This window comes from Gordonia sp. SCSIO 19800 (assembly GCF_018132775.1).
Taxonomy (GTDB): domain Bacteria; phylum Actinomycetota; class Actinomycetes; order Mycobacteriales; family Mycobacteriaceae; genus Gordonia; species Gordonia hongkongensis.
In genome coordinates this window covers 54761-112431 of record NZ_JAGRQM010000011.1, presented here as the reverse complement: position 1 = coordinate 112431, position 57671 = coordinate 54761, and the positions used below count along the sequence as shown (strand labels likewise).

48 protein-coding genes and 1 riboswitch (2 of these 49 running past the window's edge) are annotated in these 57671 nt (G+C 69.3%); of the genes, 25 read left to right on the top strand and 23 right to left on the bottom strand.

Annotation, left to right across the window (positions count from 1 at the left end; all coding sequences use genetic code 11):
* The 4 genes from KB201_RS14465 to KB201_RS14450 all read right to left on the bottom strand — a co-directional run.
* Positions 1 to 1081, bottom strand: partial view of an FAD-dependent monooxygenase gene (locus KB201_RS14465; protein WP_078113814.1) — the 5' portion only. It extends 548 nt beyond the left edge of the window; 1081 of the gene's 1629 nt are visible here — the first part of the coding sequence; it begins with the start codon at positions 1079 to 1081; its stop codon lies off the left edge, out of view.
* A 116-nt stretch (positions 1082 to 1197) separates the two neighbouring features.
* Positions 1198 to 1611 carry a hypothetical protein gene (locus tag KB201_RS14460; protein ID WP_065629882.1) on the bottom strand — a complete coding sequence of 138 codons (414 nt, stop codon included), beginning with the start codon at positions 1609 to 1611 and terminating at the stop codon, positions 1198 to 1200.
* 57 nt (positions 1612 to 1668) lie between these two features.
* Positions 1669 to 3096 (bottom strand): FAD-binding oxidoreductase, encoded by a 1428-nt coding sequence (locus KB201_RS14455; protein WP_211539527.1) that lies wholly within the window; start codon positions 3094 to 3096, stop codon positions 1669 to 1671.
* Between the two features lie 121 nt (positions 3097 to 3217).
* Entirely contained in the window at positions 3218 to 6418 is a 3201-nt protein-coding gene (locus tag KB201_RS14450; RefSeq protein ID WP_205333685.1) for a BTAD domain-containing putative transcriptional regulator, read from the bottom strand.
* A gap of 112 nt (positions 6419 to 6530) precedes the next feature.
* On the opposite strand from KB201_RS14450, the gene KB201_RS14445 reads away from it, so the two are divergent.
* Both KB201_RS14445 and KB201_RS14440 read left to right on the top strand, forming a co-directional pair.
* Entirely contained in the window at positions 6531 to 6899 is a 369-nt protein-coding gene (locus KB201_RS14445; protein ID WP_205333684.1) for a VOC family protein, read from the top strand.
* A 40-nt stretch (positions 6900 to 6939) separates the two neighbouring features.
* Positions 6940 to 7527, top strand: a complete 588-nt coding sequence (locus KB201_RS14440) for a mismatch-specific DNA-glycosylase (RefSeq protein WP_205333683.1) — start codon at positions 6940 to 6942, stop codon at positions 7525 to 7527.
* Here the strand turns inward: KB201_RS14440 and KB201_RS14435 are convergent.
* Genes KB201_RS14435 through KB201_RS14420 form a run of 4 tightly spaced genes read right to left on the bottom strand, consistent with a single transcriptional unit; the run spans position 7508 to position 10042 of the window.
* Positions 7508 to 7804 (bottom strand): DUF503 domain-containing protein, encoded by a 297-nt coding sequence (locus tag KB201_RS14435; protein ID WP_205333682.1) that lies wholly within the window; start codon positions 7802 to 7804, stop codon positions 7508 to 7510. The two genes, KB201_RS14440 and KB201_RS14435, sit on opposite strands and share 20 nt — an antisense overlap.
* Positions 7804 to 8634: a polyphosphate kinase 2 gene (gene ppk2 / locus KB201_RS14430; protein ID WP_205333681.1), complete on the bottom strand. Its 831-nt coding sequence runs from the start codon at positions 8632 to 8634 to the stop codon at positions 7804 to 7806. Before ppk2 ends, KB201_RS14435 begins: the two co-directional genes overlap by 1 nt.
* Positions 8635 to 8645: 11 nt before the next feature.
* Positions 8646 to 9629 carry a malate dehydrogenase gene (locus KB201_RS14425; RefSeq protein WP_205333680.1) on the bottom strand — a complete coding sequence of 328 codons (984 nt, stop codon included), beginning with the start codon at positions 9627 to 9629 and terminating at the stop codon, positions 8646 to 8648.
* Positions 9626 to 10042 carry an META domain-containing protein gene (locus KB201_RS14420; RefSeq protein WP_211539552.1) on the bottom strand — a complete coding sequence of 139 codons (417 nt, stop codon included), beginning with the start codon at positions 10040 to 10042 and terminating at the stop codon, positions 9626 to 9628. Before KB201_RS14420 ends, KB201_RS14425 begins: the two co-directional genes overlap by 4 nt.
* An 88-nt stretch (positions 10043 to 10130) precedes the next feature.
* On the opposite strand from KB201_RS14420, the gene KB201_RS14415 reads away from it, so the two are divergent.
* Positions 10131 to 11345, top strand: a complete 1215-nt coding sequence (locus KB201_RS14415) for a hypothetical protein (protein ID WP_211539526.1) — start codon at positions 10131 to 10133, stop codon at positions 11343 to 11345.
* Between the two features lie 36 nt (positions 11346 to 11381).
* Here the strand turns inward: KB201_RS14415 and KB201_RS14410 are convergent, their stop codons facing one another.
* Positions 11382 to 12929, bottom strand: coding sequence for a hypothetical protein (locus KB201_RS14410; RefSeq protein ID WP_205333678.1), 1548 nt, complete (start codon positions 12927 to 12929; stop codon positions 11382 to 11384).
* 152 nt (positions 12930 to 13081) lie between these two features.
* On the opposite strand from KB201_RS14410, the gene secA2 reads away from it, so the two are divergent.
* The 8 genes from secA2 (at position 13082) to gcvP (ending at position 22910) form a co-directional block, all read left to right on the top strand.
* Positions 13082 to 15493, top strand: a complete 2412-nt coding sequence (gene secA2 / locus KB201_RS14405) for an accessory Sec system translocase SecA2 (protein ID WP_205333677.1) — start codon at positions 13082 to 13084, stop codon at positions 15491 to 15493.
* Entirely contained in the window at positions 15490 to 16119 is a 630-nt protein-coding gene (locus tag KB201_RS14400; RefSeq protein WP_055475391.1) for a CDP-alcohol phosphatidyltransferase family protein, read from the top strand. The genes secA2 and KB201_RS14400 overlap by 4 nt, the downstream gene beginning before the upstream one ends.
* Positions 16120 to 16139: 20 nt before the next feature.
* The gene (gcvH, locus tag KB201_RS14395) at positions 16140 to 16544 is read left to right on the top strand and encodes a glycine cleavage system protein GcvH (protein ID WP_055475392.1); all 405 of its coding nucleotides are present in this window, start codon (positions 16140 to 16142) and stop codon (positions 16542 to 16544) included.
* A 315-nt stretch (positions 16545 to 16859) separates the two neighbouring features.
* Positions 16860 to 17312, top strand: a complete 453-nt coding sequence (garA, locus tag KB201_RS14390; RefSeq protein ID WP_055475393.1) for a glycogen accumulation regulator GarA — start codon at positions 16860 to 16862, stop codon at positions 17310 to 17312.
* 41 nt (positions 17313 to 17353) lie between these two features.
* Positions 17354 to 18040: a MerR family transcriptional regulator gene (locus KB201_RS14385; protein WP_211539525.1), complete on the top strand. Its 687-nt coding sequence runs from the start codon at positions 17354 to 17356 to the stop codon at positions 18038 to 18040.
* 174 nt (positions 18041 to 18214) lie between these two features.
* Positions 18215 to 18727: a bifunctional nuclease family protein gene (locus KB201_RS14380; protein ID WP_055475394.1), complete on the top strand. Its 513-nt coding sequence runs from the start codon at positions 18215 to 18217 to the stop codon at positions 18725 to 18727.
* Between the two features lie 295 nt (positions 18728 to 19022).
* Positions 19023 to 19667, top strand: coding sequence for a MerR family transcriptional regulator (locus tag KB201_RS14375; protein ID WP_065629841.1), 645 nt, complete (start codon positions 19023 to 19025; stop codon positions 19665 to 19667).
* Positions 19668 to 19696: 29 nt separating this feature from the next.
* A riboswitch (glycine riboswitch) is annotated at positions 19697 to 19800 on the top strand.
* A gap of 173 nt (positions 19801 to 19973) precedes the next feature.
* Complete coding sequence (gene gcvP, locus KB201_RS14370; protein WP_374193927.1) at positions 19974 to 22910, top strand: aminomethyl-transferring glycine dehydrogenase; 2937 nt, start codon at positions 19974 to 19976, stop codon at positions 22908 to 22910.
* A 91-nt stretch (positions 22911 to 23001) separates the two neighbouring features.
* Here gcvP and KB201_RS14365 read toward each other — a convergent pair whose 3' ends face one another.
* From KB201_RS14365 to KB201_RS14325, 9 genes are all read right to left on the bottom strand, one after another.
* Positions 23002 to 24237 carry a substrate-binding domain-containing protein gene (locus KB201_RS14365; protein WP_211539524.1) on the bottom strand — a complete coding sequence of 412 codons (1236 nt, stop codon included), beginning with the start codon at positions 24235 to 24237 and terminating at the stop codon, positions 23002 to 23004.
* A 138-nt stretch (positions 24238 to 24375) separates the two neighbouring features.
* Positions 24376 to 26568 carry a malate synthase G gene (locus tag KB201_RS14360; protein WP_211539523.1) on the bottom strand — a complete coding sequence of 731 codons (2193 nt, stop codon included), beginning with the start codon at positions 26566 to 26568 and terminating at the stop codon, positions 24376 to 24378.
* 36 nt (positions 26569 to 26604) lie between these two features.
* Positions 26605 to 27549 carry a 3-methyladenine DNA glycosylase gene (locus KB201_RS14355; RefSeq protein ID WP_374193926.1) on the bottom strand — a complete coding sequence of 315 codons (945 nt, stop codon included), beginning with the start codon at positions 27547 to 27549 and terminating at the stop codon, positions 26605 to 26607.
* Complete coding sequence (locus tag KB201_RS14350) at positions 27546 to 28622, bottom strand: hemolysin family protein (protein ID WP_211539521.1); 1077 nt, start codon at positions 28620 to 28622, stop codon at positions 27546 to 27548. Before KB201_RS14350 ends, KB201_RS14355 begins: the two co-directional genes overlap by 4 nt.
* Positions 28612 to 30081 carry a hemolysin family protein gene (locus KB201_RS14345; RefSeq protein WP_065629845.1) on the bottom strand — a complete coding sequence of 490 codons (1470 nt, stop codon included), beginning with the start codon at positions 30079 to 30081 and terminating at the stop codon, positions 28612 to 28614. The genes KB201_RS14350 and KB201_RS14345 overlap by 11 nt, the downstream gene beginning before the upstream one ends.
* A gap of 1 nt (position 30082) precedes the next feature.
* Positions 30083 to 31516, bottom strand: a complete 1434-nt coding sequence (locus KB201_RS14340; protein WP_211539520.1) for a GuaB1 family IMP dehydrogenase-related protein — start codon at positions 31514 to 31516, stop codon at positions 30083 to 30085.
* A gap of 16 nt (positions 31517 to 31532) precedes the next feature.
* Positions 31533 to 32990 (bottom strand): NADP-dependent phosphogluconate dehydrogenase, encoded by a 1458-nt coding sequence (gene gndA, locus KB201_RS14335; RefSeq protein ID WP_058253193.1) that lies wholly within the window; start codon positions 32988 to 32990, stop codon positions 31533 to 31535.
* Positions 32991 to 33077: 87 nt separating this feature from the next.
* Entirely contained in the window at positions 33078 to 34031 is a 954-nt protein-coding gene (locus tag KB201_RS14330) for a M56 family metallopeptidase (RefSeq protein WP_058253194.1), read from the bottom strand.
* 44 nt (positions 34032 to 34075) lie between these two features.
* On the bottom strand, positions 34076 to 34474 hold the full coding sequence (locus tag KB201_RS14325) for a BlaI/MecI/CopY family transcriptional regulator (RefSeq protein WP_065629849.1): 399 nt from the start codon (positions 34472 to 34474) through the stop codon (positions 34076 to 34078).
* Between the two features lie 342 nt (positions 34475 to 34816).
* Here KB201_RS14325 and KB201_RS14320 point away from each other — a divergent pair, with 342 nt between their 5' ends.
* From KB201_RS14320 to KB201_RS14290, 7 genes are all read left to right on the top strand, one after another.
* Positions 34817 to 35239, top strand: coding sequence for a PaaI family thioesterase (locus KB201_RS14320; protein WP_058253196.1), 423 nt, complete (start codon positions 34817 to 34819; stop codon positions 35237 to 35239).
* Positions 35240 to 35372: 133 nt separating this feature from the next.
* Positions 35373 to 35675, top strand: coding sequence for an urease subunit gamma (locus KB201_RS14315; protein ID WP_058253197.1), 303 nt, complete (start codon positions 35373 to 35375; stop codon positions 35673 to 35675).
* 85 nt (positions 35676 to 35760) lie between these two features.
* Positions 35761 to 36135: an urease subunit beta gene (locus tag KB201_RS14310; RefSeq protein ID WP_211539519.1), complete on the top strand. Its 375-nt coding sequence runs from the start codon at positions 35761 to 35763 to the stop codon at positions 36133 to 36135.
* A gap of 3 nt (positions 36136 to 36138) precedes the next feature.
* On the top strand, positions 36139 to 37857 hold the full coding sequence (locus KB201_RS14305; protein WP_211539518.1) for an urease subunit alpha: 1719 nt from the start codon (positions 36139 to 36141) through the stop codon (positions 37855 to 37857).
* Positions 37857 to 38522, top strand: coding sequence for an urease accessory protein UreF (locus KB201_RS14300; protein WP_211539517.1), 666 nt, complete (start codon positions 37857 to 37859; stop codon positions 38520 to 38522). The genes KB201_RS14305 and KB201_RS14300 overlap by 1 nt, the downstream gene beginning before the upstream one ends.
* A gap of 60 nt (positions 38523 to 38582) precedes the next feature.
* Positions 38583 to 39269 (top strand): urease accessory protein UreG, encoded by a 687-nt coding sequence (ureG, locus tag KB201_RS14295; RefSeq protein WP_058253201.1) that lies wholly within the window; start codon positions 38583 to 38585, stop codon positions 39267 to 39269.
* A 2-nt stretch (positions 39270 to 39271) separates the two neighbouring features.
* Positions 39272 to 40000 (top strand): urease accessory protein UreD, encoded by a 729-nt coding sequence (locus KB201_RS14290; RefSeq protein ID WP_058253202.1) that lies wholly within the window; start codon positions 39272 to 39274, stop codon positions 39998 to 40000.
* A 33-nt stretch (positions 40001 to 40033) separates the two neighbouring features.
* Here KB201_RS14290 and KB201_RS14285 read toward each other — a convergent pair whose 3' ends face one another.
* Both KB201_RS14285 and KB201_RS14280 read right to left on the bottom strand, forming a co-directional pair.
* Positions 40034 to 41551 carry an NAD(P)/FAD-dependent oxidoreductase gene (locus KB201_RS14285; protein WP_058253203.1) on the bottom strand — a complete coding sequence of 506 codons (1518 nt, stop codon included), beginning with the start codon at positions 41549 to 41551 and terminating at the stop codon, positions 40034 to 40036.
* Positions 41552 to 41721: 170 nt separating this feature from the next.
* The gene (locus KB201_RS14280) at positions 41722 to 42327 is read right to left on the bottom strand and encodes a GNAT family N-acetyltransferase (RefSeq protein WP_058253204.1); all 606 of its coding nucleotides are present in this window, start codon (positions 42325 to 42327) and stop codon (positions 41722 to 41724) included.
* Positions 42328 to 42461: 134 nt separating this feature from the next.
* On the opposite strand from KB201_RS14280, the gene KB201_RS14275 reads away from it, so the two are divergent.
* Genes KB201_RS14275 through recD form a run of 4 tightly spaced genes read left to right on the top strand, consistent with a single transcriptional unit; the run spans position 42462 to position 51706 of the window.
* The gene (locus KB201_RS14275) at positions 42462 to 42977 is read left to right on the top strand and encodes a thioesterase family protein (RefSeq protein ID WP_065629855.1); all 516 of its coding nucleotides are present in this window, start codon (positions 42462 to 42464) and stop codon (positions 42975 to 42977) included.
* 31 nt (positions 42978 to 43008) lie between these two features.
* Positions 43009 to 46467: an exodeoxyribonuclease V subunit gamma gene (gene recC, locus KB201_RS14270; RefSeq protein ID WP_211539516.1), complete on the top strand. Its 3459-nt coding sequence runs from the start codon at positions 43009 to 43011 to the stop codon at positions 46465 to 46467.
* Positions 46464 to 49847 (top strand): UvrD-helicase domain-containing protein, encoded by a 3384-nt coding sequence (locus KB201_RS14265; RefSeq protein ID WP_211539515.1) that lies wholly within the window; start codon positions 46464 to 46466, stop codon positions 49845 to 49847. Before recC ends, KB201_RS14265 begins: the two co-directional genes overlap by 4 nt.
* On the top strand, positions 49844 to 51706 hold the full coding sequence (gene recD / locus KB201_RS14260; RefSeq protein ID WP_211539514.1) for an exodeoxyribonuclease V subunit alpha: 1863 nt from the start codon (positions 49844 to 49846) through the stop codon (positions 51704 to 51706). Before KB201_RS14265 ends, recD begins: the two co-directional genes overlap by 4 nt.
* Here recD and KB201_RS14255 read toward each other — a convergent pair.
* Positions 51703 to 52458 (bottom strand): PIG-L family deacetylase, encoded by a 756-nt coding sequence (locus tag KB201_RS14255; RefSeq protein ID WP_058253209.1) that lies wholly within the window; start codon positions 52456 to 52458, stop codon positions 51703 to 51705. The two genes, recD and KB201_RS14255, sit on opposite strands and share 4 nt — an antisense overlap.
* Before the next feature lie 173 nt (positions 52459 to 52631).
* On the opposite strand from KB201_RS14255, the gene htpG reads away from it, so the two are divergent.
* Positions 52632 to 54644, top strand: coding sequence for a molecular chaperone HtpG (htpG, locus tag KB201_RS14250; protein WP_159370920.1), 2013 nt, complete (start codon positions 52632 to 52634; stop codon positions 54642 to 54644).
* A gap of 31 nt (positions 54645 to 54675) precedes the next feature.
* Positions 54676 to 55668, top strand: a complete 993-nt coding sequence (locus KB201_RS14245) for a hypothetical protein (RefSeq protein ID WP_159370919.1) — start codon at positions 54676 to 54678, stop codon at positions 55666 to 55668.
* Between the two features lie 25 nt (positions 55669 to 55693).
* Here KB201_RS14245 and KB201_RS14240 read toward each other — a convergent pair whose 3' ends face one another.
* Complete coding sequence (locus tag KB201_RS14240; protein ID WP_159370918.1) at positions 55694 to 56161, bottom strand: nitroreductase family deazaflavin-dependent oxidoreductase; 468 nt, start codon at positions 56159 to 56161, stop codon at positions 55694 to 55696.
* A 100-nt stretch (positions 56162 to 56261) separates the two neighbouring features.
* Here KB201_RS14240 and KB201_RS14235 point away from each other — a divergent pair, with 100 nt between their 5' ends.
* The gene (locus tag KB201_RS14235) at positions 56262 to 57257 is read left to right on the top strand and encodes an N-acetylglucosamine kinase (RefSeq protein WP_159370917.1); all 996 of its coding nucleotides are present in this window, start codon (positions 56262 to 56264) and stop codon (positions 57255 to 57257) included.
* Between the two features lie 342 nt (positions 57258 to 57599).
* On the opposite strand, the gene KB201_RS14230 is transcribed toward KB201_RS14235, so the two are convergent.
* Positions 57600 to 57671: the 3' end of a crotonase/enoyl-CoA hydratase family protein gene (locus KB201_RS14230; RefSeq protein ID WP_058253511.1), read on the bottom strand. 771 nt of this gene lie beyond the right edge of the window; only the last 72 of its 843 coding nucleotides appear in the window; the start codon falls outside the window, past its right edge — the gene reads right to left on this strand; it ends in the stop codon at positions 57600 to 57602.

Below are 57671 nucleotides of genomic sequence, written 5' to 3'. Positions count from 1 at the left end.
GTCCCACGACCTCCTCGCCGACGGGCCGACGTTCGAGGTCGTAGCTGTCGAGCAGCCCGTCGGAGCCGACACCCGCGACGGCGAGGGCGAGCTTCCAGGCGAGGTTGTGTGCATCCTGCACGCCGGTGTTCATCCCCTGCGCACCCGTGGGCGGGTGGATGTGGGCGGCGTCGCCGGCGACGAACACGCGTCCACGACCGTAGGAATCGACGATGCGGTGACTGATCCGGAACACCGAGGACCAGCGCAGGTTCGACACCGTCGCGGGTTCCGGTGCGAGGCGGTCGACCACGGCCTGGATGTGGGACAGTTCCGGCGCCCGGGTTCCCTCGAAACCGTGCGCCACACCGTCTCCGCCGGTGGTCGGTGCGACCGCGAGTTCGTCGGGGACGAGCATCGACATCCGGTAGCGGCCGCGGCCGGGAAGGGGGATGCACACCAGTTGGTCGTCGGTCGTGCCGTCCGCGGTCTGGTGCATCGAGCGGATCGCGTACCCCTGGGGCATCGACCAGTCCGCCACGACGTCGCCGAGCATGTACTGCTCGGTGAAGGCGGCCCCTTCGAAGGACAGCTTGAGTCCCTTGCGCACCACGCTGTGGGCGCCGTCCGCGCCGAGCAGATAGCCCGCACGGACGGTGGTGTCCCCGTCCGGACCCGTGAGCGTCACGGTCACCCCGTCCGCGTCCTGGTCGAACGCGGACACGGCGGTGCCCCGGTCGACCTCGGTACCCAGATCGGTCAGGCGCTCACGCAGGATGCGCTCGGTCGCGTACTGGGGGAGCAGGTGGAATCGGTAGGGCACGTCGGGTGGCGTCGACAGATCGACCCGCGAGACCTGACTTCCGTTGACGTAGACGAGTTGTCCGCGCATCTCGAGCCCGGCGTCGAGCACCTGTTTCACGACGCCCATGCTCTCGAAGACCTCGAGCGTCCGCGGTTGGATCCCGACCGCCTTGGCGTACTGCGGGGGTTCGAGGAGCGGATCGACGATCCGCACGCGAACTCCGCGCCTGCGCAGCTCGATGGCGGCGGTCAAGCCGATGGGGCCCGCGCCGGCGATCAGGACATCGACTTCGGTCATGGAATCCTCCCGTTGTCGGCAGTCGCCGACGCTCTGAGGATTATCGGGCGGGTGGCATCCCACCGCCACCAGAACGGAGAAATCGGACGTCAAACGGACGGTCGACTCCGGCCCGGTCACCTCGGGATGGCGGCGGGGCCGATCGTCCGGGCGCCCAGTTGCGCGACTCTGGCCCGCAATTCACGGTCGGCGGTGACGACGATGCGCTCGCGACGAGGATCTGAATCCGCGACGACGCCGACGATCGTGTCGTCCCCCGAACCCGGCGCGTCGACGATCCGGACCTGTTCGCTCGCCACGACACCGCGGGCCCGACCCTCGACGACGAGCACCACCTCGAGTGGCCCCGGCAGTCCTTCGAGTCCGCCGACGGCGACGGAGTCGAGACGCGTCCGCAACCGTTCGGTGGCTCCGCGGCGATCGCGCCACCACCCGTCGGGCACCGAACCCACGACGTTGGCGGCGTCCACGACGAGCAGGGGCCGGTCGTTTGGGGTGCGATCGTGCCGGGGTCCGGACGGTTCAAGCATGCCGACCATCAGTCCACATCCGGCCACCCGGGGCAAGTGCGCTGTCCGATCGGCCGATCACAGGTCGCCGTGACAGAAGCGATTCGCCGGGTCGAGGCCGGCCTTGATCTCGTCGAGCCGGCGACGGTTGTCCGCGCTGAACGCGTCCGCGGCCCGGGCGACGCGTTCGGAGCCGGAGGTGAAGTTGAGGTAGGCGGCGCCGGTCACGTAGGGCTCGAGCTCGGCGCGGGTCACCCGCAACGTCGACTCGACGGCCAATGCGACGTGCGGATCGGGCACCGCCGCAACGAGTTCGAGAAGGAACCGGCCCTGTCGCCCCCGATCGTTGGGCGCGTTGTCCGCGCTGCGAGCGATCGCTCCACCGGCGTGGCGGATCTCGCCGCACACGATGAGCGGCGCAGACGCCGGGGCCGGCCGGACCCGCGCGGCGACGATGTCGACGGCCACGTCGGGGAGATCGTCGAACCATTCGGTGGTGACCATCACCGGCATCGGCTCGGTCGGGTCCATGCTGACGGCGTCGATCGCCGCGAACGGCAGCGCACCCCACATGTCGACGACCGGCGTCCGCCACTCGCGCCATTCGTCGACGACCGCGCGACCGGCGTCGAGATCCCCGGACCAGCAGCCGCGCACGACGGCGAAGCTCCGGCCGCGGAGCGGCGCCGGGACGTCGTCCGTGGGCGGGAGGTTGAGAATCGCGACGGCCGACGTCAGTTCCTCGGACTGGGCGGGCGCCCAGTCGCGGAACCGGCGGATGATCTCCTCGGCGTCGGCGGCCGGATAGAAGAGATTGCCGGCGTACACGGTCGACACCTCGACGAGCGCGATCTCCATGGACGTCACGACACCGAGACCGCCGGCGCCGGCGCCGCGCAACGCCCAGAAGAGGTGCGGGAAACTGGTATCGGTGACCCGGATCGGTGTCCCGTCCGGAGTCACCAGGTCGAACGAGAGCACGCGGTCCGACGAGAGGCCGTGGCGTCGACCGAGCCAGCCGAAACCGCCCCCGAGCGTGTAACCGACCGCCCCGACCCCGCCGGCCGAGCCCATCAGTGGCGCGAGACCGTACGGCGCCGCCGCGTCGACGACCGTTCGCCATGGGGCGCCGGCGCCGACCCGGGCGGTCCGGGTGACGGGGTCGACGCTCACCGACGAGAGCCGGGAGGTGTTGATCAGCAGTCCGCCGTCGGCCGGTCTCCCCGTGCCGTGACCGGTCGCCTGGACGGCGACGCGTAGATCTTCCTCGACGGCGAAGCGGACCGCCTCGACCACGTCGAAATGATTGTCGGGCACGGCGATCACGGCCGGGCGGTGCACGTCGAGCCGGTTGAAGCCGGATCGCGCGTCGAGGTAGCCGGCATCGCCGGGGCCGAAGACGTCGCCGGCAATCCGGTCGCGTAGTTGCGCAAGGACCGAGGTACGGGTCCGGACGGTGAGGCGCTCGGCGTGCTCGGGCAGGGAGGAGGCGGGTGTTGCGGGCATCGGCAGGTCCTCGGTCGCGGCCGGAACGATCCGGCGGAATTCGTCGGGCTCCGGACGACGCCGGAGTCCTGACCAGGGTCGCCGACGGCGCTTGAAGGCGACTTGAGGCGGACTTGGCGACTCAGGTCGGGGACGTCAGACCCCAGGTCGTGGCCAGCGAATCGATCCGTCGGATCAACCCGGCCGCCTCCTGCGCGCGGGCGGTGTCGCGCGCGGTCGCCAGCGTGGCGCCGACCACGGACGCCGGACGCCCGTTGGCGTACTCGTAACGTGCGCGGACGAGGAGGCGGTGGGCGTCGGCATAACGTTCACCGGTGCGGTCGGCGAAGTCGTCGGCCCGGTCGAGCAGTGTGGCGGCGTCGGTGAGCTTGCCGGCGACGACGAGGACCTCGGCGTGCAGACCCAGCCAGTAGCCCTCACCCGTCCGCGGGTGATCCTCCATACCGACCTCGTCGGCACCCAGTCGCTCGATGTGCTCCAGGGCGTCGTCGAGGTCGCCGGTGAGGGCGCGCGCCCACCAGTACATGCGTTCGCCGCCGCGACGGAGGTAGGCGAGGGGCCCGACGCCGTCGGACGTGATGGCCGGGCCCGCGTCCAGAACCCACCTCGTGTCGCCGAGCATCGACGCCGCGCCGACGGCGAAGATGGCCATGGCGAGCCGGGACCGTGGATCGGGATGGGCATCGGCCATCGCGGCGAAGAGGTCTCGGCCGGCGTCGACACCGCGATGCACGGTCGCCGCCCAGGCGCGGAAACCGCGGGCCATCGCGAGCTGATCGTCGCGGAGACCGTCGACGACGACGTCGATCGGCGCATAGTCCTCCAGGATGCGATGCGCCGCACCGAAATTGCCGCGTGTGAACTCGTCGATGCCGGCGGCGTGCATGCCCAGATGGGTGACGACCGGGTCGTCGGATCTCTCGGCGCGCCGACGCAGATCCTCCGCGAGACGGTGGCCGGTGTGTGCATCCGCGATCTGGATGTGGGCCGCGCAGCGGGCGTAATCGAGGGTGGCGAGGAGCCGGGCGTCGCCGAGGGCGGAGGCGAGTACACGGGCGCGGTCCTGCAGCTCGGGATCGGCGGCGAAGTACCCGTGCGCCGCGACGTCTCCGGCCAGTTGGGTGGTGATCGCGACGAGCTCCGCCTGCTGGTCACCGGTCGCGCGGGCGAGCGTCGCCGCATCCCCGAGATGCCGGCGCGCCCCGTCGAAATCGTAGGTGCGCAGCGCGATGTTCCCCGCCGCGAGGAGGGCGGTCGTGGTGCGCTCACGGTCGGCCAGCGGCCCGGCGGACCACAGATGCCGCGCGACTCTCGCCACGGCATGCGGCGAGGAGTTGCCGGCGAGGGCGTCGGCGATCGCGAGATGCAGTCGCCGTGCGCGCATGGCGGCGATGCCGTCCGCGATCGCCTCCCGGATGATGTCGTGACTGAAGCCGAATCCGAACGGATCCTCCGGTCCGAGATCGATGACACCCGCCTCGCCCGCGGGTTCGAGGAGGTCGAGCGCCTCGTCCACCGGGCGCTTCGCGGCGGTCGCCAGCAGGACCAGGTCCACGCGGGTCCCGATGAGGGACGCGAGTTCGAGTAGTTCGGTCGTCGCCGCGGACATGCCGACCAGTCGCTGGCGCACCACATCACGGATGCCGGACGGGACGGCGCTGCCCGCGATGGACCCCCGGTCGGCCAGGATGCGGGCGAGTTCGCGCACGAAGAAGGCGTTGCCTCCGGTGCGTCGCTGGATCGACGACACGGTGGCGACCTCCGGCCACTGCCGGGTCTCGCGCCGGATGAGCTCGGAGATGTCGTCGCCGCCGAGCGGGCCGACGTGGAGGCGGCGATGCTCCGGCAACCGGGCCAGCGTCGCCAGGGTGGTGGCGACGACGGGCCGGTTCGACGGCGAACGCAACGAGGCGAAGAACGTGACCCCCGCGGTGCGTCGGGCGGCCATGTGCGCGAACAACTCCAGAGACGCACCGTCGGCCCACTGCAGATCGTCGAGCACGATGATCAGCTTCGACGTCGCGGCCACCCCCTCGAGGAGATCGGCGGCCTGGTCGTAGAACTGGAATCGAGCGGCCGCGTCCGGCATCTGCCGGGGCGGCGGGATCACGTTGACGCCCTCGGTCACCATCCGGCCGAGTGAACTGTCGAGGAGTCGTTCCCGATCGGCGGGATCGAGCCGGGGGAGGACCGCACCGAGGATCTGCACCCACGGCCACATCGAGGGTGCGGCCGGGTCGTCGACGCAGCGCCCCCACAGCACCCGGAGGTCGGCGGCGCCCGCGGCCCGACGGCCGGCTTCGTCGATGAGCGCCGTCTTGCCCGCGCCCGGCTCGCCCTCGACCACGACCACGCCGCCGTGTCCTGTCATCGAGGCGAGCACCGCCCGATGCAATGCGGCGAGTTCGTCGGTCCGGCCGACCACCGACGGGCCGTCGTCGAGGTCGGCGTCGTCGACCGATTCGTCCGTCATCGACTGCGCCGACGTCCGCGGGCCCGGTGCCGGGACGTCCGGCGCAAGCGTCACCTTGCCCGCGGCGGTGGCGGCCGGGGCGTCGAGATGCGGAGCGTGGTCGAGGATGTCGCGTTCGAGGGTGCGGAGACGGGGTCCCGGGTCGACGCCGATCTCCTCGGCGAGGGTCCGGCGGGCGGTGGCGATCGCCCCGAGTGCGTCGGACTGACGGCCGAGTCGGTAGAGGGCGGTGGCGAACAGCACCCACAAACCCTCGTCGAGCGGCGCGCGTTCGACCTCGGTCTCCAGTTCGGTGACGAGCAGGCGGTGGTCGCCGTCGGCCATGCGGGCCTCGAAGGACATCTCCCGCGCCGCCTGCAGCATGCGGTCGAGGTGATCGGCGGCCTCGTCCCGGAAGGCGAGGCCCTCGAACTCGGGGAGCAGGGGACGATAGTCGGCGAGCACCTGGTGCAGCAGCGGTGCGGCACCCGCCGCGTCGCCCTGTTGCATCAATGCACGAGCATCGCCGACCCGGGCGGTCAGCCGGCGCACGTCGACGTTGTCGGCGGCCGTCGGGAGGCTGTACCCCGTCCCGTGGGTGAGCAGGACCGTGGAGGGAGTCCGAGGCTTTCGATGCGGCTCGAGGACTTTGCGCAGGCCCGAGATGTAGGACTGGAGCGACACCTCTGCGCGCTCCGGAGGCGAATCGCCCCAGATGCCCTCGATCAGACTGTCGGCGCGCACCGGAACACCCTCGGCAAGGATCAGCTGGGCGAGTGTCGCCCGCTGCTTGCGCGTGCCGAGTTCGACCGGGTCGGAACCGATCTGAGCCCCGAGGCCGCCCAAGACCGTATAGGAGATTTCGAGCATCAGCGTGAGTGTAAGTGGTGATCGGGTCCTTCCGGGCGGCTAGCGGCGAACGTGCCGACGATCTGCCCGCGACCGCCCGGGAATGTCGGTGGCCGGGAGTAGCTTGGCAGGCATGAGTCTCGCACTGGGCATGATCACCGTCGACGCACTCGCGCCCGCGCCCCTGGCGACGTGGTGGGCCGAGCAGCTCGGCGGCCGCATCGTCGAGGACAACGACGGTTACTTCGTCGTCGTCGCGGTCGGGGAGGGCGGGCCGCTGTTCGCGTTCCAGCAGGTCGAGGACCCCACACCTGGCAAGAACCGCATCCATCTGGACCTGACCACCGACGATCTCGAGACGGAGGTGGATCGACTCGTGGCGGCGGGCGCGAGCCGGATCGCCGATCGTGAGATGCCCGGCTTCGCGTGGGTGACGCTCGCCGACCCCGACGGCAACCAGTTCTGCGTGTCGGCCCGACACGGTGCGGAGACGGCATCCTGACGCGTTCCCGCATCGCCCGGCCGGATACCCGGTGTGCCTGATGGGATTCACCCGGGCCGACCTGCTCGCCTACCGAGACCGCACCGTCGACGACCTCGTGGGCGAGGGCTGCAAGCTGCTGTTCGTCGGCATCAACCCCGGCCTGTGGACCGCGGCCACCGGTGCGCATTTCGCCCGGCCCGGCAATCGGTTCTACCCGGCGCTCGCCCGGGCCGGCATCGTCGACCACGTGATCGACGCATCGACGGGCATGTCCGACGCCGACCGGACGATGCTGCTCGACAGCGGCGTGGGGATCACCAACGTCGTGCCACGCGCCACCGCGACCGCCGCCGAACTGACCGTCGACGAGTTCCGCGAGGGGGGACGCCGCCTGCGCGAACGGGTTCGTGAGATCCGCCCACGGGTTGTCGCGGTCGCCGGGATCACCGCGTATCGCAGCGCGTTCGGGCGCCGCGATGCCGTGCCGGGGCGGCAGGACGAGACGTGGGACGGGGCCGAACTCTGGGTGGTCCCCAACCCGAGCGGACTGAACGCGCACGAGACGGTCGAGTCCCTCGCGGCCGCCTACCGCCGGGCCGCGGTTGCCGCCGGGGTCGTCGACGACCTCAGAAGTCCTCCGAGCTGACGACCCGGCGTCGCACCGACAGCAACTCGACTTCGGGATGGGCTGCCGCAGAACGTTCGACGGCGTCGAGCACGTCGACGACATGTCCGCGGTCGGCGGCCACCGCACTGACCCCGATGACGGTTCGCCGATGGACGTCGAGGTGTCCGACCTCGGCAGCCGTCACCGTGTACCGCTTGCGCAGGTCGGCGACGATCGGTCGCACCACGGACCGCTTCTGTTTCAGCGAGTGCACGTCACCGAGCAGATAGTCGAACTCGCAGAACCCGATCCACATCAGTGGTCGGTGCGGATCAGCGTCGCCACGTGGTCGGGTACGTACTTGGACAGCGAGCGCGGCGGGCGGTGATAGTTGCCCGACTCGATCGGATGCTTGGGCAGCGACACGCGGGGGCGGGGGACCTCGGCGTACTCGATGGTCGACAGCAGATGCGAGATCATGTTCAGGCGAGCATGCTTCTTCACGTCGGATTCGACGACGTACCACGGACTCAGCGCGGTGTCGGTGTGGACCATCATCTCGTCCTTGGCGCGCGAGTAGTCCTCCCACCGGTACACCGACTCGAGATCCATCGGGCTCAGCTTCCATTGCCGCACAGGGTCGTTCATGCGTGACCGGAACCGCTTGAGCTGTTCGTCGTCGGACACCGAGAACCAGTACTTGCGCAGCAGGATGCCGTCGTCGATGAGCATCTGCTCGAAGATCGGGGTCTGCCGCAGGAACCGCGAGTGCTCCTCGGGGGTGCAGAAACCCATGACCTTCTCCACGCCGGCGCGGTTGTACCAGGACCGGTCGAACAGGACGATCTCGCCGGGCGCGGGCAGATGCGCGACGTAACGCTGGTAATACCACTGTCCGCGTTCGCGATCCGTCGGCGCCGGGAGCGCGGCGACCCGTGCGATCCGTGGGCTCAGATACTCGGTGATGCGCTTGATCGTTCCGCCCTTGCCGGCAGCGTCACGCCCCTCGAAGATGACCACGACGCGGGTGCCGCTGTCACGGACCCATTCCTGGAGCTTCACGAGTTCGGTCTGCAACCGGAACAACTCCGCCTCGTAGACCTTGTTCCCGATCCTGGCCCTTTTCGCCTTGTCCTTCTTCGACATGAGCAGAAACACTACGGGGTGGACACGGCCTCGCGCTCGGATTGGAGTTCGGCGACCGACGCGTCGATCCGCGCCCGCGAGAACTCGTTGATGTCGAGACCCTCGACGATCTGCCACCGGCCGTCGACCGAGCGCACCGGAAACGAGCACACGAGTCCCTCGGGGACTCCATAGGCTCCCGGGGACGGCAGCGCCACCGACGTCCAGTCGTCGGGCGGTGTCCCGAGCACCCAGTCGTGGACATGGTCGATGGTGGCGTTCGCCGCCGAGGCCGCCGACGACGATCCGCGAGCCTCGATGATCGCGGTGCCACGGCGGGCGACGGTCGGGATGAAGTCGTCGACGAGCCAGTCACGGTCGGCGGCGATGTCCGCGCCGCTTCGGTTGCCGACCCGGGCGTGGAAGATGTCGGGGTACTGCGTGGCGGAGTGGTTGCCCCACACGGTGACCCGGCTGATTTCGTCGACGCCCGCGCCGGTGCGTCGGGCCAACTGGGCGATGGCGCGATTGTGGTCGAGGCGGGTCAGGGCGGTGAACCGGTCGGCCGGGACCTCGGGCGCGTTGGCGGCGGCGACCGCGGCGTTGGTGTTGGCGGGGTTGCCGACGACGATCACCCGGATGTCATCGGCGGCAACGTCGTTGATGACCGAGCCCTGGGCGGCGAAGATGTCGGAGTTGGCGGCCAGCAGGTCGGCGCGCTCCATGCCCTTGGTGCGCGGACGGGCCCCGATGAGCAGACCGAAACTCGCCCCGTCGAACGCCTTGCGCGGATCGTCGAGGACGTCGACGGACTTCAGGAGGGGGAACGCGCCGTCGTCGAGTTCCATCGCGGTGCCGACTGCGCCGGAGATCGCCTGCGGGAGTTCGAGGAGTCGGAGAGCAACCGGTTGGTCGTGACCGAGCATCGCGCCGGCGGCGATGCGGAAGACGCTGGCGTATCCGATGCTGCCGGCGGCACCCGTCACGGTCACCGTCACCGGTATCCGCCGGTTCATGCCGGCTTCTCGGTCAACAGGACCTGCGCCGCGGGGCCGACGAGGATGAGGGAGTGGCCGACCGAATACCAGGTCAGCGGTTCCTTCGTGAACTCGGTGACCCAGGTGTCGGCCTCGGCGCGCGGCCCGGGGCAGGCCATCATCGTCGAGGCGAGGGAACCCAGGCGCAACAGCGAGTTGTCGACGCGGAGGTCGCCGATGTGTCGGTTGCAGCCGGCCGACAGAGCGATCCGGTTGGCGGCGGGGAAACTGACCTCCAGCGGTCCGCCACCGGGGATCTGCTCCCCGGCCACCGCGGTCGAGGTGTAGGTCTTGCCGACGAAGCCGGGGGCGGGGGGAGCGGCGACCGCGGACCCGGGGCCGACGAGCATCGTGCCGACCGCGGCGATCACCGCGCTGAGCAGTAAGGCCATGCGTAGGCTGATGCGGTGTTCGCCGGAACTCACGTGCACAACGGTAGCCGACCGGACAGGGGATGGATATGACGAATGTGGGGGATCCATGGTCCCGGTGACGTGTCGGACCGAGTACCTGACCGGTCGCCACCATCGTTCGGCCACCGCCGCCTGGGTCCTCATGGTCGCCGGGATGATCGCACTCGTCGCGCTCAACATCGCCGGGGTCGACGGTCTCATCACGTCGGCGGTGGTCGGTGGCGCGATCGCGGCGTCGTTGCTCGGGGCGGCCTTCGGCCGGCTCGGTGAACGAGGCGCCGTCCTGCTCACCGTCGACGACGACACGGTCTACTTCGGCAACGAGGACCGCACACTCGTCGGGTACCCGCTCTCGTCGCTGGTGACGGTCGCGGTGGGAGGTCCGGCGGACTCCACCTCGGACATGGCCGGCGACCGTGCCCGGCACCTGACGGTGATCGGTCAGAAGTACCTCAAACTCACCTTCGCGACCCGGGACGGAAAACCGGTGCCGGCCGATCGGAGTCCGGGCGAGACCCGAGACGATCCCGATGCCGCGTCGGAGACGGACTTCTGGCGGGTCGCCGTCGTCGAGGGGGATCCGGCGGTCGCGGAGATCCTGGCCCGACTCCGCCGGCACGCGCCCGAACGCATCGCCACGAAGAAGAAGGGCGCCCCGACGCCGGCCGGGTCGCGGGCGGCAGCGGCGAGCGCCCCGCCGGACGAAACGGTCGACCTGACCCGACCCGCATCCGGCGGGCCCCGGATCGCCGACGCGGGTTCTGACGAAGCGGCGCAACGGTTGTGGGAGGAAGCGGCGCGTCGCCACGACGAGGTCCTCGGCGCTTACGGAACATACGAACTCGATCCCGCCATGCTGCTGAGGTATCCGGCCGTGACCGACGTGACGGTCGAACAGACGCAGACCTTCCATCTCGCGCTCGACGAGGCGATGGCTCTGCGGACCGACGACTACCCGGACAACCGCTCGCGCGCCGACGCCTACCAGCAGTCCGTCGCCAGACTGCGGCGGGCCTGGATCGCCTGCGAGAAGAACGGCCGGCGGGTGGGCGCAAGCTACCTGGAGCAGACCGATCAGGACGACCTCGATCGCGCGCTCAAGCTCTACAACCACGCCGCCGCCAGCAGCACGCCGGCCGAGCAGGCGACGTACTACGGCCGCGTCCGCGACATCGTCACCACAATGACCGATCGCGGGGTGCTGCATCCGCCCGAAGCGGCGGTGGCCGAACTGCAGGCCGTCACGCGGAGGGCGCTGGAAGCGGGGACGCCGAAGGTGTGAGGCCGGCCAGTGTGGTCGCGCCGGCCGGCTCCGGCGTCAGTACCGGCCTTCCTTGATGAAGCGTCCGTCCAACGAATAGACCGCCTCGGCGTCGTCGGTGTTGGCGATGTCCATGCGGATGACGAACTGCGGAGCCTCGTCGATGCGGTTGCGTTCGACCTCGACGCCCACCGCATCGCGGTCGTACTCCGGGACCGACGCACGTCTCATCAAGTCGGCCCTGACCTGGTCGAGGGTGTCTGCCGAGATGCTGTCGAAGCGGAAGCCTTCGCTTCGGTAACGGCCTTCGCTGACAGAGGCCACCGGGAATTCGCCGGGCGCGACGGCGACTTCGCCGCCACGGTCGCCGAGCCGGTACCGGACCAGGACCCCGCCAGAGTTCTGGATGATGCTCGCTGTGACCGGGGACACACCGTCCGCTGTCCCCTGGATGATGAACTCCTCGATGACGGGTGCGTCCAGAGGGACACGCGCAGCCGCCAGTTCACGTCGTGCCAGTTCAAACGACTTGGCGAAGTCCGCGGGGTCGAAGAACTCGGCGACGGTGCCGTCGGGTGTCGCCTGGACAACGTAATCATCGACGACGCCCTCGTCGGGTTCGATGGTCCCGGTGATCAATACCGGACCGTCCGGTCCGCGCCGTTCGATGACCACCTTGTCCAGTTCCGGTTCGGTGGAGTACGGCCGGACCGCCGCCACCATCGGGTCGGCGAGTGAGCCAAGCGTGTTCGGGTCGATGGCCGCGGCGTCGAAGGTCTTGTTCGCTCTTTCGGTGTTGGGCACGACTGACGAATTCGAGTACCCGTCACCGATGTTGATCGTCCTGGCACGGCCGGTAGTGGGATCGAAGACGCGCGCAGAGGCCGACGGAGAGCCGATCTCGTAGTCGAGTTGCAGCACGTTGTGTACGCCCTGCGGGCCCGCGTATTCAGCGATTGCATCCAGCATCCGCCGATGGTGATCGGCGAGAGTCGCCGCGTTGTCTTCGTCGGCCTCGTCGTCGGAATCAATCGCGGAATCGAACCCGGAGAGCGACGGCCCCTCGACGTGCCACCCGCCGGCGACACCGAACAGCAAGGCGCCGGCCACGAGCAGGGTGACCGCGGGATAGACGAGCGCCCAGCGGCCGGGCTGATCGTCGAATTCGGGGGTCTCCGGCTGGTCGCGGGGCGGGAGAGCATCCGGCGGCAGTGTCGTGAACGGGGTGTCGGTCAGCGACTGGAAATTCCCCTTGGTCATCGAGGTGATCCAGCGCGCCCGGTACGCGGTGTCGTTCGGTGGGTTGATCCTCGCGGTGACCATCGTCGGTTGCGAGTCGTCGGCGGTCAGGCTGCTGCGGGTGAGCGCCTCGACCTCCACCTGCGGGGCGTCCGGCGACGTGGCGCGCCGGAACTCCGGCAGTTCCGACACCCGGGAAGCGCGGGGACTGACCGCGATGCCGGCGAAGACCAGGGGGATCCCGAAGAACAGCGCGACCCACCAGTCGTTGAATGCACCGAGGCCGACCCCGACCGCGATGAGCGACCCGGCGATCGTCGCGCGCAGGAGACGGAGTCGAACCCTGGTCCGGCGAGTCCTGGTCATGGGCCGTCCTTAGTCCTCGAGCCGAATCGGGTGGACTGATCATAATGTCGGCGTTCTCGGTCGACCAGCGGCCGCGTACCGTTGTTGCTGACCTGACCCGCCCGGAGGGGGTGGGTCGCGACGGACCGGGAACGATCAGGAGAAATGTTTCGGTGGGAAAGCTGAGCAACAGCATGTGGCGCCTTCTGGGCGCCCAGTCGACTCGCAATCAGTCGAAGTCGTTGGGTGTGATCAAGGACGCCGAAGCCCACACCGACTGGGCCGCCGAACTCGCCGACGACGCGTTCGGCGCGGAGGCCGAGAAACTCGACATCGCCGAGAAGCCCGCGGACCGCGCGAAATTCCTCGCCCTCGTCCGCGAAGCCGCCGACCGCACCATCGACCTGCGGCCGTTCGACGTCCAGTTGCAGGGCGCCCTCCGGCTCCTGGAGGGCGACATCGTCGAGATGGCCACCGGTGAGGGCAAGACGCTCGCCGGCGCCATCGCCGCGATCGGCCATGTGCTGCAGGGACATCAGGTCCACGTGATCTCGGTCAACGACTACCTGGCGACCCGCGACGCGGAGTGGATGAAGCCGCTGTTCGACGTCTTCGGCATCACCGTCCACGCGGTCTCGGAGAACTCGAGCCGCGAGGAACGGCGACGCGCCTACACCGGTGACGTCACCTACGGGTCGGTCAACGAGATCGGCTTCGACGTCCTTCGTGATCAGCTCGCCCTGTCCGAAGCGGACCTCGTCTCGCCGACACCCGACGTGGCGATCATCGACGAGGCGGATTCGGTGCTCGTCGACGAGGCGCTCGTGCCGCTGGTGCTCGCCGGTTCGACCGAGACCGAGGTACCGGACGCGGCGATCCACGACGTCGTGTCGCGGATGAAGAACAAGCACTACGAGGTCGACGCGGAGGGCCGCAACGTCACCCTGACCGACGAGGGTGCGGTGTTCGTCGAGGAAGAACTCGGCGGCATCGACCTATACAGCGAGGAACACGTCGGCACGACGCTCGTACACGTCAGCATCGCCATGCACGCCCACTATCTCCTCGAACGCGACATCCACTACATCGTCCGCGACGGCGGCGTGCACCTCATCAACGCCTCGCGCGGCCGCGTCGCGCAGCTCCAGCGCTGGCCCGACGGGGTCCAGGCCGCGGTCGAGCTCAAGGAAGGGCTGACCCAGACCGATTCGGGAGAGGTCATCGACACCATCACGGTGCAGGCCCTGATCGGCCGCTACCCGAAGGTCTGCGGCATGACCGGCACCGCGCTCGCCGCCGGCGAGCAGTTCCGCCAGTTCTACGAACTGCGCGTCTCGCAGATCCCGCCGAACACCCCCAACGTCCGGACCGACCTGCCCGACCGGGTCTACGACACCAAGGCCAACAAGGTCGAGGCGATCGTCGCCTACGTCAAGGAGATCCACGAGACCGGACAACCCGTCCTCATCGGTACCCACGACGTGGCCGAGTCCGAGGAACTCGCGTACTTCCTCGACAAGGCCGGGGTGTCGTCGGTCGTGCTCAACGCGAAGAACGACGCCGAAGAGGCGAAGATCATCGCCGAGGCCGGCGCCCGGGACGCCGTCACCGTGTCCACCCAGATGGCCGGACGGGGCACCGACATCCGCCTGGGCGGTTCGAAGGACGACGCGGACGCCCACGACGAGGTCATCGAACTCGGCGGGTTGTGCGTCGTCGGCACGGGCCGCCACGACACCGAACGTCTCGACAGTCAGCTGCGCGGACGCGCGGGGCGTCAGGGCGATCCCGGTACGTCGGTGTTCTTCTCCAGCCTCGAGGACCCGGTCGTCACCAAGAACCTCGCGTTCAAACGAGATCCCGTGTCGCCCAACGAGGACGGTTCGATGGGCAGCAAGGGTGTCGACCTCATCGAGCAGGCCCAGCGGATCGCCGAGGGCGTGATGCTCGAACTCCACGCGAACACCTGGCGTTACAACAAGCTGGTCAATCAGCAGCGGGACATCATCGTCGAACGTCGTATGCAGATCCTGACCACCGACGCCGCGCTCGAAGAGCTGGCGGATCTGGAACCGGACCGCTACGCGCAGTTGACCGGGAGCACGACGACGGCGGAGACCACCACCGATGAGGCCGACGCCGAGAAGGCCGACGCCGAGAAGGCCGACGCCGAGAAGGCCGCGACCGATCACGGGGCCACCCCCGCCGTCGCGCCCGTGCCTCGCGAGGTGTTGTCACAGGCCGCGCGCGAGATCGTGCTCTACCATCTCGACCGCGCCTGGGCCGACCATCTCGCGTTCGTCTCCGACGTCCGCGCCAGCATCCACCTCCGGTCGCTGGGCAAGGAGAGCCCGCTGGACGAGTTCCACCGGCTGATCCTCGCCGAGTTCGCCGATCTGCCCGGTACGGCCCTCGCGAAGGCGCGTGAGACGTTCCGGGAGGCCGACATCACCCCCGACGGCGTCGACCTCGGGTCGGCGGATCTGCACCGGTCGACGACCACCTGGACCTACATGGTCCACGACAACCTGTTCTCCTCGGGCGGAGCGAAAACCCTGCAGGGCATCATCGGGATCTTCCGGTGACCGAGCCGGAGGCGGCGACCACGCCGGCTCCGGACCGGATCGTCACGGTCCCGAACGCGTTGAGCGTGCTTCGGCTCGCACTCATCCCGGTGTTCGTGTGGCTGCTCCTCGTCGAGAAGGCGGACGGCTGGGCCTTCGCCGTCCTCATGTTCTCGGGCTTCTCCGATTGGGCCGACGGCAAGATCGCGCGACTCCTCGACCAGTCGTCGAAGATCGGTGCGCTGCTCGACCCGGCCGCCGACCGGCTCTACATCGTGATCATCCCGATCGCGTTCGGCATCCGGGAGTTCCTGCCGTGGTGGCTGATCGGTGTGATCATCGCGCGCGACGTCCTGCTGTTCGCGTCCGCTCCACTGTTGCGATCGCGGGGCGTGCTGGCGCTCCCGGTGCTCTACATCGGCAAGGCGGGGACCTTCGCGTTGATGAGCGCATTCCCGTGGCTTCTTGCCGGACAGCTCGATTCGATCGTGGGGACCATCGCCTACCCGATCGGCTGGGCTTTCATGATCTGGGGCGTCGGACTGTATCTGTGGTCCTTCGTCCTGTACTGGTATCAGACGATCCTGGTGATGCGGCTCATGCCGCCGCGTCACCCGGCAGGCGACTCGGCAGACAGTAGAGTCTGACGAGGACGAAAGGGGTTCGCGTGACCGACAGCAAAGTGCCAGAGACCTTGCGGTACACCGCGGAGCACGAGTGGATCGAGCGACTCGGGCCGACGACGGTGCGCGTCGGGATCACCGACTACGCCCAGGACGCCCTCGGCGACGTGGTGTTCGTCCAGCTACCCGAGAGCGGTGCGGAGGTGACCGTCGGCGAGTCGTTCGCCGAGGTCGAGTCGACGAAGAGTGTCTCGGACATCTTCGGGCCGCTCGCAGGCACGGTGTCGGCGGTGAACGACGCCCTCGACGCCTCGCCGGAACTGGTCAATTCGGACCCGTACGGCGAGGGGTGGCTGGTCGAGATCGAGGCGGCAGACGAGGCGACCCTCGACGAACACCTGGGTGAGGTACTCGACGCCGCGGGGTACCGCGCCGTCATCGAGGGGTGAGTTCTCCCGGCCGTGAACGGCCGGAGCCCCGATCGACCCGGCTGATCGCCTCCGGAACGATATGATCGTCGATGCCGGAGTCGACTCGCGCGCCGGTGGGATCGGCAGGACCGGTACGGTTACGGCAGTGGGAACGAGGCGCGACGTGACACCGATGCTCACGATCTCGCGCCGAGAACTACCCGGCCGCACAAGTCATGTAGATTCGACCGGCCATCGTGGCGAGAGCCGACGGGCACCGTCCCAGGCGATGCCGGCGGTTCCGAGAACGAGGTTGGCGACTGTGCGGTCGGCACTGACGACGACGAAGGAGAAGTGGTGAGCGAAAACGACAGGGACTTCGAGGCGCCGGTGGAGACCACATCGGTGTTCCGGGAGGAGTTCATCAATGAACTCGATGCCGGGACCAGCACCTCGAGTGAGCCGGCCGACACGGGGGTCGAACGACTCGCTCCCGGGACCGCGCTGCTTGTCGTGAAGCGAGGACCCAATGCGGGGTCGCGGTTCCTCCTCGATCAGCCGACGACCTCGGCCGGCCGGCACCCCGACAGCGACATCTTCCTCGACGACGTGACCGTCAGCCGTCGTCACGCCGAGTTCCGTCTCGGCGACAACGACTTTCAGGTCGTCGACGTGGGCAGCCTCAACGGCACGTACGTCAACCGCGAGCCGGTCGACACCGCGTCGCTGAGCAATGGCGACGAGGTTCAGATCGGCAAGTTCCGTCTGGTGTTCCTCAGCGGTCCGCGCGACGAAGCAGACGCCTGACACCCGTGACGGCGTCCACGGCCCCCCGCGGCGAAGGATCGATGTCGATCGGCACGGTCCTCGCCCAATTGCGTGATGACTTCCCGGACATCACGATCTCGAAGATCCGATTCTTGGAGTCGGAGGGTCTGGTGACCCCGGAGCGGGCTCCGTCGGGGTATCGACGGTTCAGTCAGGCCGACTGCGAACGGCTGCGGTTCGTGCTGACCGCGCAGCGGGACCGGTATCTCCCGCTGAAGGTGATCAAGGAACAGCTCGACGCGATCGACAACGGCAACGGCGGTTTCGGTCCCGGCGGAACGCGCGTGCTGTCCGCGGCCCGCGGGACCGTGGCGCCGGCCACCGACTTCGGTGCGCGCGCCGGACGCGTCTCCCGGGAGTCGCTGATCGAACGCACCGGGGTGGATTCGGCGTTCGTCACCGAACTCCAGCGCAACGGCCTGTTGACCGCCGGGCCCGCCGGGTTCTTCGACGAGGACGCCGTACGGCTCGTCGAGGCGGCCGCGGCCCTGGCCAGTTACGGCCTGGAGACGCGTCATCTCCGGGCATTCAAGGTGTCCGCAGATCGCGAGGCGGGCCTCGTCGCCCAGATCGCCAACCCGATCGCCAAGGGCAAGGGCACCGGTGCGCGGGACCGCGCCGAGGAACTCGTGCGCGAGATCGCGGCCTTGTCGGTGACGCTGCACACGCAGTTGGTCAAGGCGGCCATCAAGGGTGCGCTGGACTGAGATCGCGGTGCGCGCGTGCGACCGCCGCACCGGACTGAACAGCGACGATCCGTCGAGGGCATCCGCTGAGGGGATCCGCCGGGGCGCCGCGAGTCGGCCGCCGCTGTCCGCTCAGTCGGTGTAGCGTCGAGGTCACTGAATCGAGCGCCGTACAAGGCGTCTGGGAGGTGCGAGATGAGCGAGATGCGTGTGGTGGGCATCAGGGTCGAACCCCCGCAGAGTCAGCCGGTGTTGTTGCTGCGCGAGGTCGAGGGCGAACGCTACCTGCCGATCTGGATCGGGCAGAGTGAAGCTGCGTCGATTGCGCTGCGGCAGAAGGGGATCGAGCCTCCTCGTCCGTTGACCCACGATCTGATCGTGAACCTCATCAAGGAGTTCGGGCAGACCCTCGTCGAGGTCCGGATCGTCGACATGCAGGAGGGCACCTTCTACGCCGAGATGATCTTCACCGGCGATCTGCGGGTGTCGGCGCGGCCGTCGGATTCGATCGCGGTCGCGATGCGTGCCGAGGTGCCGATCATCGCCGACGAAGAGGTTCTCGCCGAGGCGGGGTTGCTGATCCCGGACGAGGATTCCGACGAGTCCGCCGAGGTGCAGCCCGAAGAGGTCAAAGAGGACGAGGTCGAGAAGTTCAAGGAGTTCCTCGACAACGTGTCCCCGGACGACTTCAAGGCAAGCGGCGCCTGACCGGTTCGTGGAATCCGTCGACGAACGTGTTCGCCGACCGGAACCGAAACTCAGATCACGGAATCGACACCGCCCGATCACCATTTGTCTTGATCTCAAGTTGAGGTTGAGTGTCGTGGCGAGTCGCGTTGATCCACCGTCCTCCGCCGCATAGCGTCATCAGCGACATCGAGCACCGGACACGGGCCGATGAAGATGATCGGCCGACCGGAAACAGCCTGGACCGCGTACTGTGGACGTGGACGTCAGGCACCGTGGTGCGGCGTCCGATCCGAGCTTTGCGAGGGAGTCAGAAGTGGGCGATCGTCCGGTCGACAGCGAAACGACGTCGAGCGACCAGTCACCCGATCGTCCGGTGGGCGAGCGTCCCGACGCCGTCCCGACCCAGGGCAGTCTCGGCGACATCGCCCCGGGCCTCTTCCCGGACGACACGGTGCCCGACGAGCTCGTCGGCTACCGGGTGCCGAGCGCCTGCCAGATCGCCGGGATCACCTACCGCCAGCTCGACTACTGGGCCCGCACCTCGCTGGTCGTCCCGTCGATCCGTGGAGCGGCTGGTTCCGGAAGCCAGCGCCTGTACTCGTTCAAGGACATCCTCGTCCTCAAGATCGTCAAGCGTCTGCTCGACACCGGGATCTCCCTGCAGAACATCCGCGTCGCCGTCGACCACCTCCGTCAGCGCGGTGTCGAGGACCTCGCGAAGATCACCCTGTTCTCGGACGGTACGACCGTGTACGAGTGCACCTCGGCCGAAGAGGTCGTCGACCTCCTGCAGGGCGGGCAGGGCGTGTTCGGCATCGCCGTCAGCGGCGCGATGCGCGAACTCACCGGCACCATCGCCGACTTCCCCGGCGAGCGGGCCGACGGCGGTGTCAGTGAGACCGCACCCGAGGACGAACTCGCTGCGCGACGCAAGAACCGCGCCCGTCGCACCGGGTAGTCGAGACTCCGCGTAGACTGGCCCCGCGTCGCTACGCTGCGGGAGAGCGCCGTCGGATACTCATCGCCGGCGGCCGCCGAAGGAGCAACACCTCTCCGTCAAACTCTCAGGCACCCAGGACCGCGGTGGTGACGACGTCTCTGGAAAGTGACGATCCGTCGTCCGCCCACGGTGAAAGGCGATCGCGCAGAGTTGCGCAGCGCCGAATCTCTCAGGCGTCACATCGGCTGTGGCCGAAGACATGACAGAGGGGGAGGGTCAGCAGCCGGTCCGTGTACCGGCGCCTGCGAGAGGTTGCCCGCCACCGTGTCCACCACTGAAGCGACCCCGTCCGACGCCTCAGAAGGATCCAGCCCAGAAGGATCCGGCCCAGATCCCACTCCGGCCGCTCCCCAGCTGTCGGCCGCCTTCGTCGACCGCCATGTCGGTCCGGACGCCGACGAGACCCGCCGGATGCTCGAGGCGATCGGCGCGGCTTCCCTCGATGATCTGGCGCACCGTGTCATACCCGCAGTCATCGCCGACGAACTCGATTCCGATGTCCTGGGGGCGCTGCCCGCACCGCTGAGCGAGAGTGCGGTCCTCGCACAACTCGGTGACCTCGCAGCCCGCAACACCGTGGCCCGGTCGATGATCGGGCTCGGCTACTACGGAACCCACACGCCCGGCGTCATCCTGCGCAACGTGCTGGAGAACCCCGCCTGGTACACCGCGTACACGCCGTATCAGCCGGAGATCAGCCAGGGACGTCTCGAGGCGCTGCTGAACTTCCAGACCATGGTCGCCGACCTCACCGGCATGGAGGTGGCCAATGCCTCCATGCTCGACGAGGCCACCGCGGCCGCCGAGGCGATGACGCTGATGCGTCGCGCGGGCAAGTCGAAGTCGAACCGCGTGATCGTCGACGCGGACCTGTTCCCGCAGACGCGTGCCGTCCTCGACACGCGCGCCGAGCCCCTGGGCATCGAGGTCGTCGAGGCCTCGTTGCACCCCGATCTGCCCGGATGCGGACTGCCGGACGGCGACTTCTTCGGCGTGATCCTCCAGGTGCCCGGCGCATCGGGTCGCATCGTCGACGCCACCGCGATCGTCGACGCCGCGCACGAGCGCGGCGCTCTCGTCGCGGCCGGTGCCGATCTCCTGGCGATGACACTGGTCACGCCGCCCGGCGAGCAGGGAGCCGACGTCTGCTTCGGCACGACGCAACGCTTCGGTGTGCCGATGGGCTTCGGCGGACCGCACGCGGGTTACCTCGCCGTCGGGTCGAAGCACGCCCGACAGCTTCCCGGGCGGCTCGTCGGCATCTCCAAGGATGCCGACGGCAACCTGGCCTACCGACTCGCGCTGCAGACCCGCGAACAGCACATCCGCCGGGAGAAGGCCACGAGCAACATCTGCACCGCGCAAGTGCTGCTGGCGGTGATGGCCGCCATGTACGCCTCGTACCACGGGGCGGACGGCCTGCGTGCCATCGCACGACGCACCCACGACGCAGCGGCCCGGATCGCCGACTCGATCGCCGCGGGCGGGTTCTCGGTGGCACACGCGAACTTCTTCGACACCGTCGAGGTGCACGCACCCGGTCAAGCCGACACGATCCTCGCCCGCGCCCGCCACGACGGGATCAACCTGCGACGCGTCGACGCCGACACCATCGGCATCGCCTGTGACGAGACGACGACCGACGCCGACATCGATGCCGTCCTGCGGGCCTTCGACGTCGCCGGCGTCACCCCGCGGGCACTCGCGCAGCCGATCGAGAATCGCACCAGCGAGTACCTGACCCACCCGGCGTTCAACCGGTACCGCACCGAGACCGCGATGCTGCGTTACCTGCGGGCCCTGTCGGACAAGGACATCGCGCTCGACCGCAGCATGATCCCGCTCGGGTCGTGCACGATGAAACTCAACGCCACCACCGAGATGGAACCCATCACGTGGCCCGGCTTCGCCCAGCTGCACCCCTTCGCCCCGGCCGACGACACCGCGGGCATCCGCGAGCTGATCACCACGCTCGAGGGCTGGCTCGTGGCGGTCACCGGTTACGACCGCGTCAGCCTCCAGCCCAACGCGGGTTCACAGGGGGAGTTCGCGGGACTGCTTGCCATCCGCGGCTACCACCTCAGCCGCGGCGACGTCGACCGGGATGTCTGCCTCATCCCGTCGAGCGCCCACGGCACCAATGCCGCGTCGGCCGTCATGGCCGGAATGCGCGTCGTGGTGGTCGGGTGCCGCGAGAACGGCGACGTCGACCTCGACGATCTGCGCGCCAAGATCGCGGCAAACGAAGGCCGGGTCGCGGCGATCATGATCACGTACCCGTCGACGCACGGCGTCTTCGAGCACGACGTCCGCGACGTCTGCGGCGCGGTGCACGACGCCGGCGGCCAGGTCTACGTGGACGGCGCCAACCTCAACGCGCTCGTCGGTGTCGCACGGCCGGGTCATTTCGGCGGTGACGTCAGCCATCTCAACCTGCACAAGACGTTCTGCATCCCGCACGGCGGCGGCGGGCCCGGCGTCGGGCCCGTCGCGGTCCGGGAGCATCTGGCCCCGTTCCTCCCCGGACACCCGCTCGCCGACGAGCTGCCCGGGTCGGCCACGATCGCCGCGGCCCCGTACGGCTCGGCGGCGATCCTGCCGATCACCTATGCCTACATCGCGATGATGGGCGCAGACGGTCTCCGGCGGGCGACGCTCACGGCGATCACCGCCGCCAACTACGTCGCCAAGCGGCTCGGTGAGCACTATCCGGTGCTCTACACCGGCGAGGACGGCTTCGTCGCCCACGAGTGCATCCTCGACCTCCGGGCCATCACCAAGGCCACCGGCGTCACCGTCGACGACGTGGCAAAACGACTCGCCGACTACGGTTTTCACGCACCGACCATGAGTTTCCCGGTGGCCGGCACGCTGATGGTCGAGCCCACCGAGAGCGAGAACCTCGACGAGATCGACGCGTTCTGCGATGCGATGATCGCCATCCGCGGCGAGATCGAACTCGTCGGACGAGGGGAGTGGCCCGCCGAGGACAATCCGCTCCGCGGCGCCCCGCACACGGCCGAGTCGCTCGTCGGCGAGTGGGACCACCCGTACTCGCGGGAAGTCGCCGTCTACCCGCAGGGACTGCCGTCCGCAGGCGGCCGGGCGAAGGTGTGGCCGGCCGTCCGGCGGATCGACGGGGTGTACGGCGACCGCAACCTGGTGTGCAGCTGCCCGCCGATCGAGGCCTACAGCAGCTGACTTCTTCATCGTCTTAAGCTCCTCACCTGTTCGTTGAGCAGGTGAGGAGCGCAGCCACGAACCGTGTCGAAACGACCCGTCCTCGCGAGCTCTAACCCCCCGCGCTTCCCGACGGCACCGAGGGCGGCGTGGAGCTCGCCGGAACGCTGGCCGGCCCGTAGACGAGCCGGTTGATGGCGACGATCGCGCCGTTCTCGGGTGTCGGCATCGGATCGGGCGTGCGCGGGAACGTCACGGTCGGGGTCGGGGAGGGCATCGGGGCGTCGCCGCGGAAACCGAGCTCGGTGAGCAACTGCAACTGCTCGGGCTCCGAGGCGAACTGGATGAACTCGGCGACGGCATCGGCTGCCGACTCGGAGACCTCGGGACCCGACATCCGGATGACGGGGTAGTCGGCGATCGGCGTCGGACCCGACGGGATGAGTTCGGCCAGGCGTGCGCGGTCGTCCTCGCGGGTCATCTGGAACAGGCGTTGTTCGGTGATGGGCACGACGTGGATCTCCGCTCGGGCCGCGTCCGGTGCGTCGGCGATGGCCGTTGCCGCGCCCTGGGGTGTCCCGTCCGGGGAGAGCGGCGCGCCCTCCAGCATGGCGCGGACACTGGAACTGACCCGCGGCGACTCGGCGTCGGCGGTGGTCAGCGGTCCGGTGGTCCGGGTGACGCGTGTCGCGACCGCCTGGGCGGCCAGCGCGCTGGCGTCGGACTGTGCGCCGATAGGCATCGCCATGCGCAACGATCCCCAACCCTGGAGTCCGAAGTCGGCGAGTGAGTTGTCGCGGCGCTGCAGGGTGGGGATCTGCGACCAGTCGAGACTGCCGGCCAGGGAGCTGTTGAGCTCGGGGGACACCGCCAGCACGACCGGCGTCGAGACCAGCGATCGGGTGTTGCCCTCGATCGCATCGGGTTTCGCCGCCGCCAGATCTGCCGACCACACCGACGACTGCGGCACCCAGGCGGCCGGGTACGCGCCCATCGACTCGGTGTCCCACGACCCCGACAGACCGTCGAGGGTGATCTTCGCGTCGCCCGGCCGGACGTCGACGCTGACGCATTTGTCGCGCACGACTGGGTTCGTCTCGCCGAAGTTGCGGGCGACGGCCGCAAGTCCCGGCGCGATATCCGGATCGGCGACGATCGGTACCGACTCACGACCCTCGACGCACTGCGCGGCGGCCTCCTCGGCCTGGCGATCGATCTGGTCGCCGAGGTCCTGCCAGATGACGACGACGGCCGCGACGAGCAGGATCGACAAGAGTGCGGCGACGACACCTCGGCTCACGCCGCGGCCTCGGATGCTCTCCCCGCCGCTACTCCGGTGATGTGCCAACGCCGATGCCCTCCCTGCTCGGTGCGTCCCTCGCCCGGTCGGCCGTGGCGAGCCGGTGCGCAGTGCAGGGTACGACGATACGCCGTGCCGACTCTCGGCGGTTCGGCACGGTCGTATCGCCTACGTGGAACCCGGTGCTCAGCCGGCCGGGTTCGCCGCCTTGTACTCGCGGCGACGGCGGTGCAGGATCGGCTCGGTGTAGCCGCTCGGCTGCGTCGTGCCCTCGAGGATCAGCTCCTTGGCCGCCTGGAAGGCGATGTTGGAGTCGAAGTCCGGCGCCAGGGGGCGGTAGGTCGGGTCACCGGCGTTCTGCCGGTCGACGACCGGGGCCATCCGCTCGAGCGAGGCCACCACGTCGGCCTCGCCGACGATGCCGTGGCGCAGCCAGTTCGCCAGCAGCTGGCTCGAGATCCGAAGCGTCGCACGGTCTTCCATGAGAGCGACGTCGTGGATGTCGGGGACCTTGGAGCAGCCGACACCCTGGTCGATCCATCGCACCACGTAACCGAGGATGGACTGGCAGTTGTTGTCGAGTTCCTGCTGCTTCTCCTCGTCGGACCAGTCCGTCTTCGGCGCGAGCGGGATGGTGAGGACGTCCTCGACCCGGGCGGGATCGCGCTTGGCGATCTCGTCCTGGCGCTCGAAGACGTCGACGAGGTGGTAGTGCAGCGCGTGCAGTGTCGCAGCCGTCGGCGAGGGGACCCACGCGGTCGTGGCGCCGGCCTTCGGATGCCCGATCTTCTGCTCGAGCATGTCGGCCATCAGGTCGGGCATGGCCCACATGCCCTTGCCGATCTGCGCCTTGTGCTGCAGGCCCGCGTGCAAGCCGGTGTCGACGTTGAAGTTCTCGTACGCGCCGATCCAGGTCTGCTGTTTCATCTCGGCCTTGCGGACCATCGGCCCGGCCTCCATGGACGTGTGGATCTCGTCGCCGGTGCGGTCGAGGAAGCCGGTGTTGATGAACACGACGCGCTGCTCGGCCGCCTTGATGCAGGCCTTGAGGTTCACCGTGGTGCGGCGCTCCTCGTCCATGATCCCGACCTTGAGCGTGTTCTCGGCCAGGCCGAGGACCTTCTCCACACGGCCGAACAGTTCGACGGTGAAGGCGACCTCGTCGGGGCCGTGCATCTTCGGCTTCACGATGTAGACCGATCCGGTCCGCGAGTTCTGTAGACCCTCTGCGCTCAGGCCGTGGATGCCGATCAGCGACGTGATGAGGCCGTCGAGGATGCCCTCGGGGACCTCGTTGCCGCCGGCGTCGAGGATCGCGTCGTTGGTCATCAGGTGGCCCACGTTGCGGACGAACAGCAGCGAACGCCCGTGCAGGTCGAAGGTGGTGCCGTCCGGCGCGGTGTACTCGCGGTTGCCGTTGAGCACGCGCGTGAAGGTCTTGCCGCCCTTGGTGACCTCTTCGGACAGGTCGCCCTTGTTGAGGCCCAGCCAGTTCCGGTACCCGACGACCTTGTCTTCGGCGTCGACCGCAGCGACCGAGTCCTCGAAGTCCATGATCGTGGTGATCGCGGATTCGACGACGACGTCCTTGATTCCGGCCGGGTCGGTGGACCCGATGGGCGAGGACGGATCGATCTCGATGTCGAGGTGAAGGCCGTTGTTACGCAGCAGGATCGAGGTCGGCGAAGCCGCGTCGCCGCGGTAGCCGACGAACGCGGTCGGGTCGGCCAGGGTGGAGGTCTTGTCGCCGTCCAGCGTCACCTGCAGCGCGCCGTCGGTGACGGCGAACGCCCGCACATCGGTGTAGCTGCACTGTTCGAGCGGCACGGCCTGGTCGAGGAAGTCCTTGGCGTAGGCGATGACCTTGTCACCGCGCACCTTGTTGTACGACGAACCCTTCTCCGCGCCGTCGGCCTCGGAGATCGCGTCGGTGCCGTAGAGCGCGTCGTACAGCGAACCCCAGCGGGCGTTCGAAGCGTTCAGCGCGAACCGCGCGTTGAGGATCGGGACCACGAGCTGCGGGCCCGCGGTGTCGGCGATCTCGCGGTCGACGTTCGACGTGGTGATCTGGAAGTCGGCGGGGACCTCAGCGAGGTAGCCGATCTCGGTCAGGAACGACTTGTAGGAGTCGAAGTCGGCGCTGCCGGGGGTGAGGTCGGCGTCCTTGTGATCGCGGTGCCAGGCGTCGAGCTTGGTCTGCAGGTCGTCGCGGACGGCGAGCAGTTCGCGGTTGCGCGGGGCGAGATCGGCGATGACCGAGGCCGCACCGGCCCAGAAGGCGTCCGCATCTACACCGGTACCGGGCAACGCCTCGTTGTTGATGAAGTCGTGCAGGACGGTAGCGACCTGCAACCCGTTGACGGTGATCCGGTCAGACATGGCAGCCTTTCTCGAGCGAATGACGACGCATACATGCTACTCGTCGGTAACGGCGGACGGCAGGCGCCTCCCGCCGGGCACGGTCGCGAGGTCCGCGAGCTCCGTACAGATGGTGAGCAACCGCGTCCGCAGGGTCATTCCCCGTTCGGCGATCGCCGACTGCTCGCGCACGTAGTCGGCCCTGCCGGCGGCTGTCTCGATGCGGACCGGCTCGTAACCGAGGTCGCTGAGATCGTAGGGACTGGCGCGCATGTCGAGGTCGCGGGCTCGGAGTGCCAGCGCGAAGCAGTCGAGCGTCAGGTCCGACGGCACGAGCGGCGCGAGGGTGAAGCAGTACCGGTAGAGGTCCATTGTCGCGTGCAGGCAACCCGGTTGTTCGTGCGCGATCTGCGTCACCCGGCTCAACGTGGTGTCGTTGCGCGGACGCGCCGGGTCGGTGAAGAACCGGTAGGCATCGAAGTGGGTGCACCGCAGCGGCATCGACTCGACGACCGCGTCGGTGCCCGCGGACCCCAATCGCAGCGGCAGGTCGTGCCGGGTGTCGTCGGTGCGGTAGACCATCGCCCACTCGTGCAGGCCGAAACAGCCGAGCCGAGCGGGTCGTCGGGCGGTGGCGCCGAGCATGTCCACGGCGGCGGCGAGCGCTTCGCCGCGGTGCCGGAGATAGGCGTCGCCGACGCTCACACCGGCGGCGGTCTGCTCGTAGCCACGCAGGCCGAGGAACTCGTCGCCGTCCTCGATCGTCACACCGAACCCGGGATGCCAGCGCAGCACGTGCGCCGGACGTGACGAGTAGTAGGTGAACAAGAAGTCGATCACCGGGTGACGGGCGCCGCGACGCCGGGCGTCGAGGTAGTGGCCGATCAGCTCCTCCACCGCCCGCCGATGGGCGTCGCGGCGTGCTCGCCACTCGTCGGCGTCCAGGACCTGCGCCGCCAGGTCGAGATCCGGATGTTCCAGTTGCGCGGTCATCGTGGTCACACCCGGTGTGTCTCGTCGCGGACGTTGCCGACGAACTCCTCCACCAGGTCGGCGAGCGGGACGATGCCGATGGTGCGGCCGCTGTCGTCGACCACCGCGCCCAGATGCGAACTGGTCCGCCGCAGCACTCCCGTGGCCTCGTCGAGGGGCGTCGTCGAATCGATGACCGGCAGCGGCCGGATCTTGTCGACGCCGATGATGGTGTCCGGTCCGACGTGCTCGTCGAGGATCTCGTCGAGTACGTCCTTGAGGTGCAGATAGCCGGTGAAGGTGCCGTCGGGTCCGCGGACGGGGAACCGGGAGAACCCCGTCTCGCCGACCGCTTTCTCCACGGCACCCAGCGTCGGTCCGATGCCGCCGGAACCGGACACCTGCACACCGACACTGCGCATCTGGTCCAGCGGGATCATCACCTCCGACACCGTGCGGCCGATGGATTGCAGGGCGCGGGTCAGTCGTTCGTGCTCCTCGGCGTCGATGAGGCCTTCCTGCTTGGACTCGCCGACCATCTCGGCCAGCTCGCCCAGCGACACCGTGGACTCGAGTTCGTCCTTCGGTTCCACCCGGAGGAGCCGCAGCGAGATGTTCGCCAGCCAGTTGTAGAACGCGATCAACGGCCGGACCAGCCGGATGAACAGCAGATGTGCCGGCACGAGGAGCATCGCGGACGACTCCGGGCCGGCCAGCGCGATGTTCTTCGGGACCATCTCGCCCAGCAGGATGTGCAGCACCACGACGAGCGACAGCGCGATGGCGAACGAGATCGGGTGGAGGAGGGCATCGGGAACGTGCGCCAGGTGCAGCGGCGCCTCGATGAGATGCGCGACCGCGGGCTCGCCGACCCGGCCGAGCAGGATCGAGCAGATCGTGATGCCGAGCTGTGCACCGGCCAGCATCAGCGACAGCCGTTCGCCGGCGTAGATGACGGTTCGCGCACGGCTCTTGCCGCTCTCGGCGAGGGCTTCGAGGCGGTCGCGTCGAGCCGAGATCAGGGAGAACTCGGCACCCACGAAGAACGCGTTGCCGGCCAGGAGGACGATGGTCAGCCCGACCGCCCACAGATCACCGCCCATGCGGGTCCTCCTGGATGTTCGACGGTTCGCCGTTTCGTTCGGCAGCGATGGAGAGGTCTCGATCCGCGTGAGCCGGCCGGACCTGATCCGCGGGAGCCGGCCGAATCGCGACCACGTCGACCCGGCGTCCGTCCATCTGGGTGACGGTCGCACGCCAGGTGACGTCGGGGCCGCGGTCGGGCGACTGGGCGGTGTCGTCGTCGGTCTCGCCGACGGCCGAGCGTCGTGGGAGGTCCACCTCGTCGTCGACGGTGGGAATGCGTCCCAGGCAGTACATGACGAGTCCACCCAGCGTGTCGTAGGGCCCTTCGGGGGCGTGGTAGCCGACGGCGTCGTACAGCTCGTCGATGCGCAGCAGTCCGGCACAGAGGTAACCGTTGCCGTCGACCGCGACGTCGGCGCGTTCGTCGTCGTGTTCGTCGGTGACGTCGCCGAGGATCTCCTCGATGAGGTCTTCGGTGGTGACGATGCCGGCGGTCCCGCCGTATTCGTCGATCACGACGCACAGCTCCATCCCGTCGGCGCGGATGCGTTCCATCAGCGCGTCACCGTCGAGGCTGGCCGGCACACGTGGCACCGGCCGGGCGATCGAGGTGACCGAGGTGGTGGCCTGTCGCTCGGGCGGAACGGTGAAGGCCTGTTTGATGTGCACGACCCCGACGAGGTCGTCGAGGTCGCCGTCGATGACGACCGGGAAACGGGAATGCCCGGTGCGCGACGACGCCATGACGAGATCGCGGACGGAGTCGGCGCGGTCGAGACAATCGATGGTCACGCGGGGGGTCATCAGGTCCTCGGCGGTCAGTTCGCCGAAGCGCAGCGAGCGGTCGACGAGGGTCGCCGTCTGCTGGTCGAGGGCACCGCGACGTGCCGAGTTACGGACGAGCGAGACGAGTTCCTGGGGCGACCGCGCGGAGGCCAGCTCATCGGTCGGTTCGATGCCGAGTCGGCGGACGATCCAGTTCGCCGTGCCGTTCAATCCGTTGATCGCCCAGCGGAAGACCGCGGAGAACACGGTCATCGGGCCGGCGGTGGCCCGCGCCACCGCGAGCGGCTTGGCGATCGCGAGGTTCTTCGGGATGAGCTCGCCGAGCACCATCGACAGGGAGGTCGCGATCACCAGCGCGAGGATGAGCGAGGTCGCCGAGGCCACCGACTCGCCGACGCCGAGTGCGGTCAGCGGCGGCCGGAGGATCCGGGCGAGGACCGGTTCGGCGATGTAGCCGGTGATGAGGGTCGTGATCGTGATGCCCAGCTGCGCGCCCGACAGCTGGAACGACAGGGTGGAGTGCGCGCGTTGGACCATCCGAGAACGACGGTCCGCGCGATCGGCCACGTCGGCGGTGATCGTCGACCGCTCCAACGCGGTGAGGGAGAACTCGGCCGCCACGAACAGCGCCGTCCCGAGCGTCAGCGCGATGAATCCGACGAGACTCGCGACCAGGAGCAGGATCTCCACGTCACCACCCGCCCGGCAGGGGCCGTCCTTCGGCGAAGCCGGCGGGCGACTGGATGCCCAACACCACCTTGTCGTGGAGTTCGCGCAGGTTGCGGGCGCCGGTGTACGTGGCCGTGCTGCGGACGCCCGCACAGATGTGGTCGATGACGTCCTCGACGCCGGGCCGCTCCGGGTCCAGGCGGATCCGTGAACTCGAGATGCCCTCTTCGAACAAGCTCTTGCGTGCCAGGTCGTAGGTGCTGTCGCCGCTCGACCGGGCCGCGACCGCCCGCTTCGAGGCCATGCCGAAACTCACCTTGTACGGACCCCGCTCGTCCACGAGCAGGTCGCCCGGTGACTCGTGGGTCCCGGCGAACCACGAGCCGACCATCACGTTCGACGCCCCGGCGGCCAGTGCGAGCGCGACATCGCGCGGGTGTCGGACACCGCCGTCGGCCCAGACCGCTGCACCGTGTCCCGCGGCGACCGCGGCGCATTCGGCGACCGCCGAGAACTGGGGACGCCCGACGCCGGTCATCATGCGGGTGGTGCACATCGCGCCCGGCCCGACACCGACCTTGATGATCGACGCGCCGGCGTCGATGAGGTCGAGCGTGCCCTCGGCCGACACGACATTGCCGGCCGCGATCGGGACGCCGAGGTCGGCGTCGGCGACCGCGGACAGCGCGGTGAGCATCTTCTCCTGATGGCCGTGCGCGGTGTCGATCACCAGTAGATCCGCTCCCGCGGCGACCAACGCGCGAGCCTTGCCCACGACGTCGCCGTTGATGCCGACGGCCGCCGCGATCCGCAGGGCGCCGGCGGAGTCGAGGTTCGGCGTGTAGATCGCATGCCGCAGGGCACCGACGCGGTTGAGCACCCCGGTGAGCCGGCCGTCGGGTTCGACGAGCACGGCCAGGCCCAGGTGCAGGTCACCCAGCGCGTCGAAGACCTCGCGGGGCGGGGTGTCGACGGGCAGCGTCACGATGTCGGGGTCGGCGATCTCGCGGACCCGGGCGAACCGGTCGACGTCGCGGCACCGTCTCTCGGTCACGACACCCACCGGCCGGCCGTCTTCGACCACGACGGCCGCGCCGTGGGAACGCTTCGGGATCAACGCGACCGCATCGGTGACCGACGCGTCCGGGTCGAGGGTGACGGGTGTGTCGGCCACCAGGTGCCGTGACTTCACGAAGGCGATGGACGCGGCGGCCGCCTCGATGGGCAGGTCCTGGGGGAGGACCACGAGCCCACCGCGGCGGGCCACCGTCTCGGCCATGCGCTTGCCCGCCACCGCCGTCATGTTCGCCACGACCAGCGGGATCGTGGTACCGCTGCCGTCCGACGTCGACAGGTCGACGTCGAATCGGGAACTGACATCCGACCTGCCGGGGACGATGAACAGATCGTCGTAGGTCAGATCATGTGTCGGCCGGTGGCCTTCGATGAATCGCACTGGGGTTCGCAGGCTCCTATTCGGTCACTTCGGAGCGGTCGCCGCTCCACAGTGTGTGGAACGTGCCCTCCTTGTCGATGCGCTGGTAGGTGTGCGCACCGAAGAAGTCGCGCAGACCCTGGGTCAGCGCGGCCGGCAGCCGTTCGGCGCGCAGACCGTCGTAGTACGACAGCGACGACGCGAAGGCCGGCACGGGTATACCGAGCAGCGTCGCGGTCGAAACCACCCGGCGCCAACTGTCGATGCCGACCTCGACGGCTTCGCGGAAGTACGGCGCGAGAAGCAGGCTCGGAAGGGCGGGGTCGTCGTGGTAGGCCTCACGGATGCGGTTGAGGAACTGTGCCCGGATGATGCAGCCGCCGCGCCAGATGGTGGCCAGTGCTCCGCGGTCGACATCCCAGCCGTACTCGGCGCTGCCGGCGGCGATCTGATCGAAGCCCTGGGCGTAGGCGACGACCTTGGAGGCGTATAGGGCCGTCTTGATGTCGTTGACGAAGCTCTCGCGGTCGGCGGGGGCCGAGCCGAGGTTGCCCGACGACAGGCCGCGCGCGGCGACGCGCTGATCGGTGGCGCTCGACAGGGCGCGGGCGAACACGGCCTCGGCGATCCCGGTCGTCGGGATGCCCAGGTCGAGTGCGGACTTCACGGTCCAGCGGCCGGTGCCCTTCTGACCCGCGGCGTCGACGATGACGTCGACCAGCGGCTTGCCGGTCTCGTCGTCGACCTGGCTGAGGACCTCCGCGGTGATCTCGATCAGGTAGCTCTCGAGTTCGGTGGTGTTCCAGTCGCGGAAGACGTCGGCGATCTCCGAGACCGGCATGTCCAGGGCCTTGCGCATGAGGTCGTAGGCCTCGCCGATGAGCTGCATGTCGGCGTACTCGATGCCGTTGTGCACCATCTTGACGAAGTGGCCGCTGCCGTCGGGCCCGATGTGGGTGCAGCACGGCTCGCCGTCGACCTGGGCGGCGATCGACTCGAGGAGGGGCCCGAGCGACTCGTAGGACTCGGCGGGTCCGCCCGGCATGATCGACGGGCCGTTGAGCGCGCCCTCTTCGCCGCCGGAGATGCCCGCGCCGACGAAGTTGAGTCCGCGGGCCGACATCGCGGCCTCGCGCCGGATGGTGTCGGTGTAGAGGGCGTTGCCGCCGTCGATGATGATGTCGCCCGGCTCCATCGCGTCGGCGAGTTCCTCGATGACCGCGTCGGTCGCGTCGCCCGCCTTCACCATGATGAGGACCCGGCGCGGACGCTCGAGTGCGGCCACGAACTCGGCCACCGTCTCGGTGCGGATGAAGTTGCCGTCGCCGCCGTGGTTTTCGAGCAGCGCGTCGGTCTTGGCGATGCTGCGGTTGTGCAGCGCGACCGTATACCCGTGACGGGCGAAGTTGCGTGCGATGTTCGAACCCATGACGGCCAGGCCGGTGACACCGATCTGGGCCTTCGCGGAGGAGGACGATGCGTCGACATTGTTCATGCGGACAGCCTATTGCCTCTGTGTCCGAAGCGGCGATCTGCCTCCACGTGTGACGGCGGTCCGATACCGCCCGGGGGACAGGAGTCGTCAGAACGCCGACATGAGTCGGTTGAGCTCGGTCAGCCACGGGATCGCGACCGCGAGGGTCGGCAGGACCAGGATCGCGGCGGCGGCGATGTAGGCGCCGGCCGCGAGAACGCGTGCGGGACGGTCGTCGCGGAGGCGGTGGACGCGGGTCAGGGTCGTCGGCCCGCCGACCGCCATCGCCCCGCGGGGAGCCACCGCGTCGGCGCAGGCGACCAGTGCGCGACCCAGTGTCGTCGGGGTGGTCGCGCGGACGGCCTGGTCGTCGGCCAGTGCCTCGACGAGCAGTTCCGCGGCGCCGAGCGCCGAGCTGCTGCGGACGAAGCGGGGGAACGCCTCGTGCAACGCGATGAAGGCCTCGAGGACGAGGTCGTGGCGGGCGCGGAGGTGCGCGCGTTCGTGGGCGATCACCGCGACGAGTTCGTCACGGGTGAGCCGATGCACCACGCCTTCGCTGACCACGACGCGCTGACGCAGCCCGGGCAGGCAGTAGGCGAGGGGTTGTTCGACGTCGATCATCCGGACGTCGCGGGCGTAGAGCGGATCGTCGGCGTCGTCGGTCCGGTCGCAACGGTCGAGGATGTCGATGAGCTGACGGTGCGCCTTGCGCCGGGCGCGGGTGCGCAGGCCGACGCGGATCACGGTGTAGAACAGCCGCGCGCCGACGAGCAGGGTGAGCACGAAGACCCCGACGCAGAGGAGCCACAGCGGCCAGCCGAGGCGTTCGATCTCACGGACCGGGTGGGTCGTCGGGGTGCCGTCGGGACCGATCACGAGGATGTTCGCCGCGATCGCCAGGCCACAGCTGAACGCCGACAGCACGGCGGCCAGGGCAATGGCCTGCCACAGCGTCATCGCCGCGCGTGGTGCTCGGATCGGCCAGCGGGCCCGGGACAGTGCCTCGGGTACGGGTCCGGCGAGCACCAGGCTGACGATGCCGAAGAGCAAGGCGGTCATCTGGTGATTCCTCAGGGTGGGCTGCGAGTGGTGGTGCCGCGAATCTAGCCGGTGTCGCTCGTTCCGCGGGCGGCTTCGAGTTCATCGAGTGCGGAACGGAGGGCGGCCGCCTCGTCGGCGCCCACGCGACCGACGAAGGACACCAGGGCCGCATGTCGGGAGCCGGGAGCGGCGGCCTCGCTGAGCGCGTCGACCATGAGGCTGGCGACCAGGTCCTCGCGGGGATGGGTGGGGACGTACTTGTGGGCCCGGTCGTCGCGGATCTGCGTCACCAGGTTCTTCTTCGCCAGTCGCTGCAGGACCGTCATGACGGTCGTGTACGCAAGGGAGCGGTCCCGGGACAGTGCGGCGTGTACCTGCCGCACGGTCTGCGGGGTCGGACTCTCCCACAACGTGTCCATCACAGCGCGTTCGAGGTCGCCCAGGCCATTCATCTTTCGCATTTTACTGCTGTGCCTCCGTTTGTGGGTCCGGTGGATACCCAGTTGTTGCGTGTCGGTGTGCCGAGCGACGCCGATGTCGGTCACCACGCTCCTGACGTGGCCTTTTCCCGAACGCTTGACAGGTTGGTAAGGCTAGCCTACATTAAGTGTCACGTCGGACCGCGCGAGAGTCCTGAGGGCTGCAGAGACCCCCGGTCCACGGCACGGAAGGCCCCGCATCTCCCAGAGATGCGGGGCCTTCTGGGATCCTCGGGGGGCAAACGATCGGCGGTCGAGCCCGGTTCCCCGCCGAGTCCCGGACTGCTGTCGCCACGATCCGACCGACATGCGACCGTTGACGTCATGACTGCTGACAGTGCGGACGATGTTCTCCGGGATTCATTCGGCAAAGGGCTCGACGGGGTCCTGGGACTCGAGGTCGTCGAGGCCGGGCCGGACCGGATCGTGGCCACGATGGAGATCACCGAGCGTCATCATCAGCCGTTCGGCATCGTGCACGGCGGCGTCTATTGCGCGGTCGGTGAGAGTGTCGCCAGCATGAGCGGTTTCCTCTGGCTGCAGGATTCCGGGATCGGCGGCACCGCCGTCGGGGTGAACAACAACACCGACTTCCTCCGGTCCGTCCGCGCCGGCACGGTCACCGCGACGTCGACCCCGATCCACCGGGGCCGTCGCCAGCAGCTGTGGGCTGTCGACATGGTCGACCAGGACGGAAAGATGCTGGCCAAGTCGCAGGTGCGGCTGCAGAACATCGAGGTCACATAGGCCGTTGAGGCCCGCGTCACCCCATCGCCACTCGGCGCGCCGACCCCGTGTCGGCATGGCAGGATGACTCCTACTGCCCGGCCGGACCCACCGAACAGACCGTCCGGCCGAACACTCTCGAGGAGCGCTCCCGGTGCGACTGTCGCCGCATGAACAAGAACGGCTGTTGATCTCCTACGCGGCCGAGCTGGCCCGGCGGCGGCAGGGGCGCGGCCTGAAGCTCAACCACCCGGAGTCGGTCGCGCTGATCACCGATCACGTCCTGGAGGGCGCCCGCGACGGCCGGTCGGTGGCCGAGCTGATGACCTCCGGCCGCGAGGTGCTCCGGCGCGACGACGTCATGGACGGGGTGCCGGAGATGCTGCACGACGTCCAGGTGGAGGCGACGTTCCCCGACGGCACCAAGCTGGTGACCGTGCACGACCCCATCGCCTGACGCCCCGCGATCGGGGCACCGTCCGAGGTGGATCGTGGCGCCCCGCGCCCGTCCATCGAACAGCAGCAGTCCAGAGGAGACCGAAATGTCGGGTACGCATCCCGGCCCGCGATCGACACTCGTGCCGGGTGAGGTCATCGCCGCTGACGGGACCATCGAGCTCAACGCGGGTGCCGACGCCGTCGAACTCCGGGTCGTCAACTCCGGCGATCGTCCGGTGCAGGTCGGCAGTCACGTCCACTTCCCGCAGTCGAACGCCGCACTGGTCTTCGACCGCGCCCGTGCGCACGGCCGTCGCCTCGACATCCCGGCCGGGACCGCGGTGCGGTTCGAGCCCGGCATCGAGATGACTGTCGGTCTGGTCCCACTCGGCGGAACCCGCGAGGTGTACGGGATCTCCCTGGCGCCCCCCGGCGCCTGCGGACCGGTCGACGCCGTCCGTACCGACGAGAGTGAGTGACGCATGGCCATCCTGGGACGCGACCGGTACGCACAGCTGTTCGGCCCGACCACGGGCGATCTGATCCGCCTCGCCGACACCGATCTGCTCATCGAGGTCACCGAGGACCTGTCGGGCGGACCGGGTCGCGCCGGAGACGAGGCCGTCTTCGGCGGTGGCAAGGTGATCCGCGAGTCGATGGGACAGAGCCGGGCGACCCGCGCCGACGGCGCCCCCGACACCGTCATCACCGGCGTCGTGGTCCTCGACCACTGGGGAATCATCAAGGCCGATTTGGGAATTCGGGACGGTCGCATCGTCGCGATGGGCAAGGCGGGTAATCCCGACACCATGGACGGGGTGCATCCGGACCTGGTCATCGGGCCGTCGACCGAGATCATCGCCGGCAACGGCAAGATCGTCACCGCCGGCGCGATCGACTGCCATGTGCACTTCATCTGTCCGCAGATCATGGACGAGGCGTTGGGCAACGGGATCACCACCGTGATCGGCGGCGGTACGGGTCCGGCCGAGGGCAGCAAGGCCACCACCGTGACACCCGGCGCTTGGCATCTGGCCTCGATCCTCGCCGCAACCGATCACTGGCCGATGAACATCGCGCTCCTCGGCAAGGGCAACACCGTCAGCGCCGAGTCGATGCACGAGCAGATCCGCGCGGGCGCTTCGGGTTTCAAGCTGCACGAGGACTGGGGCAGTACGCCCGCGGCCATCGACGCCTGCCTGCGGGTGGCCGACGAGACCGGCGTGCAGGTCGCCCTGCACTCCGACACCCTGAACGAGGCCGGGTTCGTGGAGACGACCCTCGGCGCGATCGCCGGCCGCGGCATCCACGCCTACCACACCGAGGGCGCGGGCGGTGGTCACGCGCCGGACATCATCACGGTCGCGGCCTACCCGAATGTGCTTCCGTCGTCGACGAATCCGACACGCCCGCACACGGTCAACACACTCGACGAGCACCTCGACATGTTGATGGTCTGCCACCATCTCAACCCCACCGTGCCGGAGGACCTCGCGTTCGCCGAGAGCCGGATCCGGCCGTCCACGATCGCGGCCGAGGACCTGCTCCACGACCTGGGCGCCATCTCGATGATCGGCTCGGACTCGCAGGCGATGGGCCGGATCGGCGAAGTCGTGCTCCGGACGTGGCAGACGGCGCATGTGATGAAGCGCAAACGCGGATCGCTGCCCGGCGACGGTCGGGCGGACAACAATCGCGCACGGCGTTACATCGCGAAGTACACGATCTGTCCGGCGCGTGCGCATGGCTTCGACGACGAGATCGGATCCGTCGAGGTCGGTAAGCTCGCCGACCTCGTGCTGTGGGACCCGGCGTTCTTCGGGATCCGGCCCGATCTGGTCATCAAGGGGGGCGCCATCGCGTGGGCGGCGATAGGCGACGCCAACGCCTCGATCCCCACGCCGCAACCGGTCTTCCCGCGCCCGATGTTCGGCGCCGCACCGAAACTCGCGGCCGCCACGTCGGTCAGCTTCGTCGCCCCGGGTGCCGACGCCGATCTCGCCGGGCGCATCGGGGTCGACCGCAGGCTCGTCCCGGTCAAGAACACCCGCGGCGTCGGGAAGGCCGACATGGTCAACAACGACGCCTGCCCGACGATCGAGGTCGACCCCGACACGTTTACGGTGCGGGTCGACGGTGAGGTGTGGGAGTCCGAGCCCGTCGCCGAACTCCCGATGGCGCAACGGTATTTCCTGTTCTGATGCGACCCGACGACACGAACCCGGGCGCCTCCGCGCCGCTGGCGATGATGCTGGCCCTGGCGGATTCGCGTCTACCGGTGGGCGGGCACGTCCACTCCGGTGGCGTCGAGCAGGCGATCACCGACGGATTCATCCGCACCGCAGGCGATCTCGCGTCCTTCCTGTACCGCCGGGTGACTACGAGCGGTCTCGTCGCGGCATCGGTGGCGGCGGCCGTGGCCGACGGCGCGCTCGACGTGCCCCGCGCGCAACGCGAAACCGATGCGCGCACACCGTCGGCGGCCGCACGGAAGGCATCGCTGGCGCAGGGCCGCGGGATGGTGCGGCTGGCGCGGCGGATGTGGCCGGACGCCGACTGGTCGGCCCACCGGCCGACGACGCATCTCCCCGTCATCAGCGGGTCGATCGGCGCGGTGTCCTCGCTGTCGGGTTTCCACACGGCCCTGATCCTCGTGTACACCACGATGAGCGGGTCGGCGACCGCCGGCCAGCGCCTGCTCGCACTCGACCCGGCCGACGTGTCGATCATGATCGCCGAACTCGGTCCCGAGTGCGAACGCGTCGCCGCCGAGGCCGCGGTCGGCCTGGCGGACCTGTCCGATCCGGTGCTCGACATCTTCGCCGAACGCCATGAGCGGCAACCGATGCCGCTGTTCATGTCCTGACCACCGCCCATCCATCCCGTGACCCGGAGAAGTCGCCGTCGCGAACCGAGAGGAGTTCCCATGCCCCCGCATCTCATCGACGGGCAGCCGCACACCCACGACCACAACCGGCCGCGCCGCAAGCGCGAGCCCGGCGAGGCGCTGCGCATCGGTGTCGGTGGCCCGGTCGGATCGGGCAAGACCGCGCTGGTGGCCGCACTGTGCCGACAGCTCCGGGACGAGTTGTCGGTCGCCGTGTTGACAAACGACATCTACACGACCGAGGACGCCGACTTCCTGCGCCGCAACGCCGTTCTGCCCGATGAACGGATCACCGCCGTCCAGACCGGCGGATGTCCGCACACCGCCATCCGGGACGACATCACCGCCAATCTCGACGCCATCGACGATCTCGTCGAGGCGAACCCGCCGCTGGATCTGATCCTCGTGGAATCGGGCGGCGACAATCTCACCGCGACATTCTCGACAGGTCTGATCGACGTGCAGATCTTCGTCATCGACGTCGCGGGCGGGGACAAGGTGCCCCGCAAGGGCGGACCCGGCGTCACGTTCTCGGACTTGTTGGTGATCAACAAGATCGATCTGGCCGAGCGCGTCAACGCCGACCTCGAGGTCATGCGGCGCGACGCGGCGAAGGTCCGCGAGGGCCGGCAGACCGCCATGATCTCGCTGACCGAGGACCCGGCCGCGACGGACGTGCTGGCCTGGGTCCGGGCCCAACTGGCGGCCCCGGTCGCCGCCGGGTGACGATGCGCACCGAGGTCGACATCGTCGCCACCGTCGAGCGTGGCGTGCGTCATCGGGCGGTCGGGGGACTGGGCGTGCGGGTGACCGCGCCGGGCCACGTTCAGCTGATCGGCACCGCCGCCACGCCGCTCGGTGGTGACGAGATCGTGGTGCGCATCGAGGTCGAACCGGGTGCGCAGTTGCGCCTCGGCAGCGTCGCGGCGACGATCGCGCTGCCGGCCCGCGACCGTCCGGACTCGTCGGCTCGGTGGGAGATCGCCGTCGGCGACGGTGGTCGCCTGCGCATCGACCCGCAACCGACGGTCGTCGCCGGTGGCGCGGTCCACCGCTCGGACATCACGGCACGACTCGCCGCCGGCGCCACCCTCGATCTCCACGAGCACGTCCAGATCGGCCGGGCGGCGAGCATGACGGACGCCACCCTCGTCGACCGCGACCGGATGGGTGCCTGGACCGGGGGTCTGCGCGTCGAGGTCGACGATCAAGTCGTGCTGGCCCATCGGCTCTCGCTCGGTCAGGGCACACCCGCGGGGGCCGCGGGCCACCGAGCGGCGAGCAGCGTGTTCCGGTACCCCGACAACCGGCCCGGCGACGTGCACGAGACCGAGTTCGCCGCGCGTCTGCAGCTGGCCGGCGGCGCCAGTCTGACCACGGCGCTCGGGACCTCGGTCAGCACCGCGCGGCGGCTGGCCGACGGCCTGGAGATCGACTCTCTGGCCGTCGTGCCATAGACGACCGCCCAAGGGCCGGCCGCCGCCCGCGGGTCAGCTGGCCTCGGCCTCGGATTCCTTGCCGTCGGCGTCCTTGCCCTCGGTGGGGACCGAGCCCGTCGCCCCGGGAGCGGTCGACGCGGTGTCCACCGTCCCGGCATCGGTCTTCGCCGGTTCCGCATCGGATGTCTCGCCGGCCTTCTCGAGCGCCGACAACTGGCCGATCGCGGTGCGCGCGTAGACCTGCTGCTCGGTCACCGCGAGCTGCGAACGGCCGCGCGTGGTGAACGCGAAGAACCAGTTGATCAGGGTGTTCAGGCGGTTGCGGAACCCGACCAGATACACGAGGTGCAGCGCCAGCCAGCCGAGCCAGGCGAAGTAGCCCTCGGTCTCGAACGTCTTCTTGATGCCGGGGATCGGGACCTGCATCACCGCGGAGTACCGCGAGATGGTCGCCATCGAGCCCTTGTCGTAGTAGCTGAACGGCTTGCGCTGGTCGGGGGTCTGCCCCTTCAGCTCGGCCTTGATGGCGTCCGCGGCATAGCGGCCGCCTTGGATCGCGCCCTGCGCCACACCCGGGACCCCGTCGACGGCCATCATGTCGCCGACGACGAACACCTCGGGATGGCCGGGGATGGTGAGGTCGGGGAGCACCTTCACCCGGCCGGCGCGGTCGAGTTCGACGCCCGACTGCTCGGCGAGCTGCTGGCCGAGCGGGCTGGCCTGTACGCCGGCCGACCACACCTTGCACTGCGACTCGATGCGGCGGGTAGTGCCGTCCTTCTCCTTGACGACCAGGCCGTCGTAGTCGACGTCGACGACCATCGCGTTCAGCTGAATCTCGACACCCATGCGCTCGAGGCGGGCCGCGGCCTTGCCGCCGAGCTTCGGGCCGAACGGTGGCAGGACGGCCGGCGCGGCATCGAGCAGGATCACCCGGGCTTCGGTCGGGTCGATGTTGCGGAACGCGCCCTTGAGGGTCTTGTCGCTCATCTCGGCGATCTGGCCGGCCAATTCGACACCGGTGGGGCCGGCGCCGACGACCACGAAGGTCAGCAGCTTGGCGCGCTCGGCGGGGTCGTGGGACAGCTCGGCCTGCTCGAAGGCGCCCAGGATCCGTCCGCGCAGTTCGAGTGCGTGGTCGATGGTCTTCATGCCGGGCGCGTACTCGGCGAAGTGATCGTTGCCGAAGTACGACTGATCGGCGCCGGCGGCGACGATGAGGTCGTCGTACGGGGTGACCGTGATGCGCTCGAGCAGGCGGGAGGTGACGGTCTTGGCCTCGAGGTCGATGTCGTACACGTCACCCATGAGCACCGCGGTGTTCTTCTGCTTGCGCAGGACCACGCGGGTGGCCGGTGCGATCTCGCCCTCGGCGACGATGCCGGTCGCCACCTGGTAGAGCATCGGTTGGAACAGGTGATGGGTGGTCTTGGCGATCAGCGTGACATCGACATCGGCCTTGGCCAGTCGCTGGGCGGCGAACAATCCGCCGAAGCCCGAACCGATGATGACCACTTTCCGACGGGTCGTGGCTGCTCCAGCGGGGGCCTGGACGGCGGGGCTGCTCATCTCCAGACATCTCCTTCCAGGTCGTTGGGCGACGGTCGTGCGGACTTCGGCGAACCCGAGTGGGGTGCTACCCGAGGGGGCCGTGTAGCGCCGGGGCCGGAGTACGACCGTGCATGTTCTCAACGGTAGTCAATGATGATCCGATGGGCGCGGCCAGAGGGGTGTTGCGCTCACGCGGTGAGACCCCCGGCCGACGACCATCGTTGCGATCGCTCCTGCCAGTCGGCCCGGAGGAGCTCGTATTCGACCTCAGACCGGTCGCGGTCCGGGTGGATGGTCAGCAGCTCGGCCGAGTCCGCGGCGTCGTCGCAGAGGTGGATGGCGCAGAGCGTCATCCCGAGCTTCTCCATCACGCGGCGCGACGACGCGTTGCGGGCGACCGTGCTCGCGAACACCCGCTCGGTGCCGAGGTGGTCGAACGCGAACGCGACGAGGGCGAACGCCGCCTCGGTCGCGAGGCCGCGGCCCCACACCGTGCGCCGGAGGCGATAGCTCAGTTCGAGTTCGGCACGGTTGCTGTGCCGTGGTGTGCGCAGCGAGATCCAGCCGAGGAAGGCGGCGGTGGCGGGGTCGCACAGGATCCAGGTGCCGGTGCCGTGTCTGCGGTGTTCGGTCTCGGCGCGGGGGACCACCCAGTCCTCGATCACGGCGCGCGGTGTCGCGGCACCGCCGCTCACGTACCGCATGACCTCGGGATCGCTGTCGAGGTGGACGAGCTCGTCGACATCGACGGCGGACACCGGGCGCAGCCGAGCCCGTGCCGTGTCGATGTTCACCCGAGCCCCTCACCGCGCGCCGGGGGTGCGCGCACCGATACGCCTGACGTCCTGCCCCGGCGAGTGAGTCTACGGTCTGGTCGGCGGTGACTCCTGCAGTTCGTCGTACGCGTGTCCCGCACTAAGATCGCGCCGTGGCCCCCCACCGAGATGCCCCCGACCCAGATGCCCTCGATCCCGAGGCAACCGCAGCCGGTTCCGCCGGACCGGACTACGTCCTCGACATCCCGGTCGCGCTGCGCTGGGGCGACATGGACATCAACAACCACATCAACAACGTGCAGATCTCCCGGATCTTCGAGGAGAGCCGGGTGCGTTCGTTCTATGAATGGATGCCCGACCGGCCGCGGAAGTTCTCGTTCCTCGTCGCGCGTCAGGACATCGAGTTCTCCGCTCCCGTGCACTACTCGCTCGACCCGGTGCACGTGCGCACCTGCATCGGACGCGTGGGCCGGTCGTCGTTCGTCATGGCCCTGCGCCTGTTCGACCAGTCCGGGACGCTGTGCGCCACGGCCGAGACCACGATGGTCGTCGTCGACCCGGACACCGGCCGACCCACCCCGATTCCCGACGACGCCCGGCCGCTGCTGACCGCGCGCCTCGGCGAGCCGGTGCGTTTCCACACGCCCCGGTCGAACGCCGCGGGCTGACCGGGCCGGGCCCCGGAGTCACAGCCGTCCCATGCTCATCCTGCACCGCGCCGAACGCACCGACACGCTGGCCGATGCGCTGGCCGAGGTCCTCGCGCACCCGCTGGGCGACCCGATGCGCCCGGAGATCGTGTCGGTTCCCGCCGCGGGAGTCGAGCGGTGGCTCGCCCAGCATCTGGCCCGACGCCTGGGGGCAGGGGCTGGCGACGACGGGATCGCGGCCAACATCGATTTCACCGGACCGCCCCGCCTGGCTGACGCCATCGTCGCGGCGGTGCTCGGTGACACGCGTCTGAACACCTCGGGCTCGCTGACGGCGTCGGACGATCCGTGGCGCGCGGCCGAACTGACGTGGCCGGTGCTGCGTGTCCTCGACGACCGCGTCGACGACCCCGCGCTCGACGTGATCGCGCGGCACATCGGCGCGGGCGACACCTCCTCGCCCCGGATCGGGCGCCGCTACGCCACCGCACGCCATCTGGCCGAGTTGTTCGACCGGTACGGGCGGTCGCGTCCGTCGCTGATCGCCGACTGGGCCGCCGGCCACGATCTCGACGGTGCCGGCCGCCCCCTGCGGGACGACCTGGCGTGGCAGCCCGGGTTCTGGCGTGCGGTCCGCGCCGAGATCGGCCGGCCGCATCCCGCGGAGGATCTCGCCGCGGTCTGCGATCGGCTGCGCACCGACCCCGCGGCGGGGGGATTGCCGGAACGACTGTCGGTCTTCGGGCCGACGCGGATCACCGAGTCGTTCCGTCAGATCGCCGCGGCCGCAGCCGTCCACCACGATGTCCACCTGTTCGTGCCCCACCCGAGTCCGCGGCTGTGGGCGGACCTCGGTGCCCTCGTCGACCCCGACTCCGGCAACGGGGTCCCACCTCGACGCGGGGAGTGCGAGCTCCCCGAACTGCGAAACCCCCTGCTCGCCGGTCTCTCCCGTGATCTGCAGGAACTCCAGTTGCGGCTCGCTCCGATCGTCGATCGGGACCTGCACCATGTGCCGCGGGAGTCGGTGCTGGGCGACACCGCGCTGCACGTCGTCCAGTCGGGGATCCGCGACGACCTGGCTCCCGCGCCCGGCCTCACCGACACGTCGGACCAGACCGACACGTCGGACCCGACCGTCTCCGCGGACCCGTCCGTAGAGGTGCACGCGTGTCACGGGCCCGAGCGGCAGATCGAGGTCCTGCGGGATCGGTTGCTGCATCTGTTCGCCGCCGATCCCGAGCTGCAGCCGCGCGATGTCCTCATCATGTGCCCGGACGTCGAGACCTACGCACCCCTGATCCGTGGCGCATTCGGACAAGCGGGACTGCCGCATCCGGCGTTCGATCTGCGAGTTCGGCTCGCCGACCGTGGAATTCGCCATGTGAACCCGATCCTCGACGTGATCGTCGGAGTCGTGGAGCTGGCCGCGGGCCGGGTGACCGCCGGTGACGTCGTCGACCTCCTCGGCGCCCCGCCGGTACGAACCCGGTTCGCGATGACCGACGACGACCTGGATCTGATCCGGGAATGGCTGGCGCACAGCAACGTCCGGTGGGGGATAGGCGTCGCCGAACGCGCCCGCTACGGTCTCGAACGGTTCCGCCAGGGCACCTTCGACGCCGGCCTGGACCGCATCGCCCTCGGCGTCGTCGCCGAGGAGGCCGACGACGAATGGCTCGGTACTGCACTGCCGCTCGCCGGAGTGGAGAGCACCGGCATCGATCTCGTCGGTAGGTTCGACGAGTTCCTCGACCGACTCGGTCGGGTGCTGGCCGAACTGCGGGAAGCCGCTCCCGCGCACCGATGGGCGGAGACGCTCATCGACGCCGTCTCGTCGCTGACGGCGACCGAGCCCGCCGAGGATTGGCAACGCGCACAGGCAATCCGGATGCTCAGCGAGGCCTTCGGGGACACCCGACCGGTCGAGCCGGAGGAGGTGCTGCGTCTGGCGGACGTGCGGGACCTCCTATCGGCGCTGGTCGCCGGCCGGCCGACGCGCTCGAACTTCCGCACCGGAGAACTGACGGTGTGCACGATGGTGCCGATGCGCTCGGTGCCGCACCGGGTGATCGTGCTGCTCGGGATCGACGCCGAGGTGTTCCCGCGTGTCCAGCGGATCGACGGGGATGACGTACTCGGCGTCGATCCGCTGGTGGGCGAACGCAATCCGCGGGACGAGGACCGGCAGTGTTTCCTCGACGCGATCTGCGCCGCGCAAGATGCCCTCCTCGTCTTCTACAGTGGCGCCGACCCCGTCTCCGGCCGGCGGATCCCGCCCGCTGTGGTCGTGAGCGAACTGGTCGACACGCTCACCGGTCTGACCGGCGTGAGTCCCGTTCGCCGGCATTCGCTGCACGGGTTCGACGCGCGGAACTTCACCCCCGGTGGCGTGCCGGGAATCGCGGGGCCGTTCAGCCACGACGCGTCGATGCTTCGCGGAGCCGAGGCCTTACGCGAGCCGACGCGGCGCGTGGTGGTCGCCGCTGCCGAGGTGCTGCCCGCGCCGGAACGGACCCCCGACACCGAGGACATCGACCTCGCGACCCTCATCGACTTCCACGTGGACCCGATCGTGGCGTTCGTCCGCCAGCGCCTCGGTGCCCGCATCCCCGACGACGACCGGCCACACGACGACCAACTCGATGTCGAACTGGAACCACTGGACAAGTGGGGGATCGGCGACCGATTCCTCTCCCGGATGCTGACCGGGGTGTCCATCGGGGAGTGCGAGGCGGCCGAGCTCCGGCGCGGGACACTGCCGCCGTTCGCCTTCGGCACCCGTGAGCTCCGCGCGATCTCGCGGACGGTCACGCGGCTATACGGCGTCGTCGAGCCGTTGCGCACAGGGACTCCCACGACCCTCGACGTCCTGGTCCGACTACCCGACGGCCGCCGGGTGCACGGAACGGTCGGTGACGTGTTCGGCGACACCGTGCCGGCCGCGTTGGTGCGGCCGACGTACTCCAAGCTCAAGGCCAAACAGCAACTCAGCGGCTGGATCACGCTTCTCGCGGTGGCCGCCGCCGCGACCCAGGGCAATGCCGCGGCGCGGTCGGTGGACTCGGCGGTCCTGATCGGGCGGGCCCCGCGAGGCGGCGGGACCAGCACCATCACACTCCGGCGCCCCGCGGATCCGGTTCCGTTGCTTCACGACCTCGTCCGGCTACGTGACGAGGGTCTTCGTCGTCCGCTGCCGCTGCCGCTGGAACCCGCGTACACGTTCGTCGAGAACGACGGGCCCGGCCGGCGCAGCACGTTCTCGCTCGCCAACGCCCGCCGGAACTTCGACGACAGATTCGGTGCCGCGCACGACCCATATGTGAAGCTCGCATTCGGCGGGGACGTGCTGGCCGAGGTCGATTTCGACGACCTCCTCGACAGCGCGACGCCCGACCATCGCACCGTCGGCGGTGTCGAACTGCCCATGGGTGACGACGAACCGTTGTTCGCCGGGCTGGCGCGAACCGTGTGGGTGCCACTCGATGAGCACCGGGAGGGCACGTGAGACGGCCGGCCACCTTCGACGTCACCGCCGACCTGCCGGATCACACCACGGTCCTGGAGGCGAGCGCCGGAACCGGGAAGACCTACGCCATCGTCGGACTCGCCGCCCGGCACATCGCCGAGGGAGTCCCGATCTCGGAGATGCTGCTGGTGACCTTCAGCCGGGCCGCGACCGCCGAGCTGCGTGAACGCATGCGAGACCGCGTGCGCGAGTTGCTGGACGGACTCGACCGTCCCGGTGCCGCCCCCGGCCACGACGCGCTGCTGCAGATGCTGGCGCAGGGATCACCGGACGAGGTCGCCACCCGTCGTCGCAATCTCGCCCGCGCTCTGAGCGACTTCGACGCGTCGACGATCGCGACCACCCACACGTTCTGCAACCGCATGCTGGAGGCGCTGGGCTTCCTGGGTGAGCGTGAACTGGTCTACTCGATCGTCGAAGAGGTCGACGAACTCACCGAAGAGGTGGCGCTGGACCTCTACCTGCGCGGTTTCTGGGCAAGCGACACACCGGAATTCGACTTCACCGAGGCGCAGTCGATCGCCCGCGACGCGGTACGCCAGGCGTCGGTCGCACTGGCGCCGGACACCTCCGAGTCGACCGACGGGCCGGGTGGCGATGCGGTGGCCGCCCGTCGGGTGAGTTTCGCGTCCGCGGTCCGCCGCATCGTCGAGGCGCGCAAACGTGATGCGCGCGTACGGACCTACGACGACCTGCAGGCCATCCTGCAACGCATCGTGACCGACCCGGTGGTCGGCGAGCGCGCGTGCGAACGTATCCGCAACACCTTCACCGTGGTCCTGGTCGACGAGTTCCAGGACACGGACCCGTTGCAGTGGGACATCCTGCGCCGGTGTTTCCACGGCCATCGCCGACTCATCCTCGTCGGCGACCCCAAACAGTCGATCTACGGGTTCCGCGGTGCCGAGGTCCTGAGCTACCTCGCCGCGGTGTCCTCGGCCGACACCTTGCAGGCGCTCGACGTGAACCGGCGATCCGACGGCGCCCTCGTCGACGCCCTCGGACATCTGTACGGCGAGGCGGCGCTGGGGCATCCGGGCATCGTGGTGCATCCGGTCTCGGCGGCACACCCGGGCAGCCGACTCGACGGTCGTCCGCCGCTGCGCATCCGCGCCTTCCTGCGCAACGATTTCACGTCCCGCAACGCCTACAACCTGCCCGCGGTGAAGGACGTCCGCGACCGGATCGCGGTCGATGTCGCCGACGACATCGCGCAGACCCTCGCCCAGGGCGCTCGACTCGAGGCCGGCGGAACCTCCCGCCCGGTGGATCCGGGCGACATCGCGATCCTGGTGCGGCTCAACAGCACCATCGAACCGCTCCAGCGGGAGCTCGCCGAGCGCGGCATCAACTCGGTCATCGGGTCGGGGGTCAACGTGTTCTCCACGACCGCGGCCCAGCACTGGCTGTGGGTGATGCGTGCCGTCGAACAACCCTCCCGCGCGGACCGCGTGCGGTTGGCGGCGCTCACGACCCTGCTCGGCTGGTCGATCGAAAAGGTGGCCACCGCAGGCGAACCAGAGGTCGCCGAGCTCGGGGCCGAACTGGCCTCGCTGGGACGGGTGTTCGTGCAGGGCGGGTTCGCGGCGATGGCGCAGCGCCTGCTCGACTCGCACGGTGTCGCCGCGCGCGTCCTGGCCACCGAGAACGGTGAACGCATCCTCACCGATCTCCTGCAGGTGTCCGCGCTCTGCAACAAGCACGTGGTCGAGACCTCGGCAGGAGTCAGCGGCCTCGTCGAGTGGCTGGCCGAGCGGATCGCCGACACGTCCGCGCGCCAGCGATACGAAGACCAGAGTCGACGCCTCGACCGCGACACCCAGGCCGTCCAGATCATGACCGTGCATGCCAGCAAGGGCCTGCAGTTCCCGATCGTCTACGTGCCCTACGGCTGGGACGGGACGTGGATCGGCGACCGCGGCAACATCACCTACCACGACGAGTCGGGTACCCGGCGCCTCGACGTCGGTGGCGGACAGGCGCCCGGCCGCGCGGCGCGGCGCAAGCGGTACGCCGAGGAGACGGCCGGTGAAGACCTCCGGTTGCTCTACGTCGCGCTGACACGGGCGCAATCGCAGGTCGTGGCGTGGTGGGCGCCGTCGATGAACACCACGAGCGGGCCGCTGCACCGGCTGATCTTCGGGCGCGACACCGCGACCCGAATCCCTTCCGAGACCGGCGAATCGGTGTGGTCGGTCGCCCCCGACGTCCCCATACCCGACGACGACGCCACGTGCGTCGGCGTCCTGCGCACCCTGACCGGGCGCGATGCCGCGATCTCGGTCGAGCCCGCCGGCCGGATCGAGGCCGGTGCGGTGGCGGCCCCGCCGCACGCCGATGTCGAGACGGCGACCCTCGGGGTCGCGCGGTTCCGGCGCGCCATCGATCAGGAATGGCGTCGTACGTCGTACTCGGCCATCGTCGCCGACGTCGCGCACGGCGCACCCGGGGGCTCCGCCGGTTCTGCCGTCACCACCGGCAGCGAACCGGCCGACGACATCCTGGGTGACGAGCCGGCCGCCGACCCGGTCGAGCACGACGAGCCGCCCGCAGAGGGGCACCGAGCGGGGTCGCCGTCGCTGATGAACGGGCTGCCCTACGGTGCGGCGTTCGGCACCCTGGTGCACGAGGTCCTCGAATACGTCGACACCTCGGCGCCCGACATCGAGACCCATGTGCGCGAATTGTGTTCGCGCGCACTCGGGGTCCTGCCGGCCGACATCGACGCCGACGTACTGGTCGCCGCGCTCGTCGGCGTCCTCACCACGCCACTCGGTTTCGGCGATCTCTGGGGCGTCGAGCCGGGAGATCGCCTCGCCGAGCTCGACTTCGAGCTCCCGCTGGGGCCGCCGGATCGCGCCCCCGGCGCCCGTGGGGCGACGCCGGGGGTGTTGGCCGAACTGCTGGACCGGTATCTGCCCGACGACGATCCGTTGCGTGACTACGTCGATCACCTCCGCGAGCTCCCCGATCGTGAACTGCGCGGCTTCCTGACGGGCAGCATCGACTCGGTGCTGCGCACCCCGGACGGCCGCTACGTGGTCGTCGACTACAAGACCAACCGCATCCGGGCGGGGGACCTGGTCGTCGAGGACTTCGACACCGCGGCCATGGCAGGCGAGATGATCGCCGCCCACTATCCGCTGCAGGCGATGCTGTATTCGGTTGCGCTGCACAGGTATCTGCGCTGGCGCGTCGTCGGCTACGATCCGGTCCGGCATCTCGGCCCGGTGCAGTACCACTTCGTGCGCGGCATGGCCGGGCCGGGCACGCCGCCCGGTTGCGGCGTGTTCGAGTGGGATCTGCCCGCAGACCTGATCCTCGCATTGTCCGATGCACTGGCGGGTGCGTCCCGATGACCGTGTCCGACGTCCAGGTGGTGGAGTGGGCCACCGGTGTGCTCGCCGAGTGGAACGCGGCCGGAGTCCTCGCCGCCGCGGACGTGCACATCACCGACCGTCTCGTGACGATGTGCGCCGAGCCGGTGTCCGAGATCGCGCGTCTCGGCGCCGCGCTGGCGGTCCGTGCGGTGCGGCTCGGTTCGACGTGCCTCGCGCTGGACCGTTTGGGCGAGCTGGCCGGCGACGACACCGCCGACCTCACCATCCCGTCGTCCGATGCGGTGCTCGACGCACTGCTCGAGAGCCCGCTCGTCGCCGGCAGCGAGGCGGGTCCGTTGCGTCCGTTGGTGGTGCGACGGTCCATCGATGGGCCGCTGGTGTACCTCCAGAAGTACTTTCGGCAGGAACAGACGATCCGCGAGACGCTTGCCCGCCGCGCACAGACGACACCCGTGGTCGAAGCCGATGCGCTGCGCGCTGCGATAGCCGCCGTCTACACCTCGCCCGAGGACGGGCACCTGCAGAAGCTGGCGGCAGTGGTCGCCGCGACCCGCTGGACCACCGTCCTGGCGGGCGGTCCCGGCACCGGCAAGACCTACACGGTCGCACGCATTCTCGCGGTACTGGACGCCCTGCAGGGACCCGGCCTCCGTATCGGACTGTGCGCGCCGACGGGCCGGGCGGCGGCTCAGCTGCAGGCCTCGGTGGAAGCGGAGTCGACGGTTCCCGTCACGGCGCACGCCGTCACGCTCCACTCGTTGCTCGGCTGGCGCCCGGGTGCCAACCCGAGGTACGGCCGCGGGCGGACACTGCCGCACGACGTCATCGTCGTCGACGAGACCTCGATGCTGTCGATGACCGCGATGAGCCGTCTGCTCGACGCAGTCCGTCCGGATGCACGGGTGATCTTCGTCGGTGACCCGCACCAGCTCGCGTCAGTCGAGGCCGGAGCGGTGCTCGCGGATCTCGTCGAACGGGCGGATGTCGCTGGAGTGCAGGGAGATTTGGGAACCATGACGGCGGTATCACAGGCCGCGCTCGAGGCGGTGGGCGGGGATGCCGATCATGAACTGGAACCCGAGGACACCGATCATCTCGCCGGTGGCGTCATCACCCTGCGGCGCCAATTCCGTTTCGGCGGCGGCATCTCGCGGGTCGCGGCGGCCGTGAACGCCGGTGACGCAGACGAAGTCCTGAGACTGGTCGCCGCGGACGACGTCCCGAACGTCGAACTCGTCGCGCCCGACGACCTCGATGCCGTCCGTGCCGATCTCGTCGAATGGGGCCGGGCGCTGCGGGCAGCGGCCCGTCGTGCCGATGCCGACGGGGCGCTCGACGCGCTCGACGCCCACCGGGTGCTGTGCGCGCACCGGGAGGGCTCATGGGGTGTCCGTGGCTGGTCGGCCAGGATCACCGAGTGGCTGGGCACCGCCGGCGCCGAGCTAGCCGGATGGTATGCGGGACAGCCCATCCTGGTCACCGCCAACGACCGCCAGACGGCGACGTTCAACGGCGACACGGGCGTGGTGATCGCCGATCCCGAGGGCCGGACGCAGGGGGCCGACGCAGTCCGGGTCGCCTTCCGTCGCGGCGGATCGGTGCGACTCCTGCACCCGACGCAGCTCGCCGACGTCGTGTCGGTCCACGCGATGACCATCCACCGCAGCCAGGGCAGCCAGTTCCGGCAGGTCACGGTGATCCTCCCGCCCACGGGCTCAGAATTGCTCACCCGGGAGTTGCTGTACACCGCCATCACCCGCGCCCGCGACCACGTGCGGATCGTCGGGACACCCGAGGTGCTGGCCGCGGCGGTCGACCGCCGCGTGCAGCGGGCCAGCGGTCTGCGATCGGCGGTGACGCCGTTCGACCGCTCCTAGATCAGGTCGCAACCACCGGGGACGAGGTCGCGGCGCTGATAGCACTCGACGCCGAGCAGCTTCTCCTGGATGTCGTCGGGCAGCGACATGAAGCCGGAGATGGCCCGGCTGCGATCGATCTCGGAACGGTGGGCGGTGACGGCGGCCCTCTTGCGGGCCGCGAGATCCGACACGTCGACGACCACGTCGATCTCGGACTCCGGGGTGCCGGGTAGCTGCTCCCGGGGGATGTCCGCGAACAGGCTCTCCGCGAGGATGTCCATCATCCACTCCGGGATGGTGGCGAAGTACAGCGAACGCACGCGCCAGGCCGGCCCGGCGCGGTGGTAGAGCTTCGTCGACGCCGCCGCGTCGGCCGCGGCGCACGCGAGCCGGTGCGCGTGGACGTGGTCGGGGTGACCGTAGATACCCAGCGGGTCGTAGGTGATGACGATGTCGGGTTGCAGTGCCCGGATGTGGTGGGTGAGCGCACGGACCTGTTCGTCGAACGACGCCTCGCACAGCCGCTGCGCATCGGGTGCGGATTCTGGTCGCCGGTCGTCGGCATAGCCGAGCATGATCGGTGGTCGCGGCATGCCGAGGATGTCGACCGCGTCGGCGAGTTCGCGGTGCCGGACGGTGCCGTCGGTCCAGGTACACATCACGAGGTCGACCTCGCCGCCGGCGTCGGTGTGACGCGCGATGAGTCCACCGGTCCACAGTGATTCGTCGTCGGGGTGCGCGTGCACCAACAGCAGTCGGGGTGTGCCCATCCACCTGGCTTCCTGATCGTTCCCGCACGGCACGGATGTCGTGCGGGGTAGTCGGTCCCCGACCCAGGGTAGCCACACCACCGCTCGGTAAAGTCGGTGTCCGTCACACGTGTCGCACCGGCGCGGAGATGTTCGTCCGTCCGGTGCACGAGAACAGAACATGGAGGTCTGCGATGAGCGCTCAGCCCGAAGTCCACGAGTTCCAGGCCGAGACCCGGCAGCTGCTGGATCTCATGGTCCACTCGATCTACTCCAACAAGGACAGCTTCCTGCGCGAGCTGATCTCCAACGCGTCCGACGCACTGGACAAGCTGCGGCTGGAGTCCCTGCTCGACAAAGACCTCGACGTCGACACCTCCGACCTCCACATCACGCTCGACCCCGATGCCGAGGCCCGGACCCTCGTCGTGGCCGACAACGGCATCGGCATGACCCGCGACGAGGTCGTCGGCCTGATCGGCACGCTGGCCCGTTCGGGCACGGCCGAGTTGCGCCGGTCGCTCGCGGAGGCTCGCGCGAACGGGGTGTCCGACGCGGCGGCCGAGGAACTGATCGGTCAGTTCGGCATCGGCTTCTACTCGACGTTCATGGTCGCCGACAAGGTCACGCTGGTGACCCGTAAGGCGGGGGAGAGCACCGGCACCCGCTGGGAGTCGACCGGCGACGGAACCTACACGATCGACGACGTCCCCGACGCCCCGCAGGGCACCTCGGTCACGTTGGCGCTCAAGCCCGTCGACACCGAGGATCACCTCTACGACTATTCGGATCCGACCAAGCTCCGCCAGCTCGTGAAGCGGTACTCGGACTTCATCGCGTGGCCGATCCGGATGGACGTCGAGAAGACCGTTCCGGTGGAGACCCCCGACACCGAGGCCTCCGACGCCGACAACGCGGACGAGAAGAAAGCGCCGGAGACGAAGACGGTCGTCGAGGCCGAGACGATCAACTCGATGAAGGCGCTCTGGGCCAAGTCGCGCTCGGAGGTGACCGACGAGGAGTACCAGGAGTTCTACCGGCACGTCTCCCACGCCTGGGATGCGCCGCTGGAGACCATCACGCTGCAGGCCGAGGGCACCTTCGAGTACCAGGCGCTGCTGTTCATCCCGACGCAGCCACCGTTCGACCTGTTCATGCGCGACAGCAAGGTCGGCATCCACCTCTACGTCAAGCGCGTCTTCATCATGGACGACTGCGCCGAACTGATGCCGGAGTACCTGCGCTTCGTCAAGGGTGTCGTCGACGCGGCCGACCTGTCGCTGAACGTGTCCCGCGAGATCCTGCAACAGGACCGCCAGATCCGCGCGATCCGTCGCCGGCTCACCAAGAAGGTGATCTCGACGGTCACCGAGATGCGCGCCGGCCGGCCCGACGACTACCGCACGTTCTGGGATGCCTTCGGCCGGGTGTTCAAGGAAGGTCTGGTCAACGATCCGGACAACCGCGAGGCGCTCCTCAAGGCCTCGTCGTTCGCGACCACCCACTCCGAGGACGAACTGACCACACTCGCCGACTACATCGGCCGGATGAAGAGCGGTCAGGACACGATCTACTACATGACCGGCGAATCGCGTCAGCAGATCGTGAACTCGCCGCACATGGAAGCGTTCCGCGCCAAGGGAATCGAGGTTCTCGTCCTGTCCGATCCCGTCGACGAGATGTGGGTCTCGGCGGGTGCGGAGTTCGACGGCAAGTCGTTCCAGTCGATCGCCAAGGGCGCCGTCGACCTCGACGGTGACGACGAGGACGCCGACGATTCCGCCAAGGAGGAGCAGAACAAGACCTACGCCGACCTGCTGGGGTGGCTCACGAGCACCCTCTCCGACGACGTCAGTGAGACGCGACTCTCGTCGCGCCTCACCGAGTCGCCGGCGTGCCTGGTCGGTGACACGTTCTCGATGTCTCCGCAGCTGGAGAAGCTCTACCGGGCGTCCGGTCAGGAATTCCCCAAGTCCAAGCGGGCACTGGAGCTCAACCCTGATCACCCGCTCGTCGCCGCGCTGAACAAGGCCTACGGAGCCGGGGATCACGAACAACTGGTGCCGACGGCGAAGCTGCTGTACGGCATGGCCGTGATCGCCGAGGGCGGTGAGCTCGACGACCCGGCCGAGTTCGCGAAGCTGTTGGCCGGTCGGCTGACCGAATCGTTCGCGGCGAGCGGACCGTCGGCCGGTTCGGAGTCCTGATCGGTCTGTCCAGACCACGGGTACGCCGCACGTGAGCCGCCGAAGACGGATCGTCGTCTTCGGCGGCGTCGCGGCCGTCTTGGCAGTGGTGCTGGTCGCCGCGCTCGTCGTCGGGCTGGCCCGCGAGGACGAGCGGGCAGCCACCCCGTCCGAGGCGGTGCAGACCTATCTCGACGCGCTCGCCGATGCCGACGCCGACGCGGCTCTGGGTGTCATCGATCCGCGCCCCGACACCCGGTTCCTGTCCGACAACGTCCTGCGGGCTCAACGCGCCGCGGCGCCGCTGGGCGACATCGAGGTCCGGTCTGCTGCCGACGGTGCGCCGGAGGAGAACGTCCGGGCGAGATACCGGATGGGTGCCCGGGTCATCGACACCGAGATCCGGACCGTACGGGTCGCCGACGGCTGGGCCGTCGTCGACGGCGCGATCGCGGTCCGGATCGAGTCGCTACGGGTTGTGCAACCGACGTTCTTCGGCGGCGAGGTCGAGGAAGGGGACACGGTGCACGTGTTCCCCGGACCGCAGCGCTGGGGCTCCCGCGACACCGACTTCGTCGCGCGCGTCGCAGACGACGATCCTCCGACCACGCCGAGAGGACCCATGTCCGTCCGCGTCGTCGGCGAACTGAGCGCCACCGGCGCCGGAGCCGTCAGCGCTTCGGTGTCGGCGCACCTGACCGCGTGTGCGGCGTCGACCCAGGCCGATGCGGGGCGGCAGGTCGCGGGCTGTACCCAACGGTTGTACCGCTCCGCTGTGGACGGCAGTGTGCGGTGGACGGCTCCGAAAGACCTGTCCGGGCTGCGCTATCTGATACGTGTTCCGGTTTCGGATGCGAGTGGGGACAGCAGCCGGGACGGGTCGGGTCTGGGTGTCGTCGACGTCGTCGGCCCGGTGCGCTGGCGGGTGTCCTACACCCCCGAGTACGACGCGGACGGCCCCCGGGTGGAGACCGTCGACGAGCAGTACCTCGTGGGCCATGTCGACCTCACCGAGAGCAGTCCCGAGTTCGTCACCGACGGCTGACCCACCGAGTTCCGACCAGGTCGGGTCAGCGCGGTCGCAGCCGGAACACCGGGATGCGGCGGTCGGTGCGCTTCTCGTACAGATCGAAGTTCGGCCACACCGCCCGCAGCGTCTGCCAGGCCGCGTCCCGCTCGGCGTCGACCAGTTCGGTGGGCACCGCCTCCGACACCTCACCGTGGACGATGATCTCGATCTCGTCGGCAGCGCGGAGGTTGAAGACCCATGCCGGCATCTTGGGACCGCCGAAGTAGGAGCCGGCGATCAACCAGTCCGACCCGTCCGGGACGGCCAGGAGTTGCGTCGTACGGATCGCACCGCTCTTGCGGCCCGGGACCCGGATCGTGATGTTCGGCAGATCACCGATGTCGAGCAGGCTCAGCCGCTGTCCTGACACAGATTGAAGAACGCTGTCGCACTTGACGATCTGCGGGAGGAAGCGAGGCATCCAGGAGATCGACCCGATCTTCACCGCGAGTCCGCGCCGCACCTTCATGCGCCCAGTGTGTCACGGGGATTCGGCGAATCGACGTCGACTCCCCGGACCCGTGTCGAGTCTCCGCCGACGCCGTGACGGTTCGATGCCCTCCGGGCGGATGGGCACCGAGGTAGCGTTGCGGTCCGTGACGACCGGTGACAGCGTGACGCACATCTTGATCGACGGCGGCCAGACCGGCACCCGCGTGCGGATCGAGACGCCCGACGGTGGTTCTGACCACGACGCGCCCCCGATCCGGACCGACCGACCGGTCGTGGAGCAGATCGCCGCAACTGTGCGGGACATCCTACGAATGGCGGAGGTGAGGTCGGGTCCCGACGGGTCGCCCGGCCCGGCGGTGGTCGCGGCCGGCGTGTCGGGACTGACCCCCGGCGCCTCCCGCCCAATCGATCTCCTCGCCGCGCTTGGCGACGCAGGCGTCGACTCCGTTGCCCTCGCCCATGATTCGGTGACCGCGTATCTGGCCGCGAATCGTCACGAGTTCGGCGCGGTCACCGCGGTCGGGACAGGCGTGGTCACCCTCGGGGTCGGCCGGGGCGGTGTCTGCCGGGTGGACGGCTGGGGATACCTCTTCGGCGACGCCGGCAGTGCCTACTGGATCGGGCGGTCGGGCATCACCGCGGCACTGCGCGCCTTCGACGGCCGGGGGCCCGAGACGGCACTCCGCATGACCACCGAGGAGGAGTTCGGTCCGCTGGCCGAGCTGTACATGTCGGTGCAGGCCGACCCCGACCGCGTCGCACGCATCGCCGCGTTCGCCCGTGCGGTCGACGCCGCGTCGGAGGCCGGGGATGCGGTGGCACGACAGGTCATCGACGACGCCGCCGACGAACTGGCGACGTCGGCGATGACCGCGCTCGAACGCAGCGGCCGCGAGGCCGGCGAGCCAGCACGCGTGAGCTGGGTCGGCGGTGTGATGTCGGCCAGTGATCGACTCCGAAACCGGTTCGTCGACAACGTCTCTCGCCGAGCCGCAGGAGTGTCCGTGGAACCGCCGCACGGCCCGCCCTTCGACGGCGTCCGACTCCTCACCGATCTCGACGCCGCACACCCGCTGTCCGAGCACGTCTACCGTGCGACCTCTGCTCCCTGAGCCGTCAGAACCGCGCAGCCCCCGCTCCCTGATGCGAAAGAAGCGCATAACCCCGGCTACCTGAGGAGCGCTCGGAAGCTTGCGGAGGGCGCGTCCACCCCCCCGCTCCCTGAGGAGCGCCCGGAGCTTGCGGAGGGCGCGTCCACCCCACCGCTCCCTGAGGAGCGCCCGGAGCTTGCGGAGGGCGCGTCACGAAGGGTCCTGGCGACCGAGGCTGGGACCCTTCGTGACGCTCGCAAGCTCGCTCCTCAGGGAGCCGGGGGTGACGCTCGCAAGCTCGCTCCTCAGGGAGCAGGGGCGGGCTCGCTTGCTCGTGGGGAGCGGGAGAGCCGCCCCACCGGCTCAGCGACCCTTGAACTCGGGTTTGCGCTTCTCGAAGACGGCGGTGATGGCCTCGGTGAGGTCCTCGCTGGG

What these genes read in the sequence shown, in the direction of transcription:
- KB201_RS14460 (WP_065629882.1), bottom strand. Translation starts at nt 1,611, where the DNA reads ATGCTTGAACCGTCCGGACCCCGGCACGATCGCACCCCAAACGACCGG.
- KB201_RS14455 (WP_211539527.1), bottom strand. Translation starts at nt 3,096, where the DNA reads ATGCCCGCAACACCCGCCTCCTCCCTGCCCGAGCACGCCGAGCGCCTC.
- KB201_RS14450 (WP_205333685.1), bottom strand. Translation starts at nt 6,418, where the DNA reads ATGCTCGAAATCTCCTATACGGTCTTGGGCGGCCTCGGGGCTCAGATC.
- KB201_RS14445 (WP_205333684.1), top strand. Translation starts at nt 6,531, where the DNA reads ATGAGTCTCGCACTGGGCATGATCACCGTCGACGCACTCGCGCCCGCG.
- KB201_RS14440 (WP_205333683.1), top strand. Translation starts at nt 6,940, where the DNA reads ATGGGATTCACCCGGGCCGACCTGCTCGCCTACCGAGACCGCACCGTC.
- KB201_RS14435 (WP_205333682.1), bottom strand. Translation starts at nt 7,804, where the DNA reads ATGTGGATCGGGTTCTGCGAGTTCGACTATCTGCTCGGTGACGTGCAC.
- ppk2 (WP_205333681.1), bottom strand. Translation starts at nt 8,634, where the DNA reads ATGTCGAAGAAGGACAAGGCGAAAAGGGCCAGGATCGGGAACAAGGTC.
- KB201_RS14425 (WP_205333680.1), bottom strand. Translation starts at nt 9,629, where the DNA reads ATGAACCGGCGGATACCGGTGACGGTGACCGTGACGGGTGCCGCCGGC.
- KB201_RS14420 (WP_211539552.1), bottom strand. Translation starts at nt 10,042, where the DNA reads ATGGCCTTACTGCTCAGCGCGGTGATCGCCGCGGTCGGCACGATGCTC.
- KB201_RS14415 (WP_211539526.1), top strand. Translation starts at nt 10,131, where the DNA reads ATGGTCCCGGTGACGTGTCGGACCGAGTACCTGACCGGTCGCCACCAT.
- KB201_RS14410 (WP_205333678.1), bottom strand. Translation starts at nt 12,929, where the DNA reads ATGACCAGGACTCGCCGGACCAGGGTTCGACTCCGTCTCCTGCGCGCG.
- KB201_RS14385 (WP_211539525.1), top strand. Translation starts at nt 17,354, where the DNA reads ATGTCGATCGGCACGGTCCTCGCCCAATTGCGTGATGACTTCCCGGAC.
- KB201_RS14380 (WP_055475394.1), top strand. Translation starts at nt 18,215, where the DNA reads ATGAGCGAGATGCGTGTGGTGGGCATCAGGGTCGAACCCCCGCAGAGT.
- KB201_RS14360 (WP_211539523.1), bottom strand. Translation starts at nt 26,568, where the DNA reads ATGTCTGACCGGATCACCGTCAACGGGTTGCAGGTCGCTACCGTCCTG.
- KB201_RS14350 (WP_211539521.1), bottom strand. Translation starts at nt 28,622, where the DNA reads ATGGGCGGTGATCTGTGGGCGGTCGGGCTGACCATCGTCCTCCTGGCC.
- gndA (WP_058253193.1), bottom strand. Translation starts at nt 32,990, where the DNA reads ATGAACAATGTCGACGCATCGTCCTCCTCCGCGAAGGCCCAGATCGGT.
- KB201_RS14330 (WP_058253194.1), bottom strand. Translation starts at nt 34,031, where the DNA reads ATGACCGCCTTGCTCTTCGGCATCGTCAGCCTGGTGCTCGCCGGACCC.
- KB201_RS14325 (WP_065629849.1), bottom strand. Translation starts at nt 34,474, where the DNA reads ATGCGAAAGATGAATGGCCTGGGCGACCTCGAACGCGCTGTGATGGAC.
- KB201_RS14320 (WP_058253196.1), top strand. Translation starts at nt 34,817, where the DNA reads ATGACTGCTGACAGTGCGGACGATGTTCTCCGGGATTCATTCGGCAAA.
- KB201_RS14310 (WP_211539519.1), top strand. Translation starts at nt 35,761, where the DNA reads ATGTCGGGTACGCATCCCGGCCCGCGATCGACACTCGTGCCGGGTGAG.
- KB201_RS14305 (WP_211539518.1), top strand. Translation starts at nt 36,139, where the DNA reads ATGGCCATCCTGGGACGCGACCGGTACGCACAGCTGTTCGGCCCGACC.
- KB201_RS14300 (WP_211539517.1), top strand. Translation starts at nt 37,857, where the DNA reads ATGCGACCCGACGACACGAACCCGGGCGCCTCCGCGCCGCTGGCGATG.
- ureG (WP_058253201.1), top strand. Translation starts at nt 38,583, where the DNA reads ATGCCCCCGCATCTCATCGACGGGCAGCCGCACACCCACGACCACAAC.
- KB201_RS14290 (WP_058253202.1), top strand. Translation starts at nt 39,272, where the DNA reads ATGCGCACCGAGGTCGACATCGTCGCCACCGTCGAGCGTGGCGTGCGT.
- KB201_RS14285 (WP_058253203.1), bottom strand. Translation starts at nt 41,551, where the DNA reads ATGAGCAGCCCCGCCGTCCAGGCCCCCGCTGGAGCAGCCACGACCCGT.
- recC (WP_211539516.1), top strand. Translation starts at nt 43,009, where the DNA reads ATGCTCATCCTGCACCGCGCCGAACGCACCGACACGCTGGCCGATGCG.
- recD (WP_211539514.1), top strand. Translation starts at nt 49,844, where the DNA reads ATGACCGTGTCCGACGTCCAGGTGGTGGAGTGGGCCACCGGTGTGCTC.
- KB201_RS14255 (WP_058253209.1), bottom strand. Translation starts at nt 52,458, where the DNA reads ATGGGCACACCCCGACTGCTGTTGGTGCACGCGCACCCCGACGACGAA.
- htpG (WP_159370920.1), top strand. Translation starts at nt 52,632, where the DNA reads ATGAGCGCTCAGCCCGAAGTCCACGAGTTCCAGGCCGAGACCCGGCAG.
- KB201_RS14240 (WP_159370918.1), bottom strand. Translation starts at nt 56,161, where the DNA reads ATGAAGGTGCGGCGCGGACTCGCGGTGAAGATCGGGTCGATCTCCTGG.
- KB201_RS14235 (WP_159370917.1), top strand. Translation starts at nt 56,262, where the DNA reads ATGGGCACCGAGGTAGCGTTGCGGTCCGTGACGACCGGTGACAGCGTG.